The sequence below is a fragment of the candidate division KSB1 bacterium genome, from assembly GCA_034506395.1.
Classification (GTDB): domain Bacteria; phylum Zhuqueibacterota; class Zhuqueibacteria; order Thermofontimicrobiales; family Thermofontimicrobiaceae; genus Thermofontimicrobium.
Window position 1 is genome coordinate 1 of sequence record JAPDPQ010000029.1, and the last position, 57,671, is coordinate 57,671.

At 44.6% G+C, this 57,671-nt stretch carries 54 protein-coding genes; 49 read left to right on the forward strand and 5 right to left on the reverse strand.

The features are described 5' to 3' along the window. The 30 genes from ONB37_15645 to ONB37_15790 all read left to right on the forward strand — a co-directional run. A partial coding sequence (locus ONB37_15645) for a ferritin (GenBank protein MDZ7401589.1) occupies window positions 1-315 on the forward strand: 315 nt, incomplete at its 5' end. 335 nt (window positions 316-650) lie between these two features. Next, on the forward strand, window positions 651-1,025 hold the full coding sequence (locus tag ONB37_15650) for a desulfoferrodoxin (protein ID MDZ7401590.1): 375 nt from the start codon (window positions 651-653) through the stop codon (window positions 1,023-1,025). 171 nt (window positions 1,026-1,196) lie between these two features. Further along, window positions 1,197-1,739, forward strand: coding sequence for a thiol peroxidase (tpx, locus tag ONB37_15655; protein ID MDZ7401591.1), 543 nt, complete (start codon window positions 1,197-1,199; stop codon window positions 1,737-1,739). Between the two features lie 299 nt (window positions 1,740-2,038). Next, complete coding sequence (locus tag ONB37_15660; GenBank protein ID MDZ7401592.1) at window positions 2,039-3,385, forward strand: multiheme c-type cytochrome; 1,347 nt, start codon at window positions 2,039-2,041, stop codon at window positions 3,383-3,385. A 282-nt stretch (window positions 3,386-3,667) separates the two neighbouring features. Continuing rightward, the gene (locus tag ONB37_15665) at window positions 3,668-4,840 is read left to right on the forward strand and encodes a hypothetical protein (protein ID MDZ7401593.1); all 1,173 of its coding nucleotides are present in this window, start codon (window positions 3,668-3,670) and stop codon (window positions 4,838-4,840) included. A gap of 311 nt (window positions 4,841-5,151) precedes the next feature. Then, on the forward strand, window positions 5,152-5,868 hold the full coding sequence (locus tag ONB37_15670; protein MDZ7401594.1) for a superoxide dismutase: 717 nt from the start codon (window positions 5,152-5,154) through the stop codon (window positions 5,866-5,868). A gap of 166 nt (window positions 5,869-6,034) precedes the next feature. Next, the gene (locus ONB37_15675; protein MDZ7401595.1) at window positions 6,035-6,829 is read left to right on the forward strand and encodes a T9SS type A sorting domain-containing protein; all 795 of its coding nucleotides are present in this window, start codon (window positions 6,035-6,037) and stop codon (window positions 6,827-6,829) included. Between the two features lie 232 nt (window positions 6,830-7,061). Next, window positions 7,062-7,253, forward strand: coding sequence for a DUF2892 domain-containing protein (locus tag ONB37_15680; protein ID MDZ7401596.1), 192 nt, complete (start codon window positions 7,062-7,064; stop codon window positions 7,251-7,253). Window positions 7,254-7,352: 99 nt separating this feature from the next. Next, on the forward strand, window positions 7,353-7,910 hold the full coding sequence (locus ONB37_15685) for a nitroreductase family protein (protein ID MDZ7401597.1): 558 nt from the start codon (window positions 7,353-7,355) through the stop codon (window positions 7,908-7,910). A 325-nt stretch (window positions 7,911-8,235) separates the two neighbouring features. Continuing rightward, complete coding sequence (locus tag ONB37_15690; protein MDZ7401598.1) at window positions 8,236-9,480, forward strand: DUF5777 family beta-barrel protein; 1,245 nt, start codon at window positions 8,236-8,238, stop codon at window positions 9,478-9,480. Window positions 9,481-9,855: 375 nt separating this feature from the next. Beyond that, window positions 9,856-10,326 (forward strand): hypothetical protein, encoded by a 471-nt coding sequence (locus ONB37_15695; GenBank protein MDZ7401599.1) that lies wholly within the window; start codon window positions 9,856-9,858, stop codon window positions 10,324-10,326. A gap of 493 nt (window positions 10,327-10,819) precedes the next feature. Next, window positions 10,820-11,260 (forward strand): CBS domain-containing protein, encoded by a 441-nt coding sequence (locus ONB37_15700; protein ID MDZ7401600.1) that lies wholly within the window; start codon window positions 10,820-10,822, stop codon window positions 11,258-11,260. A 138-nt stretch (window positions 11,261-11,398) separates the two neighbouring features. Beyond that, window positions 11,399-11,560, forward strand: coding sequence for a rubredoxin (locus tag ONB37_15705; protein MDZ7401601.1), 162 nt, complete (start codon window positions 11,399-11,401; stop codon window positions 11,558-11,560). 518 nt (window positions 11,561-12,078) lie between these two features. Next, the gene (locus tag ONB37_15710) at window positions 12,079-13,824 is read left to right on the forward strand and encodes a 2-oxoacid:acceptor oxidoreductase subunit alpha (GenBank protein MDZ7401602.1); all 1,746 of its coding nucleotides are present in this window, start codon (window positions 12,079-12,081) and stop codon (window positions 13,822-13,824) included. Window positions 13,825-13,930: 106 nt separating this feature from the next. Then, window positions 13,931-14,152: a hypothetical protein gene (locus ONB37_15715; GenBank protein MDZ7401603.1), complete on the forward strand. Its 222-nt coding sequence runs from the start codon at window positions 13,931-13,933 to the stop codon at window positions 14,150-14,152. Next, a complete protein-coding gene (locus tag ONB37_15720; GenBank protein ID MDZ7401604.1) occupies window positions 14,149-14,559 on the forward strand; it encodes a putative toxin-antitoxin system toxin component, PIN family in 411 nt (136 codons plus the stop codon). The genes ONB37_15715 and ONB37_15720 overlap by 4 nt, the downstream gene beginning before the upstream one ends. Before the next feature lie 138 nt (window positions 14,560-14,697). After that, on the forward strand, window positions 14,698-15,561 hold the full coding sequence (locus ONB37_15725; GenBank protein ID MDZ7401605.1) for a 2-oxoacid:ferredoxin oxidoreductase subunit beta: 864 nt from the start codon (window positions 14,698-14,700) through the stop codon (window positions 15,559-15,561). A 120-nt stretch (window positions 15,562-15,681) separates the two neighbouring features. Next, complete coding sequence (bcp, locus tag ONB37_15730) at window positions 15,682-16,143, forward strand: thioredoxin-dependent thiol peroxidase (GenBank protein MDZ7401606.1); 462 nt, start codon at window positions 15,682-15,684, stop codon at window positions 16,141-16,143. Window positions 16,144-16,330: 187 nt separating this feature from the next. Then, the gene (locus ONB37_15735) at window positions 16,331-16,600 is read left to right on the forward strand and encodes a glutaredoxin family protein (GenBank protein ID MDZ7401607.1); all 270 of its coding nucleotides are present in this window, start codon (window positions 16,331-16,333) and stop codon (window positions 16,598-16,600) included. Then, window positions 16,597-16,932 carry a ferredoxin:thioredoxin reductase gene (locus ONB37_15740; GenBank protein MDZ7401608.1) on the forward strand — a complete coding sequence of 112 codons (336 nt, stop codon included), beginning with the start codon at window positions 16,597-16,599 and terminating at the stop codon, window positions 16,930-16,932. Before ONB37_15735 ends, ONB37_15740 begins: the two co-directional genes overlap by 4 nt. Before the next feature lie 190 nt (window positions 16,933-17,122). Further along, entirely contained in the window at window positions 17,123-17,356 is a 234-nt protein-coding gene (locus ONB37_15745) for a hypothetical protein (GenBank protein ID MDZ7401609.1), read from the forward strand. Next, entirely contained in the window at window positions 17,335-17,568 is a 234-nt protein-coding gene (locus ONB37_15750) for a DUF2283 domain-containing protein (GenBank protein ID MDZ7401610.1), read from the forward strand. The genes ONB37_15745 and ONB37_15750 overlap by 22 nt, the downstream gene beginning before the upstream one ends. A gap of 161 nt (window positions 17,569-17,729) precedes the next feature. Further along, the gene (acnA, locus tag ONB37_15755; protein MDZ7401611.1) at window positions 17,730-20,444 is read left to right on the forward strand and encodes an aconitate hydratase AcnA; all 2,715 of its coding nucleotides are present in this window, start codon (window positions 17,730-17,732) and stop codon (window positions 20,442-20,444) included. Between the two features lie 70 nt (window positions 20,445-20,514). Continuing rightward, a complete protein-coding gene (locus ONB37_15760; protein ID MDZ7401612.1) occupies window positions 20,515-21,036 on the forward strand; it encodes a ferritin family protein in 522 nt (173 codons plus the stop codon). A 382-nt stretch (window positions 21,037-21,418) separates the two neighbouring features. After that, entirely contained in the window at window positions 21,419-21,916 is a 498-nt protein-coding gene (locus tag ONB37_15765) for a ferritin family protein (protein ID MDZ7401613.1), read from the forward strand. A 344-nt stretch (window positions 21,917-22,260) separates the two neighbouring features. Then, on the forward strand, window positions 22,261-22,719 hold the full coding sequence (locus ONB37_15770) for a ferritin family protein (GenBank protein MDZ7401614.1): 459 nt from the start codon (window positions 22,261-22,263) through the stop codon (window positions 22,717-22,719). Between the two features lie 11 nt (window positions 22,720-22,730). Beyond that, window positions 22,731-23,774, forward strand: a complete 1,044-nt coding sequence (locus tag ONB37_15775) for a prenyltransferase (GenBank protein MDZ7401615.1) — start codon at window positions 22,731-22,733, stop codon at window positions 23,772-23,774. 211 nt (window positions 23,775-23,985) lie between these two features. Then, complete coding sequence (locus ONB37_15780) at window positions 23,986-24,963, forward strand: YfiM family protein (protein MDZ7401616.1); 978 nt, start codon at window positions 23,986-23,988, stop codon at window positions 24,961-24,963. A 21-nt stretch (window positions 24,964-24,984) separates the two neighbouring features. Continuing rightward, window positions 24,985-25,674 (forward strand): hypothetical protein, encoded by a 690-nt coding sequence (locus ONB37_15785; protein ID MDZ7401617.1) that lies wholly within the window; start codon window positions 24,985-24,987, stop codon window positions 25,672-25,674. 260 nt (window positions 25,675-25,934) lie between these two features. After that, window positions 25,935-26,639, forward strand: coding sequence for a hypothetical protein (locus ONB37_15790; protein MDZ7401618.1), 705 nt, complete (start codon window positions 25,935-25,937; stop codon window positions 26,637-26,639). Window positions 26,640-26,943: 304 nt separating this feature from the next. Here the strand turns inward: ONB37_15790 and selD are convergent, their stop codons facing one another. The 4 genes from selD to ONB37_15810 all read right to left on the reverse strand — a co-directional run bounded on the left by selD (window position 26,944) and on the right by ONB37_15810 (window position 32,805). Next, window positions 26,944-27,993, reverse strand: coding sequence for a selenide, water dikinase SelD (selD, locus tag ONB37_15795; protein MDZ7401619.1), 1,050 nt, complete (start codon window positions 27,991-27,993; stop codon window positions 26,944-26,946). A gap of 338 nt (window positions 27,994-28,331) precedes the next feature. After that, a complete protein-coding gene (locus tag ONB37_15800) occupies window positions 28,332-29,531 on the reverse strand; it encodes a hypothetical protein (GenBank protein ID MDZ7401620.1) in 1,200 nt (399 codons plus the stop codon). Between the two features lie 628 nt (window positions 29,532-30,159). Beyond that, window positions 30,160-31,125 (reverse strand): polysaccharide deacetylase family protein, encoded by a 966-nt coding sequence (locus ONB37_15805; GenBank protein ID MDZ7401621.1) that lies wholly within the window; start codon window positions 31,123-31,125, stop codon window positions 30,160-30,162. A gap of 270 nt (window positions 31,126-31,395) precedes the next feature. Then, window positions 31,396-32,805, reverse strand: coding sequence for a sodium:solute symporter family protein (locus ONB37_15810; protein MDZ7401622.1), 1,410 nt, complete (start codon window positions 32,803-32,805; stop codon window positions 31,396-31,398). Window positions 32,806-33,464: 659 nt separating this feature from the next. On the opposite strand from ONB37_15810, the gene ONB37_15815 reads away from it, so the two are divergent. The 3 genes from ONB37_15815 (at window position 33,465) to ONB37_15825 (ending at window position 37,287) form a co-directional block, all read left to right on the forward strand. Beyond that, a complete protein-coding gene (locus tag ONB37_15815) occupies window positions 33,465-35,330 on the forward strand; it encodes a protein phosphatase 2C domain-containing protein (protein ID MDZ7401623.1) in 1,866 nt (621 codons plus the stop codon). 123 nt (window positions 35,331-35,453) lie between these two features. After that, window positions 35,454-36,704, forward strand: a complete 1,251-nt coding sequence (locus ONB37_15820; GenBank protein ID MDZ7401624.1) for a DUF1343 domain-containing protein — start codon at window positions 35,454-35,456, stop codon at window positions 36,702-36,704. A 16-nt stretch (window positions 36,705-36,720) separates the two neighbouring features. Next, on the forward strand, window positions 36,721-37,287 hold the full coding sequence (locus ONB37_15825) for a class I SAM-dependent methyltransferase (protein ID MDZ7401625.1): 567 nt from the start codon (window positions 36,721-36,723) through the stop codon (window positions 37,285-37,287). A 193-nt stretch (window positions 37,288-37,480) separates the two neighbouring features. On the opposite strand, the gene ONB37_15830 is transcribed toward ONB37_15825, so the two are convergent. Further along, window positions 37,481-37,705: a hypothetical protein gene (locus tag ONB37_15830; protein ID MDZ7401626.1), complete on the reverse strand. Its 225-nt coding sequence runs from the start codon at window positions 37,703-37,705 to the stop codon at window positions 37,481-37,483. A gap of 49 nt (window positions 37,706-37,754) precedes the next feature. On the opposite strand from ONB37_15830, the gene ONB37_15835 reads away from it, so the two are divergent. The 16 genes from ONB37_15835 to ONB37_15910 all read left to right on the forward strand — a co-directional run bounded on the left by ONB37_15835 (window position 37,755) and on the right by ONB37_15910 (window position 56,880). Next, window positions 37,755-39,065, forward strand: a complete 1,311-nt coding sequence (locus ONB37_15835; GenBank protein ID MDZ7401627.1) for a tetratricopeptide repeat protein — start codon at window positions 37,755-37,757, stop codon at window positions 39,063-39,065. Window positions 39,066-39,421: 356 nt separating this feature from the next. Further along, window positions 39,422-41,854: a YCF48-related protein gene (locus ONB37_15840; protein ID MDZ7401628.1), complete on the forward strand. Its 2,433-nt coding sequence runs from the start codon at window positions 39,422-39,424 to the stop codon at window positions 41,852-41,854. Window positions 41,855-42,411: 557 nt separating this feature from the next. Beyond that, complete coding sequence (locus ONB37_15845) at window positions 42,412-42,852, forward strand: transcriptional repressor (protein ID MDZ7401629.1); 441 nt, start codon at window positions 42,412-42,414, stop codon at window positions 42,850-42,852. Continuing rightward, window positions 42,849-43,352 (forward strand): ferritin family protein, encoded by a 504-nt coding sequence (locus tag ONB37_15850; GenBank protein MDZ7401630.1) that lies wholly within the window; start codon window positions 42,849-42,851, stop codon window positions 43,350-43,352. Before ONB37_15845 ends, ONB37_15850 begins: the two co-directional genes overlap by 4 nt. Window positions 43,353-43,692: 340 nt before the next feature. Continuing rightward, complete coding sequence (locus ONB37_15855; GenBank protein MDZ7401631.1) at window positions 43,693-44,199, forward strand: rubrerythrin family protein; 507 nt, start codon at window positions 43,693-43,695, stop codon at window positions 44,197-44,199. A gap of 542 nt (window positions 44,200-44,741) precedes the next feature. Further along, the gene (locus tag ONB37_15860) at window positions 44,742-45,233 is read left to right on the forward strand and encodes a glutathione peroxidase (GenBank protein ID MDZ7401632.1); all 492 of its coding nucleotides are present in this window, start codon (window positions 44,742-44,744) and stop codon (window positions 45,231-45,233) included. Window positions 45,234-45,362: 129 nt separating this feature from the next. Further along, entirely contained in the window at window positions 45,363-45,554 is a 192-nt protein-coding gene (locus ONB37_15865; GenBank protein ID MDZ7401633.1) for a dodecin family protein, read from the forward strand. Between the two features lie 132 nt (window positions 45,555-45,686). After that, window positions 45,687-45,866: a MarR family transcriptional regulator gene (locus tag ONB37_15870; protein ID MDZ7401634.1), complete on the forward strand. Its 180-nt coding sequence runs from the start codon at window positions 45,687-45,689 to the stop codon at window positions 45,864-45,866. A gap of 442 nt (window positions 45,867-46,308) precedes the next feature. Then, the gene (locus ONB37_15875; protein MDZ7401635.1) at window positions 46,309-47,073 is read left to right on the forward strand and encodes an ROK family protein; all 765 of its coding nucleotides are present in this window, start codon (window positions 46,309-46,311) and stop codon (window positions 47,071-47,073) included. An 872-nt stretch (window positions 47,074-47,945) separates the two neighbouring features. Continuing rightward, window positions 47,946-49,676 (forward strand): glucose-6-phosphate isomerase, encoded by a 1,731-nt coding sequence (locus tag ONB37_15880; protein MDZ7401636.1) that lies wholly within the window; start codon window positions 47,946-47,948, stop codon window positions 49,674-49,676. A 259-nt stretch (window positions 49,677-49,935) separates the two neighbouring features. Beyond that, window positions 49,936-50,652 (forward strand): ribose-5-phosphate isomerase RpiA, encoded by a 717-nt coding sequence (gene rpiA / locus ONB37_15885; protein MDZ7401637.1) that lies wholly within the window; start codon window positions 49,936-49,938, stop codon window positions 50,650-50,652. A 115-nt stretch (window positions 50,653-50,767) separates the two neighbouring features. Next, window positions 50,768-52,300, forward strand: a complete 1,533-nt coding sequence (zwf, locus tag ONB37_15890) for a glucose-6-phosphate dehydrogenase (protein MDZ7401638.1) — start codon at window positions 50,768-50,770, stop codon at window positions 52,298-52,300. Window positions 52,301-52,753: 453 nt separating this feature from the next. Further along, the gene (locus ONB37_15895) at window positions 52,754-52,975 is read left to right on the forward strand and encodes a hypothetical protein (protein ID MDZ7401639.1); all 222 of its coding nucleotides are present in this window, start codon (window positions 52,754-52,756) and stop codon (window positions 52,973-52,975) included. Window positions 52,976-53,545: 570 nt separating this feature from the next. Continuing rightward, complete coding sequence (locus tag ONB37_15900; protein ID MDZ7401640.1) at window positions 53,546-55,948, forward strand: SMC family ATPase; 2,403 nt, start codon at window positions 53,546-53,548, stop codon at window positions 55,946-55,948. A gap of 88 nt (window positions 55,949-56,036) precedes the next feature. Then, window positions 56,037-56,372, forward strand: coding sequence for a Smr/MutS family protein (locus tag ONB37_15905; GenBank protein ID MDZ7401641.1), 336 nt, complete (start codon window positions 56,037-56,039; stop codon window positions 56,370-56,372). Between the two features lie 244 nt (window positions 56,373-56,616). Next, entirely contained in the window at window positions 56,617-56,880 is a 264-nt protein-coding gene (locus tag ONB37_15910) for a helix-turn-helix domain-containing protein (GenBank protein MDZ7401642.1), read from the forward strand. Window positions 56,881-57,671: the final 791 nt, after the last annotated feature.

The window sequence follows — 57,671 nt, forward strand, 5'->3', positions numbered from 1 at the left end:
GTGGAGCAAAACAAGGATGTGAAAATCTACGGCCTGGATCAGCCCAAGCAGGATTTTAAATCACTGACCGAAGTATTCGAGCTGGCCTGGAAGCATGAGCAACAAGTGACCAAATGGTTGAATGAGATGATGCATCTGGCTGTGGAAGAGAAAGATTACGCCACTCAGAGTTTATTGAAATGGTATATTGACGAGCAAGTGGAAGAAGAAGCATCGATGCTGAAAATCTTGAAGCAGCTCCAGATGGTCGGCGAAAAAGGGCCTGGCATTTTTATGTTGGATGCGCATTTGAAAGAGCGGAAGTTTAAAGGGTAGATTTCTCAAATTCCAAAATTCAATATCCAAATTCCAAATAAGATCCAATTACCGAAAATTTAAATTCCGAAACAAGGTAATTGGGTAATTGGGAAAAATGAATCCTTTCGAAGGCTTCAAATCTTCGGAAGGGTGATCCATCGATAAGCAAGAGTGAATAAACATATCTAGATTTCTGCAAAATATCAGATATCGAGTCATTGCGAGGAGCGAAGCGACGAAGCAATCTTATGGACTAAAGATTGATGAGATTCCTCCCCGCCTACTGGCGGGTCGGAATGACTGGTTTCAGCATTTTGCAGATATCTAAACCATATCAGGAAAGGAGCGTTCCTATGACTCAATTAAATCAGATTTACAAATGCGAAATATGCGGCAACATCGTGGAAGTTGTCCATACTGGCAAGGGGGAGTTGGTCTGTTGCGGCCAGCCGATGAAATTGTTGGTTGAAAATACCGTGGACGCCTCGAAAGAGAAGCATGTGCCTGTCATCGAAAAATCTGGCAATAAGGTGACGGTGAAGGTCGGTAGCGTGGCGCATCCGATGGAGGAAAAGCATTACATCGAATTCATCGAGCTCATGGCCGATGGCAAAGTGTATCGGAAATTCCTGAAGCCAGGCGAAGCGCCCGAAGCGACGTTTGAGGTGACAGCGGCGAAATTAACAGCCCGAGAGTATTGCAACTTGCATGGCTTGTGGAGAGCGTGATTTCGATTTTAGAATTTTAAGAAAATTTCTCCAACGGATAGAAACAACCCAACGGATTTTTCCCCATGGATGATAAAACAGCAACAGATGGCATTCAAAAAATATCGGCCGCTGTTCTTTCATCCGTGGGAAATGATTTTTTTTATCGAATGTAAAAATCAGGAGATTCGCATGAACAAAATTAACATCGATCAATTGCCCCAGAAAAAAGGCCTGGTTTCGGCCAGAGGCAAGCCCCTCACTTTGCTGGGGCCAGAGTTAAAGGTGGGCGATAAGGCGCCCGAGTTTCAGGTGGTGGACAATAATTTGAACCCTGTCAAATTGAGTGACTTCAAGGGTAAAGTGGTGTTGTTGAGTGTGACACCATCGGTGGATACGGGCATTTGCGATCTACAGGCGAAGCGGTTCAATAAAATGGCCACTGAAGTTTCGGGCGATGTGGTGATCCTGAATATCAGTGTCGATCTGCCGTTTGCGCTGGCTCGTTGGTGCGGCGCTACGGGATCGGATAAAATCAAAACATTGAGCGATTACCAGGATTGGAATTTCGGCCTGCAATACGGTTTGCTCATCAAAGAGACAAGGCTGCTGGCACGCTCGGTGTGGATCATCGATAAAAATGGCATCATTCGATACATCCAGATCGTGCCTGAGTTGCCAACTGAGCCAAATTATGACGATGCGTTTCAGGCGTTGAAGAAAGTGGTCGGATAAATTCCCAGCTTTTTAATCCATTAAGAGGAGTGATGGAGTGTTGGAGTAATGAAAGGTTGAAGTGTTGAAGCATTCAGGATTCTAATGCTCCAACACTCCAATTATGAATCTAATTAGGCTTCTGCAAAATTAAAATCTTGTAGTCATTCCGAACGGATCCGTCCGTCAGCCTACGGACGGAGGAGTGAGGAATCTGCATTTCTCATGAACTCAATTGATTAACAAGATTCCTCGCTACGCTCGGAATGACAGGATTCTCTATTTGCAGAAGCCTGCAACTGAAAAATTTAGGAGGTAAAATGAAACGTCTATTTTTCATCTTAGCCCTGCTGTTTTTAATCACCCCCAATTTATTCTCTCAGCAACTTCCTGCAGGAGAAGAAGCGCTAGGGACGAAAAAATACGATCAATACGAAAAGCCTGAGGTCTGCAAGAGCTGCCACCCTGATATTTATCAGCAATGGACCCAATCGATGATGTCGCAATCTTATGTCCATCATTGGGATGAGATTGAGTATTTCGATCTGGCAGTGGCGCATGGGAAGGCGGATTCGAAGTTCTGGCCTGTATCCCATGGCTGCAACGGCTGTCATGCGCCGCTGGCGTTTTTGGCAGGGCAGGTGCCACCACCTCGGCCAGCGGAAAATTCTCGAGCCAACGAAGGCGTCAGTTGCGATGTCTGCCACACCATTACAGGCTTCAAGGGCGATACGCCATTCAATTTCAGCTATATTTCTCAGCCAGGGAGGGTGAAATACGGGCCTAAACCAGGATTGGTCTCTCCGCATCATGAGACTAAGCAGAGCGATTTCATGACCCAGGCTGAATTCTGTGGCAACTGCCATAATGAAAAAGATCCCTGGGGCGTCTGGGTGAAATCGACACATCTGGAATGGAAAGAGGGACCTTATGCCAAAGAAGGCGTGCCCTGCCATCGCTGCCATGCACCCAAAGCCTGGGGCAAAAACGCCACGATGTCCAAAGAAGATATGGTCGCCCAGCATCTGTTCCATGGAGCGCATGATCCTGGCAAAATTGCTGGAACCATCGAAATTCGCATGCACCCAGAGGAGCGAGAGGTGGAAGTGGGTGGTACCGTGGTTTTGAAGGTGCAGTTATTCAATGCCAAGACAGGACATAAATTTCCTACGGGATCGGTGGAAGATCGCATCGTGTGGCTACATGTAACGGCGACCGATGCGGCTGGCAAAGAGTATCATCTGCCCGTGGATAAGAAGGGTTTCGAGGGCGAAGAGTACACCATTGCGGCGGATGTGCTGGCGTATCAGGATCTGGGCATCCCCAAAGGCATTCCCAATTTCAAAGGTGTGCAGCGGGATGGTGTTCCAATCGGTGACAGAATTTTCCGCATGCCCTATTTCGATGAACAGGGACGGATGACCATCATGCAATGGAATACGGCGAAACTGGGTGTAGACTATCGTATTGGCCCCAGAGAGACGAAGGTCGAGACCTACACATGGAAGCTCCCTGAAAACATCGCTGTTGGCAAAGTTACTTTCAAGGCTCAGTTGAATTATCAAAAATTGGTGAAGCCAGTGGCGGATTTTCTGGGCGTTCCTGCCGATGAAAGCGAAATCGTGCCCGTCAATTCGGCGACGACGTGGGTTGAGGTTTATGATTAATTTTTGACCGCTAATTTCGCTAATTTGTCGAATTGCGCTAATTCGTCATTTGGAATAATTAGCACTGGAGAGAAAACTCTATGATTTGCGATTTGCCAGTCATTGCGAGGCGTTTTTTGCCGAAGCAATCTTTTTAATGAACGAAGGATTGCTTCATCGCTTCGCTCCTCGCAATGACTGATGAAATATCAGTTAATGAGTTTTCGTCCAAACAATAATTAGGGCAATTAGTGGTCGATGGATTTTGCCCGAAATGATCAAATTGAATGAGGAGAACATAGAATGAGATTTCAAAAAGTGTTAATCAGCTTTGTCGTTCTGCTTTTTACTTTATCATTATTTCTTCCCACCGATTCCAATGCTATCCCCGCTTTTGCCCGTCGTTACAAGATTTCCTGCACCACATGTCATGCGCCATTCCCCAAGCTGAAACCTTATGGCGATGAGTTTGCGGGCAACGGTTTTATCATGGTCGAAAATGAAAAGGAGCGGGATTATGTTACGGCTGGCGATAATCTGCTCTGGTTGAACAAAGAATTCCCTGTAGCGGTGCGATTCGATGCGTATGCCCTATTCGATGACAAGACCGATATCGACAAAGACCTGCAGATTCCCTGGGGCTTGAAATTTATGTCGGGTGGCACGCTCTATAAAAGTATTGGCTATTATTTTTACTTCTATCTTTCCGAGCGAGGCGAGGTGGCAGGCATTGAAGACGCATACGTTCATTTTGATAACGTGTTCGGCACGCCGCTGGATATCATGGTCGGCCAGTTCCAGACCTCAGATCCGCTGATGAAACGGGAATTGCGACTGACGTTTGAGGATTATGTTTTCTATAAAACCAAAATCGGCGATTCCCGAACCAATCTGGCTTATGATCGAGGCTTGATGTTGGTCTATGGTATTCAACAAACAGGAACGGATTTGGTTGGATTGATCGTCAATGGTAATGGGAAGGGCGAAGCAGGGGCCGATCGAAAATTTGACGATGATAAATACAAAAATTTCGGTCTGCGAATCAACCAGGGGGTGGGCAAAATCGGCAGTATTGGCGGCTATTTCTATCAGGGCAAAGAGAAGCTGAACGCTTTTGTGAATGACATTACATATTACGGGCCTGATGTCAATATCGCTGCTGGGCCGCTGGAATTGACCGCTCAATACTTGATCCGCAAGGACACCAATCCGTTGTTCGTTTCCAATGCCACCGAGATCAAATCCGAGGGAATTGTGGCCGAATTGATCTATTCACCCAAGCTGGACATGTCCCGCTTCTATTTCACGGGATTGTACAACCGCATTGATTCGGATTTGGATGCTTATGACTATCATACGGCAACGCTCAGCGGCACCTATCTGGTCGCCCGAAATTTGCGGCTCATTGCGGAGTACACCAGAGATATCGAGTTCGAGATGAATCGGTTTACATTGGGATTGGTTACTGGATTTTAAACAAAAAAATTCCAACGGATAGAAACAACCCAATGGATGATTTCGATTTTCGATTTACGAATTTAGATCTTAGAATAGCGCTGGTACTGAAATTTTTGCCCATATTTCAATTTACTGAAAACAATGCAACTGATGATTTCCCACGAATGATAGAACAATCACGGATATAATTTTAACGTGCTGAATCATTCGTGGGGAAAAGTCGAAACCAATATACGGATGCCAAGCAGTCTAACAGATTCCTAGTTTTTTATCTGTGGCTGTTTTATCATCCGTGTGGAACCACTTTTTTAAAAGATAGGAGTGAACCCATGTCATCCAACCGACGAGAGTTTTTAAAGCAAGCGGGAATTGGGGGCGGCGTATTGTTGTTCGGCAGCGGGATGGTTCATGCCAGCGGCATGGGCAAGCAGGGTCAGCCCATTGAGCCAGGCCAGCATCAACTGGCGCCGTTGCCGTACGATTACAATGCGCTGGAGCCAGTGATTGACGAGCAGACGTTGCGATTGCATCATGGCAAACACCATGCAGGTTATGTGAAGGGCTTGAACACGGCCGAGATCAAGCTCAAAGAGGCTCGGGAAGCCAACGATTTTGCGTTGATCAAACATTGGGAGCGGGAACTGGCGTTTCACGGCTCGGGACATGTATTGCATGAGATGTTCTGGCAGAATCTGTCGCCCAAAGGCGGCGGCAAGCCCGATGGCAAATTGGCCAAAGCCATCGACGCTGAGTTCGGTAGCTTCGATGCCTTCAAAGCGCAGATGATCGCTGCCACCAATGCTGTAGAAGGCAGTGGCTGGGGCGTGTTCGCCTATCATGTGCCATTTAAAAAATTAGTTATTCTTCAGGCCGAGAAGCATCAGGATTTGACCATCTGGGGAGCAATTCCGCTTTTGGTCATTGATGTCTGGGAACATGCCTATTATCTCAAATATCAAAATCGGCGCTCCGATTTTGTGACGGCGATTTTTGATATTATCAATTGGAAGGATGTGGCGGCGAGGTTTGAAGAAGCCAGTGAATAAATCTCAAAAAACAAATTTCAAATAAAATTCAAATCTCGATTTTCAATCCCCAAACTTTCATCTGCAGAAATAATCAGAGTGTTTGAGATTTTGGAAATTGATGATTTGAGATTTATTTGATTTTTGAGATTTGTCTATTTGGAATTTTAAGCATGGGAATTGAGCTATGAAAAAAATGATCCCCATCATCATTGTCATTTTAGCATTCACCACACGGCTGTTGCCAAACTCTGGTGGCATCACGGGGCGGACGACTACGGGCTGCACCTGTCATGGAACGCTGAGCGCAGGGAATTCGGTGATAACCATCAGCGCCTCGCCCGATATTTTTTCAGGCGCTGGTTTTGCAGCGGGCAATACCTATACTCTGACCATCACGGTCACGGGAGGCCCCAGTGGGAATTCAGGCGGCTTTAATTTGAAAGCATCAGCGGGAAGCTTCAGCAATCCCAGCGCTGCTGCCAAATTGCAATCGGGCGAAGTCACCCACAAAAATCCCTCATCCCGAACCTGGACCGTAGATTGGACCGCACCCACCACGCCCACTGATTCGGTGGTGTTCAATTTTACGGGCAATTCGGTCAATAACAATGGGGATTCTTCAGGGGATGATCCCACCGAGGTTGCTCGAAGGACGGCCTATCGAACGACGGCGATTGTCGATCGGGACCTGCTGGTCGTTACCAGTTTCCAACTCTGGCAGAATTATCCCAACCCATTCAATGCCGAAACCACGATCGGTTATCAGATTCATCGGCCAGGTGAGGTTCGGTTGCGGATTTTCGATCTGAATGGACGGGAGATTTTTAGCGCCACGCAGCAGCATGGTACGGCGGGAACTTATTTCTTCCATTGGAATGGGATCGGCATGGACGGCCGCCCAGCGGCTTCGGGCGTTTATGCCTATCAGGTCACCTTCAACAATACGACCCAAAGTCGAAAACTAATTTTGTTGAAGTGAAAAAAATTGTTGATAATATGAAATAAAATTTGCATATTTTAGCGGTCTAAGTGTAAAAGATCATAGGGCAAATAAAGCAAAATAACTAAGCTGCTATTTTTTGACATCCCCCCTGTCCCCCCTTCAAAGGGGGGAATGCTGAAACTCCCAATGCCAGTTTGTGGAGGAGAGTGGAGGATGTAAAAGCAATTTTGCCAAGTAGTCCAAATTAACCCAATCAGGAGGGAGAATTATGAAGACAAATGTTGGCGCTACGGACAAACTGATCCGCATCGTAGTGGGTATTCTGTTAATCGTTTGGGGCATCTTTGGCTCCAAGATTTGGGTCATTATTGGCCTGATCCCGCTCATCACAGGCTTGATCGGCTATTGCCCGCTTTACACAGTGCTGGGTATTAACACCTGCAAAACCAAAACCCAGTGATCAGATAGTAAAGTATCATTTTACCCTGATTCCATTCGCCAATTGGCGGATGGAATCAGGCAATTTCATTTACCTAAAACGTCGTGTCCGAAATTTCTTATGTTCACGTCTTTCATCGATATTCTGAACAAACGAAAAGCGTCTCGTGCCATTGCCATCACGGCATTGAGCGACGAGATCATCCATAAATTGATGGCTGCGGCCCAGCTTTCAGCCTCCTGTTTCAATAATCAACCCTGGCGATTTTTATTTCTGACCGAACCAGAAGCGTTGGAGAAAGGTCGTAAAGCGCTCTCAGGCGGCAATAGCTGGGCAAAAACAGCGCCCTTGCTAATCGTTGGATTCTCCAAACCCGATCTGGATTGCCAGCTAAAAGATGGTCGTAATTATTATTTGTTCGATCTCGGCATGGCCTGCCAGTTGATTCTCTTGCAAGCCACAGAACTGAATTTGATCGCTCGTCCCATGGCAGGCTTTTCGCCGCAGGTGATCAAAGACGAATTTAAAATCCCTGCGGAGTGGGAAATATACGTCATGATCGCCGTAGGTTATGAGGGCGATATAAGCCAGTTGAGTGAAGACTTGCAGAAGAAATCCTTGGCGCCGAGAACGAGAAAGCCGCTGGCGGAGAATTTTTTTATCAACAAGTTTGTGTGAATTGGGCTGAAAGAAGTCCTTATTATTATCAAACGGGACAAACGTAATTCGTTTGCGGAAAAGAAATCCGTTGGGTATTAAGATTAAGTTTATCTTCCCAACCGATAGATGAATAGATATCTGCAAAATGAAAATTTTGCTGTCATTCCGAACGAATCCGTCCGTCAGCCGACGGACTGAGGAGTGAGGAATCTATATTTCTGATGCGATCAAATGATTAACCAGATTTCTCGCTTGGCTCGAAATGACATTCTGCAGAACTCGGATAGATGAATTCAACGAATAAAAAATTAAACTCCAAATATCTAACCAGGAGAGGTATTTTATGCGAAAACTACTTTTGGCGGCGGTGATTGCGATTGTGGCAATTGGTTTAGTAATCCCAATTCAGGCGCAACAGAAAAGCAATCCTGAAAAACAACAAGCAGAGCTTCAGAAAAATGTCACGACGATATTCAAGAAGCATTGTGCCACTTCGGGCTGCCATCGAGGCCAGAATCCCAAGAAGAAATTGAATCTGGAGGCGGACAAATTCGTCGCTGCCGTGGTGGACGTCCCGAGCTTGCAAGTGGACTCGTTGAAACTAGTAGATACAAAAAATCCTGAGAAGAGCTATCTGTTGATGAAGGTCAAAGGGACGAAAGGGATTGTCGGCGATCGGATGCCAGAGGAGGCACCGCCGTTGAAGGCCGAGGAGATCGCTGCCATCGAGCAGTGGATTATCAGCTTAAAAGTTGCAACACCTAAAGAAGGGACCGAGAAGGTTCCTGAGGGTGAAAAAAAAAGCCCAAAAATGAATGAAGAAGCGGCAGGGGATGGCTTTGAAGCCCCTCCTTTCTGGGCGACCCAGCTTATCAACCTGCCGACCACGCAGCCGATCGGGGAAAGAGAGCTTCTGTTTCGGGTATCGCATCGCTTTTTCCCTGCCGTGAGCGAAGGCTATGACCAGTATTACGGGCTGAATGGCCCTGCCAATATCCTCATCGGGCTGGGCTATGGGATTACCGATAATTTGAACATTGGTTTTGGGCATAGCAACTTCAACCACGAGTGGGAATTGGCAGTGCAATGGCGCATGGTGGAGCAGGGCAAACAATGGAATTTCCCGCTGTCGGTGAGTTTGAGGGCAAGTGGCAGTCTCATCACGCAAAAATCGGATGACGAATCGGTATTCCGTTCGGAGAACTTTAAATCCAATTGGCAATTGATGCTGTCACGGCAGTTCACCAATGCCCTGTCGCTGCTGCTGGTGCCGTCGTTCTCGACCAATACCTATTATCTCGATCCGTTGACGGAGAACACCTTTGCGCTGGGCACGGGCGCCAGGTTCATGTTCGTGGAAGACCTTTCTCTGGTCGGTGAATGGGCGCCAGTTCTGTCGGGCTATAAATTCCGACATAATTATTGGGGATTGGGACTGGAGTACAAGGTCGGCGGACATGTGTTTCATGTCTTCGTCACCAATTCATTTGGCCTGACGTCAGACCAGTACATTACGGGCGGAAATCTGGATATCAAGGATGGCGATTATCGGATCGGTTTTAATATTTATCGGACGTTCTGGTTCTAATTGTGGGACAAGTTGGCAACTTGTCCAATTGTAGGACAGGTTGCCAACCTGTCCTACAAATTTGGTCGCAGAATTAAATTTAAAAATTCATTTCTGAGGGCCAAACCTGACTCTGCTGATTTCATTAATTCTTATGGTAAGGTTTGATTCTGACATCCCCCTAAATCCCCCTTCAAAGGGGGACTTGCTATAGTTCGCCCCCTTTGAAGGGGGGACAGGGGGGATGTTAATGGGTGCCAAAATATTTATTTCGTTAATCTGACTACGAATTATGAATTTTCCAACTGCGCTAATTAAGGCATTAGCGAATCCATATGCTAGCGCACGTTGAAATTAGCGGTCTAAATTTCAAATCAAAAACAAGGAAATAAACCAATGGCTTCTAACGGCAAAGGAATCGAAAAGCAATTGTTCGCTCTGTTTCTGGTGGCACTGGGTGGCTGGTTGCTCCATCTCAGGGTTCATCCATTTGCGGATAATCCGACCAATTATGTGCCATTCATTTTCGGTTTAATCAGCGTCTTTTTTGTGCCTATCTTGCTCAGCTTCCGAGCGACGTTTTTGGTCGGCTATCTGCTGAACGGCTTTAGCGTAGTGATCGGCGTGGTGGCGATGATAACCTTCAGTTTGTCGGGCTTATCCAGTCCCGTAACATTTTCGGATGTAGTATTGCGAACGACCCTGCCGCATAATGTGATTTTGTTATCCAAACTGTTCATTGGGCAGATGGTGCTGTTCCATTATTATCCCACGGGATTGGGCAGAGTGTTTACGGCTTGGTGGTGGGCGAGGCATTTTGTGTATGTGGCGACGGTTTTTGCGGTGGGGCATTTGGTGATCAGGTAATTGGGTAACTGGGTAATTAAGGCAATTGGTTAATGGGAGATTGAGAGATGCTAAAACATTTTATGCGTGGCAAACTGGGGTGGTGGATTCTGCATGTGATCGTGGTGCTGATGGTGTTGGCGTTGGGATATTTTGTGCAATTTTGACATTACTTAGTCAGATTATTTAATTCACCACTGTTTACGGGGTCATTTCGAGCGAAGCGAGAAATCTGTTTATCAAACCGACTAATACTTAAACATACAGATTCCTTACTCCGCTTCGCTTCGTTCGGAATGACTCGACTAAGCTCAATATGACTAAGTAGTGTTAATTAATATAAGACAACAAGGCATCTTGTTCTGCAGTAGGTTTGTGATGTTTTAATGCAAAAAAGTTCCAACGGAAAGAAACAACCCAACTGATATTTGTTTTTTTCATCCGTTGGGTTGTTTCAATCCGTTGGGCATTGACGATTTCTTCTCATTGACTTTATTTTTAAGGAGCCGCAGGAATGAAAGTAAAAGACATCTTAGCTGCAAAAGGGACACATGTCGTTACGATCAATCAGGAAGCTACAGTCTACGAAGCCTTGGAGACATTTGCTGCTAATCGGGTAGGGTCATTATTGGTACTGGACGAGAAAGGAGGCATTGTGGGCATCGTTGCTGCCAGAGATGCGCTGATGGCTGTTTTGCGAGCCTGCGATGAAATTCGGAAAATCAAAGTAAAGGAAATCATGACCAAAAATATTATTATCGGTGATCCAGAAGACGATCTGGATAGCGTTGAGGTGATCATGACCGAGAACCGTATCCGCCATCTGCCGATCATCAAGGACAACAAATTGGCTGGCATCGTCTCCATCGGCGATGTGGTTAAGGCCCAGTTGAAAAATATTCATGTGGAGAACCGATATTTGAAGGATTATATTTTGGGGAAATATCCAGCTTGATTTTGATTTCGGATTTTAGAATTCGGATTTCGGAATTATTACTTGACATAACTGATTCCATTGCTTCAAGCGATGGAATCAGTGTGAAATCCTAAACCGTAATAGGGATAAAATTATAACCAATTAAGGAGACTCATCATGCAAAAGTACGTCTGCCAGGTGTGTGGCTATGTGTACGATCCCGCTGAAGGCGATCCCGATGGCGGCATTAAACCAGGGACCAAATTCGAAGACATCCCCGACGATTGGGTGTGCCCAGTCTGCGGCGCTGACAAGAGCCAGTTCGAACCGACAGATTAATTGGTAGTTCTGTTACGCATTGATTTAACAATTTAGCTTTGGATGATTTGAGTGGTTGGGGACACTTATCAGTAATCAGTGGTCAGTGATCAGTAGGTCAGTGGGGCAATATTTTATGCTCGCAAAATCTACTCGCTAAGGGTTGAAATGCTGAACTGATCAGTCATTGCGAGGAGCGAAGCGACAAAGCAATCAACTTTTTATGAAGCGATTGCTTCGCTTCCAGTGTGTGTGAAATCGTCTGATTTTTCTGTCATTCCGAACGGAGCGCAGCGGAGTGAGGAATCTATATGTCTCGAAAACATTTGGTATTAACCAGATTCCTCGCTTCGCTCGGAATGACATTACAATAATACATTCAATGTTTTCACACAGTATGTTAGTTCGCAATGACATTTTTTAAGTCATGTGACAAATTAAGCCTTAATGAGTAGACTTACTCAACCGACTTGACCACTTAACAACTCAACCAATTGATCACCCAACCACTCAACGAATCCATAAAACAGGAGCAATCGATGATTATCAATAATATGACGATATTAATGGGCGGTGATGCAGGGCAGGGGCTGGATTCTACGGGGTCTGGTTTTTGTAAATCTTTAGCTCGGGCGGGCTTGCAGGTTTTCAGTGTGCAGGACAATCGTTCTCGCATTCGTGGCGGGCATAATTTCTATGTGATCAAGACATCGGACCAGCCGATCGTTAGTTGGACTGAGCCTGTGCAGGTGCTGATTGCGCTCACCGAAGAATCGGTCGGCATTCATCAATCGAAGATTGTGCCAAGCGGTGCTGTGATTTTCGATTCAGAGATGAACGTGGATCAGGAAGCGCTGAAGCAAAAGCAGATCAAACCCATCGCTGTGCCGTTGGGCAAAATTGCCCAGGAGGTGGGCGGCAGCAAGGTGATGGCCAATACCGCAGCTCTGGGCGCTCTGGCTGGGCTGACACAATTTCCCATGGAGCATATCTTCTCGGTCATCAGAGATAATTTCAAGAAAAAAGGCGAGCAGGTGGTCGAGATCAATGCCAAAGTTTCGCAGGGGGCGTATGATTTTGTGCGGCAAAATTATCCCGATTCGTTCGGCTGGAAATTGCAGGCGGTGAAGGCGCCCGAGCGGATGGTGATGAATGGGAATGAAGCGATTGCATTGGGAGCATTGGTGGGCGGCTGCAATTTCACGGCTGCCTATCCCATGACGCCAGGCACTTCCATTTTTGAATGGCTGAACAAAAACGCTGACAAATATGGCATCGTTTCTAAGCAGGCGGAGGACGAGATCGCTGCGATCAACATGGCCATCGGCGCAGCGCATGTTGGTGCCAGGGCGCTGGTCCCGACCTCAGGCGGCGGCTTCTCGTTGATGGTCGAGGCGCTGGGATTGGCGGGCATGACCGAGACGCCCGTGGTGATCGTGCTGGCGCAGCGGCCAGGTCCGTCTACGGGATTGGCCACTCGCACTGAGCAGGCCGATCTGCTATTTGCGCTTCATGCCTCCCAGGGCGAATTTCCCAGATTCATCATTGCCCCAGGCGATACCAAACAATGTTTTGAAGCAGGCGCTCGGGCGTTCAATCTGGCGGAAAAATATCAGGCGCCAGCAATTATTTTGACAGATGATTTTCTGGCCACATCAAATCGAACGATTGATAAATCGGAAATTGATTTTAGCAAGATTAAAATTGAACGAGGCAAATTGTTGACCGATGCCGATCTGGATCGTTTCCAGGGGGAATATAAACGTCATGCGTATGTGGAAGATGGTGTATCGCCCCGAGCTCTGCCAGGTCATCCCAAAGCCGTGTTCCGAACCACCAGCGATGAGCACAACGAGGTGGGCGAGATCATCGAGGATGCCGAGACCCGCATCAGAATGCACGAGAAGCGGATGAAGAAATTGGAGACGGCGCTGCCTGACATGAACGGACCGATTCTGTACGGACCCGAAATAGCTGAGACCACGTTTATTTGTTGGGGCTCGACTTTGGCACCATTGCAGGCTGCGGTTCAAGAGTTAAATCAAACCAAAAAGAACAGCGCCAACATTTTGCAGTTTGTCGATCTCTGGCCGCTCAATGAACAGAAGATTCGGCCGTATTTCAAAAAAGCAGGGAGGCTGATCGCTGTGGAAGGCAATTTTACAGGCCAACTGGCAACGCTGCTGAAGATGACGTTGGGCATCGAGGTGGCTGGCAAGATTTTGAAATACGATGGTCGGCCGTTTTCGCCTGAGTATATTTTGAGGCAGTTTGAGAAGTTTTGAGACCGCTAATTTCGCTAATTTTTCGAATTGCACGAATTGGAATAATTCCTTTCAAAAGTTCCAAATCTTTGAAAGGATTATTATGCTATAATGAGGTATGGGAATAATGGAAGCAATTCAAATAAAATCCACAAATGGCGACCTTACAATTAAGATTGATAAATCAAAAATCGATCTGGATGTCATTCTTGAATTTTTGGACCGCTTACGAGTGGAGTTTTTAGCCCAAAAAATTGATTTCGATAAAGAAATACTCAAAATATCGGATGAGATTAAAGAGAACTGGTGGAGCAGAAATAAAGAAAGATTCGTTGCGGAAGTAAAATGAAAATTGTAATCGATACCAATATTCTTTTTTCTGCTCTTTTATCGAAAGAAACCTCATTAAGAAAGACTCTGTTCAGCAGGGATAATTATTTCTATTCTCCAAACTTTGTTGTGGCTGAAATCTTTAAACACAAAGAGCGAATCCTGAAATATTCGAAATCCGAGGAATCGGATGTCTATGAATTCTTAAATAGCATTCTAAAAAAGATCAATTTCGTGAACGAAGATTTTATTTCGATCGAGAATTGGCAGGAGGCTTTTAGACTTTGTTCAGATATTGATCAAAAAGATACTCCGTTTGTCGCTCTTGCATTAGAGCTGAACGCTATGCTATGGACTGGAGATAATAAGCTGAAGCGAGGATTGATTGCAAAAGGATTTAATAGCTTTTTTGTTCCAGACTTTTGATGCCTAAGATTGCTGAATAAAGCGAAAGCGGTTTTTCAAAGATTTGTTAGAAAAGGTGGTTCGAGTACTATAAAGAAATTGAATTGGCAATTCGGATGGTGAATTGAAAATTGTTAATTGATAACTATCGAGGAAAACATGGCAGAAGTCAAAGATTACGAAACCCATCATAAACCGACCTGGTGTCCTGGCTGTGGCAATTATGGGATCTGGAATTCACTGAAAGCGGCATTGGCTAATCAAAATATAGCACCGCACCAGGTCTTGATTGTCTCAGGCATTGGTTGTGGCAGCAAGCTGCCTGATTATACATATGCAAATGGCTTCATGAGCTTGCACGGCCGTCCGCTTCCTGTGGCTACTGGGGCTCATTTAGCGAATCATGAATTGAAAATCATATTGACCCACGGAGATGGCGATGGCTATAGCATGGGCGGCAACCATTTCATCCACGCTATTCGGCGCAATATCGATGTGGTAGATATTTATCAGAACAATAAAGTCTATGGCTTAACTAAAGGGCAGTATTCGCCAACCAGCGACAAAGGTTTTATTTCGAAAACAACCTTGAATGGCTCGATCGAGGAAAGCGTGAATCCCATTGCCATTGCTATTGCCCAGGGAGCAACTTTTGTGTCCCGTGGCTTTGCTGGTGATATGAAACATCTCACCTGGCTGATCGAACAGGCATTGCAACACAAAGGCTACAGCCTGGTCGATGTTTTCCAACCCTGTGTCAGCTTCAATAAAGTAAATACCTATCAGTGGTACATGAAGCGAGTCTATAAACTGCAGGACGATACCGATTACGATGTGACCAATCGCACGCTGGCGTTTGAAAAATCGCTGGAATGGGGCGATAAAATTCCCATTGGGATTTTTTATCAGGTGAAAGGCAAGCTGACCTACGCAGATCAGTTGCCCGTGCTGAAAAAAGGCGCTATGGTGAAACAAGCAATGAGAACCAGTGTGCCCGAAGAGGTGAAGAATCAGTTTGTTTAATTTTTGCTCATTTAGAGTTAAGTTGAGAGATGGAAAGATGGATTAATGGAGTAGTGCGATATTTCATAGCTTCATTAATCCAAAACTCCAGTTAACATTTTTTTATGAGGAGAATAAAACATGTTAAAAGTCGGAGATAAAGCGCCTGATTTCACGTTGAAATCAGATAAAGACGAAGATGTAAAATTATCAGATTATCTTGGTAAAGCGGAAATTGTTTTATACTTTTATCCGAAAGATAATACGCCAGGCTGCACCAAAGAAGCCTGTTCGTTCCGAGATAATATTCAACCTATCCGAGCAAAGAACGCCGTGGTGCTAGGCATCAGTCCTGATAGCGTGAAATCGCATCAAAGCTTCGTGAAAAAGCAGAACTTGAATTTCACCTTGCTCAGCGATCCCGATAATAAAGTGGCTCAAGCGTATGGCGCCTGGGGCGAAAAGAGCATGTACGGCAAAAAATACATGGGGATCCTGCGAACCACATTTGTGATCGGCAAAGATGGCAGGATCAAGCATGTGTTTGAAAAGGTGAAGCCGGAAGGACATGCGGAAGAAGTGCTTCAAGTGTTGGGCAATTAGGAAATGGGTAACTGGGTAATTGGCTTTTCGGGTAACTGAGGGTGATTTGGTAATTGAGTGGTCGGGTAATTGGATAATTTGTATCTAATTAAATGATCGCCTATTTTCTGATTAATAAAATAGCCTGATTACCAAATTGCCTAGTTCCCCAATTACCTGACAAAACTAATAGCAAAGGAGATAACGAATGTTTGAATATGAAGTAAAAAATAGAATACCGATACTGATGGCAATCAGCACCTGTCCCCGATGTCAGCGGATGAAGAAATTTTTGGAAATGAATGGTATCAAGGCGAAAATTGTGGATATTGATTTATTGCCGATTGAAGAAAAAAAAGCCAATATGAGATTTCTCCAGCCGATTAACCCTCGACTTTCATTCCCGACATTGATCGTGGGAGATTTGGCAGTGATCGGAGAAGACTATGAAGGCGCCAAGGAGGTGCTCGGCTTATGACCGTGGAGCAATATCATGAGGTCTTGAAAAAATTTGCCCCCAAGCAGGGGCTGATTTTAAATAACGATTGGGATATCGTTCGGCCATTGTTGGAGGGGCTATTAAAAAATGGCGAGCGCTATGGTTATCGCTCCTGTCCCTGTCGGCCAGCAGCGGGCGTGTTGGAGAAAGATCGGGACATCGTTTGCCCTTGCGTCTATGCCAAGCCCGATATTGCGGAATATGGCGCTTGCTACTGCTGGCTGTACGTGTCCGAGGACTGGAATGCGGGTAAAATTCCGCACGTCCAGGTGCCAGAGCGACGGCCTGTGGAGAAGATTTTGGATTTTTGATTTTTCTGCTAATGGGGCAAATAGATATTGTTAGGCCAAATACCCATCAATAATTCCCCGTTAATTAAAACTCAATATCATTGGCAAAGGGACTCATTTTGCGCTAATGGACATTGTAAGCTCTGTAAATTATATTCCAATTCGACTCACTGACGAACGATGGCGACATATTGTCGAGAACCATAACGATATGGCAGGTTTTTATTATGAAGTGTTAGAGACAGTGGAAAATCCAAAATGGATCTTTAAAGGGGATGAAGATGATCTCTGGGCAGTGAAGTTAATTTCAGAAAAGAAAGCATTGCTTGTAATATATAAAGAATCAAAAGAACAAAATGATGGTTTTATCATTACAGCATTCCTGACCACAAAACTTAACAAGTTATTAAAGAGGAAAATATTATGGCAACAGCAGCAGCAGTGAAAAATATTTTTCAGGCAGTGCCATATATCAAAAAAATTGGTGCCAAACACATCTGGTTTGATTTTGATGAAGAAGCAGATGTGCTGTATATTAGCCTGGAGAGACCTCAGAATGCGACCGATACTGACATCTTGGAAGATGGGGTGTTTCTCAGACTTCGAGGGAAAAAAGTCGTTGGGATAACGATTACCAATTTGAGCAAAAAATTTTGAAGCTTTTTCCTTTTTATTCCAATCAGAATCTATATAGCTATCGAATCGGATTTCAACTGTGCGCCAGCAAATATTGATAAATTTACTGCTGAATAAGAGACAAACAATAAATAATAGGTAAAATATCAGCAACCTCAAATTCCTAGCCTCGAGGAAAAGGAATGAGAAATAAGGCAATTTCATTTCAGGTTCAGAAAACGGTTCAGATCGGTACAACAAAATTTATTTTGTATAGCATCGAAAAACTATCAAAAGAATTAAACAGAATAATCCATCGCCTCCCCTTCTCTATCAAAATCCTGCTCGAATCCTTGCTCCGCCATGAGAACGGGGTGGAAGTCACCCAAAACGATATCATCAATTTGGCCAGTTGGAAAGCCAAAAATGTCCAGAAAGTCGAAATTCCTTTTATGCCTGCTCGGGTGGTGTTGCAGGATTTCACGGGTGTGCCCGCCGTCGTTGATCTGGCAGCACTTCGATCGGCCGCTGTTCGATTGGGGGGTGATCCGCAAAAAGTCAATCCACAAATTCCCGTCGATCTGGTGATCGATCATTCTGTGCAGGTGGATCGCTTCGGGACGAAAACGGCGTTGGCTTTCAATGCGGAAAAGGAGTTCGAACGAAATCGGGAGCGTTATGAGTTCTTGAAATGGGCCACCCATACCTTCAAAAATTTTCGGGTCGTGCCGCCTGCCACTGGCATTGTGCATCAAGTCAACCTGGAATATCTGGCTAAGGTAGTGCAACAGCAGAAGGATGAGACTGGGCAAACGGTCTTATTTCCCGATACGCTGGTCGGCACCGATTCGCACACACCGATGATCAACGGCCTGGGCGTGCTCGGCTGGGGCGTTGGTGGCATCGAGGCAGAGGCGACGATGTTAGGACAACCGTATTATATGCTTATGCCTGAAGTGATCGGCTTCAAGCTCACAGGGAAATTGCAACCAGGGGCGACGGCTACGGATCTGGTGCTGACGGTCACGGAGATGCTGCGCAAAAAGGGCGTGGTCGGCAAATTTGTGGAATTTTATGGGACAGGCCTGTCCTCGCTGAGCCTGCCTGATCGAGCCACCATCTCCAATATGGCGCCCGAATACGGCGCTACAGTCGGCTATTTCCCTGTTGATGATGAAACCTTGCGTTACCTCAGAAATTCGGGACGGCCAGAGGAACTGGCACAAATCGTCGAGTATTATTGCAAAGAACAGGGCTTGTTCCGCACCGATGAGACGCCTGATCCTGAATTCACCGACACGGTCGAATTGGATCTGGGCAACGTCGTTCCCAGTGTTTCTGGGCCGAAACGCCCCCAGGATCGGGTGAGTTTAGAGCGAGTTAAAAAATATTGGTATGAAACCCTGCAAGCGCCAACTGATAAGCGGGGCTTCGCTGTGAAGGAAGAAGATAAAGACAAAATTACCACGCTAACCGTAGGGGAACAGACCTTTCCGCTGCGACACGGCTCGGTGGTGATCTCGGCCATCACTTCCTGTACCAACACTTCCAATCCATCGGTGATGATCGGTGCAGGGCTACTGGCTCGTAATGCCGTCAAGCTGGGGCTGAAAACCAAGCCGTGGGTGAAAACCTCGCTGGCGCCAGGGTCAAAGGTGGTCACTGAATATCTTCATGCCACAGGACTGATGCCCTATCTGGAGGCGCTGGGATTTCATCTGGTGGGCTATGGCTGCACCACCTGCATCGGTAATTCAGGCCCGCTACCAGAGCATATTTCCAAGGCGATTAATGAAAATAAGCTGGTAACTGTCGCCGTGCTGTCGGGCAATCGCAACTTCGAGGGACGCATCAACCCCGATGTGCAAGCCAGCTTTTTGATGTCGCCACCATTGGTCGTGGCCTATGCGTTAGCAGGTTCAATCGACGTCGATTTGATGAATGAGCCGATCGGGTATGATCCCAATGGCCAGCCTGTTTTTTTGAAGGATATTTGGCCAAACGAGGCTGAGGTTCAGCAGTTGATCGATGAATACGTCAAATCCGAGATGTTTCAGCGCCAGTACAGCGATGTATTCGATGGCAATGAGACCTGGAATCGGGTGGCGGTTCCCAAAGGCGATGTCTATGAGTGGAATCCAAAGAGCACCTATATTCAGGAGCCGCCGTTCTTCAAAAACGTTACTGCCGAAATTCCGCCATTGAAAAATATTTTTGGTGCTAGGGTGCTGGCCTGGCTGCCCGATTCGACCACGACGGATCATATTTCGCCTGCGGGAGCGATCTCGCCAACTTCACCAGCAGGGAAATACCTCATTTCCATCGGGGTTCAACCAAAGGATTTCAATTCTTACGGCAGCCGTAGGGGCAATCATGAGGTGATGATGCGAGGCACGCTGGCCAATATTCGGATCAAGAATAAGCTGCTCCCAGGCATAGAGGGCGGCTACACGATTTACCAGCCCACAGGCGAGCAACTGGCGATGTGGGATGCTGCCGAAAGATATATGAAGGACGGAACTCCATTGCTCATTTTGGCGGGCAAAGAATACGGGTCAGGCTCGTCTCGGGACTGGGCGGCCAAAGGCGTTTTGTTGCAGGGCGTGAAAGCGGTGATTGCCGAAACCTACGAGCGGATTCATCGATCGAATCTTGTAGGCATGGGCGTGCTGCCGCTGCAATTCAAACCAGGTCAAAGCGTAGAAAGTCTGGGCCTGACGGGATTCGAGACATTCGATATTATCGGTATTGAAGAAAATCTGAAACCAGGAGCAGAATTAATTGTAAAGGCGACTTCGAAAGATAACAAAGTCATCGAATTTAGAGTCGATTGCCGATTGGATACGCCAGTGGAGTTGGAATATTATCGGCATGGGGGGATTTTGAATGCGGTGCTGAGGAAGAATCTATTGAATTAAATAAATGCCTAAATTTGCATAATATAAAAACGAACACATTTTCCAAACAAAATATAATAGGAGAAACCAAATGTCAAACCAAACCACCGCTGTCAAAGCTCTGAAAACCGCCATCGAAATAGAGGATCAGGGGCTATTGAATTTTTTGAAATTTGCCCGCCAGACCAAAGATACCACGGGCAAGAACATGTTCATACGATTGGCCATGGATGAACATGAGCATCGCCGCATCATCGAGAAACAGTTGGCCAATTTGATGGAGGGCAAGCCACTGCTCAAGATCGAAATTCCCAAATCCGAGATTGAACAGGTGGCGCCGACGATTCGAGAGAAACAGCAGAAAACCCGAGGCGAATCGGGCCTGCTGGAGATCGATGCGTTGAACACGGCGCTCGATTTAGAGCGAAAAGCAGCTAAATTTTTCAGGGATCAGGCCAATTTAGTGGACGATCCTGAAGCCAAATCCATGTTTATCCGATTGGCTGAGTGGGAGGACGCCCATTTCGACATCATTCAGGCGGAATTGGATTCAATTCAGGGCACGGGGTTCTGGTTTGGGATTCCTGAGTTTCAGATGGACGGGAAGTTTTGATCAGTGATCAGTGATCAGTGATCAGTGATCAGTGATCAGTAATCAGTGATCAGTAATCAGTGATCAGTAATCAGTGATCAGTCGGCGGTCTTCAAAGGGCAGTCGGTTGTTTTTGATAGCGAACTGGCTGGAAGAGGATGTTGTCTAAAATTGAAGCGAATAATTTGACATAGCCATATCATAAAATTTAGACATTTGCAAAAATGCAAAAACCCGCTATTCTGAGCGGAGTGAGGGATCTCTTTATTTGAGGGTGAACTGGTTTAATAGATAGCTTTCTCGCTTCGATCGAAGTGACGCAATATTTTTTGATGAATTTTTCTCATCTACCAAGCTAGCGTCAGCATGAACGTATCAATGATAATTTAGTTCGGAGGAAAGCATGGCAGGAAAAAATGTGGGCTTGATGGAAGCAATTCAAATTGCAATGGACGCCGAGGCAAAGGCCAATAAATTCTATGCAGAATCCGCCCAAAAAGTCACAAGTGAACAAGGCAGAAATTTGCTTAAACAATTAGCTGACTTTGAGCGGAATCATTACAACAAGCTGAATGAGCTAAAAATTTCTTTGGAAAAAGAGGGCAAATTCATCAAGTATGAAGGCACGCAATTTAAGCCGTTTCAAATAGAGGCAGCACCTGAAGCGGCGCGAACGCCCGAAGCTCATAAAGAAGATGTGCTCGATATCCTGGCGATGGCCATCGATGCTGAATCCAAAGCGCACCAGCACTATAAGCGAATGGCGGGGGAAACAAAAGATAAAGATGGTAAGGCGATGTTCGAAAAACTGGCCGAAGAAGAGACCATGCACCGCCGCATTCTGAGCGACGAATATTATCAAATCGCCAATAGCGGTGGCTTATGGGTTTGGGGAGAATGATTTTGATTGCTGGTTTCGGATTTCGGAATTAGGTTTTTGAATACCAAATCCCAAAATACAAATCCCAAATAAATTTCAATTTTCAAATGATGAGCGGACCTTTAAAACCGCTAATTGCGCTAATTGTCCGAATGACGCTAATACGCCATCTGGCAGCTAATATCAGTTAGCCCAAATTAGCGAAATGAGTGGTGAGGACTCTTTGATTGTGAACCTTTAAAAGGTGGAGGATTTTTCGATTTGAACATTGGAAATTGAATTTTGGAAATTATTTGGATTTTGAAATTTGGGGTTTAGAATTTTCAAGGGATCTTAAACCATAACAATTGTCGCAGGAGAAAATCATGTCCTTAACCGTAGAGCAGGCGCTGAAGGTCGCCATCGATGCGGAAATTCAGGCCTATAATCTTTATACCAGCGCTGCCCAAAAGATCAGTGGGGCTGGCACCAAAACCATGTTGACGGAATTGGCGCAGCAGGAGCTGGGGCATCGGAGAAAATTGGAGCATGTATTGGCGAAAAAAGACTACAGTGTGTTAGGCAAATCGGTCCCGAAAGAGAGCCGAGGAATTGCCGAGTTTTTGGCCGATACCGAGGAATTGCCAGCCAATGCCACCACGCAGCAAGTAATGATCTTCGCCATCAAAAAGGAAGAGCGGGCGTTCAATTTTTACACCACGCTGAAAGATCAATTTTTGGGCACAGAGCTGGAAAATTTGTTCAGTGGTCTGGCAGCGGAAGAACAGGGCCATAAGGTCAAATTGGAAGAAGATTACGAAGAGCATTTCATGCAGTGGAATTGAAAGGGGGCAACTTGAAATCGATCGCCATATGGTGGCAGGCGTTCCGCTTTCATTTTGTGCCGCCTAGCTTTATGCCAGCCATCCTGGGAAGCGTGCTGGCCTGGGCACTGACAGGTCAATTCTATTTCTGGTATTTTCTTATCGCTGTCATCGGCGTGACGATCAACCACATCGCTTTGAACATGACCGATGACTATTTCGATTACAAGCACTCGGTGGATCGGGCCAAAGATCGGGAGAAGAATCCCTACTCCGGCGGCAGCGGGACGCTCACCTCGGGGCTGATCCAACCGAGAACCATGTATCTGGTCTTGATGGCAGGCTATGTGATTACCATCCTGCTTGGTCTGTATTTGACAGCGCTGCGAGGCTGGTGGGTGTTCATTATCGGCGCTTTTGGAATGGGTTGCGCCTATTTTTACACGGCCCCGCCTATTCGGTACGGTTATCATGGCTTTGGCGAGCTCTCCCAATTGATCAATTTCAGCCTGACCATCGGCTTGGGTGCTTACTACGTTCAGGCGCAAGCCTTTTCCAGCGAAGCTGCTTGGGCTCTGCTGCCACTGGGCTTCATGATGTTTTCGATGATCACCATCAATGAAATCCCTGATGAAGCCGACGATCGGGCAGGCGGAAAAAATAATCTGGTGGTCATTTTTGGCAAAAAGACAGCGGTCTGGTTGTATGGCCTTAGCATGGTGATCGCCTATCTTATCGTGCTGGTCACGCCGCTGCTGAAGCTCACCAACCCCTGGATGCTTTTGAGCCTGGCGACGCTGCCGTGGTTCATCAAAGCGTTTTCGATTTTGTATCGGCATTATCAGGATGCCCTGCAGATGTCGCCTGCTAACATGCTGACCATTCGCATCCATAACGTGACGGGCTTGCTGCTAATCGCCGCTTATGTGATTCAGGGCTTGAGAAATGGACTGCCATTTCGCTCGATACTCTTGGCGCTGATTGTTTTGGTCGTATTATATTTGCCCGTGGTTTTGACAGTTTTTATTCCGATCATTCCAGTGAAGCCTGGTGAGAAATATGTCAAGAGGAGTTAACGACATTCGATTGCAATATCTCCACCCAATGATAGATGTTCAGTGAAATTTCTGTTACCCCAGAAATGATTGACTTGACCTGTATCGACCCAATATGGTGACTATGTTTATTTTGAATATTTCATGCAAACCAGTTGGTATATCAGACAGGTGGAATTATTTTGTTTGAGCACTGGCAAGAAATCATCGACTGAAGCATATGAAGACTAAGATGGACTGCAATTCGTGGCTCCTGGCATTAGGCTTGATAATTGCCATCAACACGACAACACCTCTGGTGGATCCATTCAGTAATAGTGGTGCCGATGCGATGCTTGAGAGTTCGAACAGCTTGTCGACCATGCGGTCATTTCACCAGGATTCAATGCGATCAGGATCAATGGCGCTGCCAGACAGGACGCTTTCAGGAATTGATTCATCAGAGGAGGTATCCCCTTGTTCAAAAGCGGCGCTGATTGCAAGTGTTGCTGGCTTCAATTACTGGTATTATAAACGACTCAAGCCCGTTTGGTGGGACGGCGATGGAGCTCATTTTCATTTTATTAATGACTGGTACAGAAATTATGCTCTGGAACAGGATAAATTCAGCCATTTTTTTGCTGCTCAGTTTATGGCCCGTCAATGGGCGACCATTTGTGAAAACCTGGGCTGGCCGACGGAGCGGGCTTATTTCTGGGGTGCGATCTGTGCGTTAACGACTGAAACGGGAACTGAGGTCTTAGATGGTTTCACCCGTCGTTTTGGATTCAGCTTTCCCGATTATCTGGCTGATATTGGCGGGGCATTTTTTCCTTACTTTCAGCAAAAATACCCAGCTTTGCAACACATAAAAATGAAAATGAGCTATCGAGCATCTCCGTTTTATCTCGGTGGAGGAACCGATCTTTTTGAAGATTATGATGGCATGACTTTCTGGTGGAGCTTTAATATTCGTCAGCTTCTGCCTGTTCGAATAAAAAAATATTACCCCTATTTTCTTTGGGTGGCTGTTGGATATGGAGTTGATAGGGTATGGATTGGACCCCATCGTACTCGACAACTCTACCTTGCACTTGATTATAATTTCAGCAATGCTCGGATAAGAAATCGATTGATTAGGTATCTGTTGAATTTATTGGATCTGGTTCATCTCGGTGCTCCTACCCTGCAATTATATCCTTTTTTCAAAAATTATGGTTATTTCTACTAATTGTTAGAGAGGAGGATGGTCATGAAAGCTCACATTATTTTTCTAGTAATGATTTTGATGGTGAAGGCATCACCAGTAAGCAGCTCGCAACGATCTGGTTCACCAAAAGACACGATTGTGGTCAGTCAAAAGCAGATCTATAATTATCGCCATGAACTCGGCCGCGCCATTTTGCTTATTGTACAGACCAAATCAGACAGCGTTATTCAAGGAAAATTTGAAAAATTAGCATATTCCTTATTAATACTCAAAGATCAAGATGTTTATAAGGCGCAGGCGTTATCGGATATCAAAAAAATTACTGCTATTACAAAACGGAATTTAAATACTAAAGGTCCTCTAATAGGGATGATTATTGGCTTCGTTGCGGGATTTGCCATCGCAGCGATAGCTCAGGAAGAAGAACCCTCACCACCTCCTGATTATGGTGCTAATGAGCCGAATTTGAGCAGCCAAGAACGAATGGAACGATCAAACCAACAGGCAATAGCTCAGAGTCAATATCAGCGGGAAGTTGAAAGTGTTCGCTTAAGAAATCAAAGCTTTTTAATATTTTTCCCGCTTCTCGGTGCTGGTATCGGATCGTTGATTGGTAAAGCGGTAGATGATGAAAAGGGACAATCAATCTCAACTACAGTTTATATTTTTGCTGATAATATGAACGATATCGAACGTCAGCAATTGGGCTTAGTAAATTACCAAGGTCAATGACCAATTAGGCAACAAAAGTCCGATCACCAAAATTGAGAACTGCAATGCTATAATGATTATTCACTTTAGTCTTATTGATTATATTTACACTTAATGTTGACAGTTTTTATTCCGATCATTCCAGTCAAGCCTGGTGAGAAATATCTAATAAATAAGACAGGATTAACTGAATTTTCAGGATAAATTGTTAAGAACTTTTTGAATCATTTCTATCCTGTGCATCCAGTCGAAAATAGAACCAAATCATGGAGGGAATCAATTTGGAACTGGACAAGAACAAATTAGCCGAACACAACGGCCAGGAAGGTAAAGCTGCTTATGTCGCTTTTGAAGGAAAAATCTATGATGTGACGAATAGCAAAATGTGGAAAAAAGGCTTGCACATGAATCGACATCATGCAGGCCAGGATTTGACCGATGCCATTAAGGCTGCTCCCCATGGACCTGAAGTGCTAAATCGGTTTCAGCAAGTGGGCACGTTGCAGCTTGAAAAAGGGCAGGAGGCGCGTCCGCCATTGCCTAACTGGCTCAATAATTTCTTTGAGAAGTATCCGTTCTTTAAACGACATCCCCATCCGATGGTTGTCCACTTTCCCATGGCGTTTTTCATGATTACTTCGATTTTCTTATTCTGGTATTATGTGATCAGCCCCGCAGCTTGCTTATTAGATGCAATTTTGTATATGCATATTTTGGGGACGCTTTCGTTACCCTTTGCGCTGATTACAGGTTGGTTTGCTTGGCAAGTTAATTATCTTGGCAAGCCCATTAGCAACGTCACCCGAAAGATCATTTTTTCGATCGTAGTGCTCATTTTTGATATTATTGTCTTTATTTCGATTGCGGGCAATTTGCAATTGTTGGCTCATCCCCAAGGGATTCAATTGGCCATACCGATCATGATCTTTTTATATTTGCCGATGGTGGCCTTTATTGGCCAGCAAGGGGGCGATTTGGTATACTAATTTTAACCAAACTGATTGCCTATTTCAAATGGAGATCGGTAAATCAGGCGCTATCGTGGGGACACGGTGAGCGAAGAGGGACGATTTCAACGAGAGCATTATTAGAAGAGAATCAGTCACTCGATGTAATTAGATAAGATATATAAAAAATGCAGCGGCACAATCGCTGCATTTTCAGTTTTACTTGCATAATCATAAGCAGAGATCGAAACTAAAAAATACATACGGTAGAAAAAATCAATGAGGCGGGCCTCCGATTAGTGAAATCTTGCCCAAAACCGAATTATCGTAGCAAGCCTCGAAATTAGATGATTTCAATTACGCCAGGGTGTTGTTCTATCACTTCACCGATGACAGCGATGGTTGACACATTGTTTTGTTCCAATTTTTCCAGCAAGCGATCGAGTTTCTCCTGTGCGACCGAAATCAATAGCCCCCCAGATGTCTGGGCATCGAACAGGAGCGTGGAGCGTGCCCAGTCGAGCGAATCTGGGATGATCACCTTCTGGTTCAAAAAGTAGCGATTGTTGCTGGTCCCGCCTGGCACAAACCCGTCATTAACCAATTGAATTGCCTCTTCGAAGATAGGGACTGCTTGATACCAAATTTTAAACCCAACCCCGCTGGCAACCGCCATCTCATATCCATGTCCCATCAAGCCAAAACCTGTGATGTCGGTACAAGCATGGACGCCAACCGCTTGCATGGCCTCTGAAGCAGCTCGATTTAACGTGGCCATTGCCTCAACAGCGCGCGTCAAAAGGTCTCCCAAGTTTTGACCCGCTTTCAATGCAGTTGAGATAATTCCAGTTCCCAGTGGCTTGGTCAAAACCAATCTGTCGCCTGGTCGGGCACCAGCATTCGTGACAACCTTGGCAGGATGGATAATCCCGGTGACCGCCAAACCGTATTTTAGCTCTTCATCCATAATGGTATGGCCTCCGACTATCACGGCGCCGGCTTCGCTGACCTTGTCGTATCCGCCTTTGAGAATTTTCACCAATACATCATTGCTAAAATATTTTTGGTGAAAACCCACGATATTCAGGGCGGTTAGCGGTCTTCCGCCCATGGCGTAAACATCGCTCAGCGAGTTAGCCGCTGAGATGCGACCGAAATCATAGGGATCATCCACAATGGGGGTGAAGAAATCGACCGTCTGGATTAGCGCAATCTCATCCGATAATTGATAGACCCCAGCATCATCGGCCGTATTAATTCCTACTAATAAGCGCGGATCATTCGGCTGTGGAAGCTGTTGCAATATATCGCCTAACTCCGTTAAGCTCAATTTTGATGCTCAGCCAGCACATTTTACTGTCTCGGTCAATCGTTTGTTTTGGCGTTCCGACATTTACTATTTGTTCTCCACAAATTTGAATGAATGTGATGAACCAGCAGCTCTAGTTAACTAGCAGAAGCAAAGCAACAATTTACATAAGCTATCCAATATTGTCAAGCCATTTTTTAATCATAATATCTTGGGATGCTCACATTCAAACTCATTTGGGAAAGAATGAAATCATGCAACCAGAAAATTGACGGTGAATTATTAAATATCGTTTCGATTAAACAGGAGAATTGGATGAAGGCCACACGAAAAATTTGAAACTCTATTGCTGGCCTCAAACCAATTTATAAGAGTTTTTCTCAACTTTTAAGACCGGAGAGCTCGATCCGCTTTAGAAATGATCAATTGAAATAGATTATACGGCCTCCACTCGATCCACCGAAGCGGGGATTCACGATATTGTTGTAGATTGAACCAAAAGTATAACTAAGGCCGATCGAAGCCCAATAATCATAGGAGGTTTCTAATTGACGGCGTCGAAGCAATACTTCTTCAAGGGTCGCTCCTTGCCGGGGTAATGAGATCTGATCGCGCAAGAATGAAATTGAAGCATACATATTGAACGAAAGCCCTTTGAAAATCCGGATGTTCAAAGAATTGAACAAATAGAGATGATATTTTTTTAAATCATGCAGATATTCGGAGCTGTTCAAAGAAGTATAAATTGATCCCCATGGCTGTTTGATGTCGTATGAGAGGCTCAAACTGTGCGAAAACAATGATTCTTTTGTTTTCAGATAAATGGTCTCTTCGATATAATTGACGTGGCTGGCCTTCAGCTTATAGATCAAAGTGAGAAAACGTCGAGTTGATTCCGAGTAAGGAAAAATGCTATATTCAATACCTGGTGAGGCGGTGATGCCTAGCTGAGTGTTATTATAAGTGGACGAAAAAGCAGACCCACTAAAGCCCAATGACCAATGACTCCCCAGGCCTTTTACTACATCACCACTTAGGTTGTAATTGCGCCTGATATCGGTATAAGTATAATCTTCCCCGTAGTCATATTTGGTCTCTTGATAGCTGCCATATAACTCAAGCGCGATTTTCCAATCCTCTGTCGTTCGGTTTGCCTCAAAAGAGCCGCTCATGTAATTGTACTTGTAGGATTTTTCTCCGCTAAAGGAGCCACGCACGCTGGTGCGAAAGGTCCAATAATTCCATGGGTCCTTGACTTTTTGAACGGCTGCTGTCGATTCTTGGGGAGCGTTGTAGGTAATTTGTAGCCTCTCACGTTCTGTCGTGTGAGCTACATATTGAACCAATCCTAACTTAATTGTGTTCACAAGACCCTTCCGAATATCGTCTTCGGTATCGGTCTTTTTCGAAATGTATTTCAGCGTATTATTTTGACCTTCGAATTTTTTCAATCCAATAAAGGCAAGGGTAAATTCATTTCCTCCGCCACCTGTTTGCTGGGTCGTGAGGAGAATGTGGACATCGGCATCAGCGCGATCGCGGACGTAATTCACGAAAGTTATCTCGGTGCGAACATAGTCAAAATCCAGAAAATAATCTGGCGTGTCAATGAAAACCTTCACTGCTTCCTGTGGCGAGCTTTCAGACTGGTTTGGTTGATCTTGAGCGATGGAATTTTGATGGCGCAATAGAGAAAAAATGAAAATGAATAGCGCGGCAGAAAAAGAACGGAAAATGTGACTTGAGATCATAACTATGCCCTTTCTTTAAGTTAGTGGTATGGGTTATTCGGGGTGAATGGTGAAAAAATCAGGTTGATCTGTCGCCTCGACCTATTAATTTTGGAATAGCTGTCCTTGGTCACTACTAAAAGTTTTGGCTTATTTATAAGGACCGATCTACCAGCTAAAAAGTTTTACTATTTATTCGGAAATTACGGATGATTTTTGAAATGGGTTTCAAACTAAAATTTATTTTATCAGCTTTCTACAAGCTTGACGATTGATAAAAGTTTGGATTGAAATGCGAGCAGGATCGATCGGATAAAATGCTCAAATTCAAGCGTATTTTTTAATCGATTCCCTCTTAATCAACAATAAGCCCATTGGAAGAAAAAGGGTGTTCATTTAAAAGAAATGCCGCGGACGCAAAATTAGGATCGTCAAATTCTGGTATTCATCGTTTTGAGCTAGATGAAATCATGATAACCATTTGCAACTCTGACGCTATGTTTGTCTAATACAATGGCAATCATTTCAATAATTCGTCGATCCTTTTGAATCGATAGCCCCGTTGGAGCAATTCATCGATCAGTTGATCTAATTTGTGATAAAACTTATCAGTTCTTCGCGGGTCGCTCCCAATATGAAGCAACAAAATAAAACCATTCAATCCATGAGGTTCTCTCCGTTCAAAATCTAAAATACTCGCCATGATAGTATCGCTGGATTGATAAAGATTACCCAGTTCCGGATAGGTCCAGTCTGTATGGGATTTTGTGCCAGGAGAGAAATTGATAAGCGTGAGTCCAATTTGTTGAGTCCAATCAGCAACAGTGCGATTATACCACTCAAATGGCGGCAAGAAATATCTCGCTTGGAATTTGTATATGCCAAATTGCTCCATAATTGCGTAATTGTTTTTTAAATCATCGAAGAATTGTTCACGGCTAACCAGTAAGCTATCCCGATTGTTCCAATCGCAGTATAGCAGATGATTGTCGGAATGAGCACCCAGATAATGCCCATCGGACTTAAGATCAAGAATGTCATTTTTAAAATTTGGGTTGCGATAAAAATTGCCTGTCAGAAAAAATGAGGCCTTGATGTGATATTTTGCTAAAACGGATCGAATATGCGCCGCCCCATCGGCGAATTCATCACCTGTGAAAACCAGAGCCAACTCCTTTTTGTTTGGATCACCGCGAATGATGGCTCCCTGGTGATAAATAAATTCATTGTCGCGCATCAAAACTACGGAATCAGGTAAAATTTTGGACTGTGAGATCTGATGTTTCAGAAAAGGGGCATAAAACGTTTCGGCCCCGAACGATTCGCTGATCGATGAGATCCCAATCGATAAATCCAATTGATGTTCGTGGTAGGTTTGCTCAGTAATGATTTTCGATTTTAACAACTGGAGTTGGAAAGGATGATCGAGAAGCATAGAGAGCTGTCCTCGAACGACATTGAATTGCGAGAATTCTTGAGATGTCATATTTGACATCAGGAAATGGATTAAAGTGGTGAGTAAAATCAGGCTCATGAGCAATTGTCTCTCAATCGAAAGTTACTTTGTTAAAAAAATAGGACAGTGCGATTCAAAAAGCAAATGACGATGTCGGGCCTGAAGGTTTTGAGGCTCATCAGCAAGGAGTCATGTTAGGGCAATCATTCCAAGTATCTCTGGACCAAACCCCTTTTAGATAGCCGACCTGAATGCCACTGGATGACCGATCATGCAGTTCTGATGAAAAAGATGAAGCAGTCAGGTATCTTGAAAACGCAACGAGAATTTGAGAACCAACCGCTCAGCAAATGCGACGAAAATATAGCAGGCAAACGCCAGCGAGAGCGAAAGAATATAGCTCCATTTGAATGCAAAGAAATAATGGAATATGATCCAAACGCTAGCCCCTGCGATCAACGCAGCCACGGCGCTTCGCTCACTGCCGAAGCGAGTAAACAAGCCAAAGACCAAAACCACGAATATCCCAGCGCTGCCGAACGAAGAGGCATCTTTGACCAACCGATAAATTCCTTCAGCATGGAGGGCGAGGAGATAGGCGAGCACCCCCATAATGATCACTAACGAGCGGACGATGGTTAGCCGATGCTTGTCCAGAGTCTGCGGTCGAAGGGAAAAGACTAAGTTGTGGGAGAATAATGCTGAAGCTGCTAATAAGGCGCTATCGACAGTTGACAGGATCGCGGAAACCAGAGCTCCTGCGAACACGATATAAAGGAATCGGGACAAATGCTGTTGCGCCATGAGGGGCAGAATATGTTCTGGGTCCTCGAGATTGGGCAAAATCGTGAAGCCGATCAAGCCGATGAATAGTGGGATGAGACCGACGCAAAAATACAGCCAACTGGCCATGAGCGATGACCCACGGGCAATATTAGGAGTTCGGGAAGCGATCACCCGGGAAATGACTTCCTGCGCTACCACCGAACCACAGATGGGAATGGCCCAGGCTTCAGCGATGGTAAAAATTGATGATGGGCCGGACTCAATGTCTATTGGGATGAACGAGAGTTTCTGAGGCGCCACTGAAGTGATCGCAGCACCAATTCCTCCATGCTCTCCAATGACCGAAAAACTGACGATCATCAAGCCAGCGATAAGCACTATGCCTTGGATAATATCGGTAATGGCATCAGCTAACAATCCGCCGAGCGCGGTGTAGCAGATTACCACAATCGCAGCGATGGTGATTGCAACTGTTAACTCCATCTGAGAGGAAGCGGAAAGCACCTGACCAAATGCCCGAATTTGGGCTGCTGCCCAGAGCAAAGATGTAGGCACCATCAGCAAGGCGGTAATGCGCTCTGCAGCAAGCGAAAAACGTCTTCTGAAAAAATCTGCAATGGTGGTCAATTTCATGTTCCATAACGGAACCGCAAACACCAACCCCATCAGCAACAAGCAAATGGAATAGCCGAACGGGTCTGCGGTGACGCCAGCCAATCCATCAGCATAAGCTGCCCCAGCGGTCCCAACACAAGATTCTGCCCCAAACCAGGTGGCAAAAATCGAAAAAGTGGCTAGCATAAAACCGAGTTTTCGGCCAGCCAATAGAAAATCGGTCTCCGATCGTACTTTCTTGGAGACCACAACACCCAAAAATAACTGGAGTAAAATATAACCCAGTATGCCCAGCAGAATGTTGTTCACTTTTGCGTGCTCACCTCATAAATATTGCAGGTTTCTGTGAGTTTATTCATCGGAATTATTATGGCTTCGTTCCAATTGCAGGTGACTAATGTCCACCTAGATTGGAATGCCCTTTCAGGTTGATCCCCTTATCATTTTTGGATGAAAGGGAATAAGGATAAGCAGAATTTGATAAAAATGGGTAAATGATTTTGGTTAAAAAGGCGATTTGCTATTTATCAGATCGAGCTGCCATAAATTGTAGCCTGCACATTCAGGTCGATCATCTGATTTTGCAATGGATACAACTCCATCTGAAATTTATTTTGATGGAACTGATAAGAAATTTTTTGCAGCTAAAATTCATGCTGGTTGCTAATGGTATTTTTGTAGAGGCTGCTGATATTTATACCATAAGCGATTGAAGACAAGTTCCCAGCGAGTAAATAGACTTGGGCATTTTTTCGATCAATATATTAAAATCTTTGTTAAAAGTCAATATGATATTTCATATTGGTAGAGAGCCATGTCCATGCATGGATGTGTAGTCTGCTATACCTTGCTATCGTACTGGGCTCCGACATATGGATTATCGATAAATAATTTTTTGCTTGCTTTTTAACAGGTTAAATTTTATATTGATTTAAAACAATACCTATCATTGGATGAAAGGAGTGAAATTGAACTCGAGCAATATGATCTTCAAGCTGGAGCTGGGGAAGCATACAGCGCCAGCTACAGAAGGGGGGCAGAATGAGGATCACTATGGTTTCTATTTCCCACAACAGCCGGAAGTGCTATTGCTCCGGGGTCAGATGTTTTTAGTGGCGGACGGCAATGGGAAAGCTGGATTGGGAGCTTTCGCCAGTAAGCTCGTTGTTCAGACCATCATCCAGGAATATTTTGAAGAGCCCTGGATTGGAACGGTCGAGGAGATGCTGACCAAATCGTTACTGAAAGCCAATCGGGTATTGATTGACGCCAACAGAGAAAATCAGACAGGTGATCGTTTGACCTGTTCGGTTACTTGCGGTGTAGTTCATCAGGAGCATTTGTATTTGGCTCATATTGGCACCTGTCAGGCCTATTTCACCAGCAATCAGTTATTCGAGATCCTCACCCAAAGTCACTCATTTAACGTGTATAAACCAGTTCAAGAGGTCTCTGCTTTAGGAGAGCAAAAGGGGAGCGTACTCGTTCGAGCATTAGGCATCGATGAAAATCCGCAAATTGATCTGATCAAACGGCGGCTTCAAATCAATGACCAAGTGCTGATTTGCAGTGACGGAGTGGTCAAAGCGATCGAGGAGCGCGAGGTGCAGGGAATTATGTCCTCCAACCCAATTCAATCTGCTACAGAACTATTGGTGGATCGAGCGCGTCGTGGCACCCCCCCTGATGACGCCACAGCGCTAATTGTAAAAATAAAAAGCATTCGCCGAGTCGATGCGGATGACGGTACTGGATCGCGAAGCTATGAAACGACAGAGCCCGCAGAACGCCAGATCGTCATTAAGGGCGTTCGTTACCGATCTACTTGGCAGGAGGAGCAATTGCCTCCAATTACAGAAGAAATTGCAGATGATTTTTCACAGGATCGAGATATGAGACGACCAGTCATGAAACGGAAGACCTCAAGGTTGACAGCAAAACCAGATTTTTCCTGGCGACAAATATTCAATATCCTCACCATTGTCGCCTTTGTTGTATTCGCAGTGTATTTGGCGATTAGATATCTGCCAAATTTGCTCCAACGAGATGAAGGTGAAACCACGACAACGATTACCCAAGAGGACGTCACGTTAAAACCCATAAAAGAACCGCCGAAAAGCAAGGAGAGTGAGATCAGCACCATTACAAGTCCTGATGCTGGTGAACAATTTGATGTTTCAGAGGGCGATGTGGAAAAAGCAACCACGCAAGCCGTTGGGAGCATCCGAGTTGTTCTGATTGACGGGACTTTCAAACCTAATATCAATTGGCGAACATTGCTTGACGGGATGAAGCTGATTTCGAGCCAGGATCGGATCAGTCAAGTGAAATCAACGATCCGTTTGACAAAATCTAAAATTCTGTGGCTGAGAAATGGTGACCCTGATCGAGAACAGCTCGCCAAGCAGCGTGCAACACAATATCAACAAATTTGCATTCAATCTCTTGGTATCACTCCTGAAGTGTCTCCCCTGGACTTGACTTTGGTGCTCGGTGCGAATTTCAAATCTCCCAAATTGCTCGGAGGAACGGCGACGGAGACTGCCAGCGCCGGGCTCGATTTTTATCTCGAAATATTGAACGGCACTCCTACTCCCGGTCTGGCACGCAGAGTAAGCGATTTGCTAGATAATCGGATAATAGCTGGAAAACGTCTGGTTGTGGTGGATTATCGTAATGCCGATAAAAAGAATTATCCATCGTCTTTTATTAAATGTGCTGTCGAGCAAAATGGCTTAGCGGAAGAGTTGAAGTCATTGCTCCGTCAACCGATCACAATTAACAATAGTGGCTTGTACGACATTAAATTGGTTTTTGGTGCTGATGTCCAATAAACATAATTTCGGATCGGCTTTGAGATCACGCTAAGACATTCAGCGCTTTTTTAAAATTTCAAAATCAAAAAGACATGAGAAACAAAGTCATCTGATTGAAAGATCCTTGAAGGAGATGCTGAATTGATCAAAATAAACTGGCTCGGATCGCTGATTGTGATGTGCTGCATTGTTGGCTGCGATACTCCAAATACTTCCCCGCTCAAACTTGGCATCGATGTATTGATGGAGAGCAAACTGGATCTCATCAAAGGTAAACGCGTCGGAGTCATTACCAATCAGACCGGGGTCAATTCACAGGGACAGCATGTGATCGACCTGTTATTTAATGCGCCGGATGTTCAATTGGCCGCTATTTTTGCCCCAGAACATGGCATTCGTGGCGATGTCGAAGGTGGTTATCAGATCGATGATCAGAAAGATCCAAAAACTGGCGTTCCAATTTTGAGTCTCTACGGGGCTACCAAGAAACCGACTCCAGAGATGCTTCGAAACATCGATATGCTGATATTTGACATCCAGGACGTAGGTGCGCGATTTTATACCTTTATTTCCACTATGTCGTTGTGCATGGAAGCAGCGGCCGAGCAAAACATTGAATTCATGGTATTAGATCGGCCTAATCCCATCACTGGAATCATCGTTGAAGGACCAGTTTTGGATTTAGCCTATCAATCATTTGTCGGCATTCACCCCATTGCCCTGCGCCATGGAATGACCATTGGAGAACTGGCGCTGCTGTTCAATGGCGAGGGATGGCTGGCCAACGGGGTTAGGGCGAAGCTTTCCGTGGTCCCGATGGAAAATTGGAAACGAGACCGATGGTATGGGGAGCTGAATTTACGCTGGATAAAACCGTCGCCTAACATGCCGTCGCCTACGACTGCATTGCTGTATCCTGGTATGGGATTATTGGAGAGCTGTAATATTTCTGAGGGTCGTGGGACAACTAGGCCATTCGAACAGATCGGTGCACCGTGGCTTGATCACATAACGGTTGCCAGGCAACTCTCAGCCGCTCAGATTCGAGGTATTGCCATAGACACCGTCTCGTTTATTCCAGTCGATATGCCAGGCATGGCGATGAATCCCAAATATGAAGGCCAGCAGTGCAAAGGCTTGTCCTTCACTGTGACATCTCCACATCAATTTGAGGCTGTGACGATGGCAGTCCATTTAATTTCTATTGTAAAAAAGTTGCATCCCGATCGATTCCAGTGGAATTCCACTCGCGCTCCACTGCTCATGTTTGGAGATGCATCTGTCGTCGCTGCCATTGATCAGGGAAAAGATCCAGATGAGATTGTTCAATTGTGGCAGGGGAAGCTGAATGAGTTCCGAGATCTCCGTGCCAAATATCTGCTCTACGAATAGCCTTCGATGGTCCACGATGGCGAGATGCTATGAGCGCTTTCGGGCTGTTTTTCCATTATGTCTGATTCTAAACGCTGAAAACCGCCAGCTTCAAAGTTTGATAGAATCAATCGAACTGTCAGACAAAACCGTCATCGATCTTGGCACAGGTACAGGAAATGCGCTTCAATTTTGCGAGCATGCCCTATTATCAATTGGTATCGATGCGAATCGGACCATGCTCGATTTTGCGCGACGAAAAAGGTCAAAGTCAGATTTCATTCAGGCAGATGTGCGATTCCTGCCGTTGAAAGATGGTTCAGTGGACCTGGTCGTGGCTGTGGGAATTAGCGAATATCTGAGCGATTTGAATCCTTTGTTCAAAGAAATGGTTCGAATCTTATCGAAGTCGGGATATTGCATTTTCACTTTTTCCCCCACTGGAATCATGACGAATTTGCGCGCGCTATTCGGTCACAAGATCTATCCCCGAAATCTTGATGAAATCGAAAAGCTAGCATTATTTTGGCAACTTAAAAGCATAAAGCGGGGGAACACATGGATGCAAAGACAGATTTTATTTCAAAAGATTGCCCCAGCATGATCGATTGATTGAATGCAACAAGTTGGGAAGGGCCGATTTCAAGCGATCGATTCTACCCTTCAGGGTGATGAAAACAAATTTTCGAGAATGACGCAGAATCGTCTCGCAGAATAGATGATTTATTGGTGATATCTAACTAAACGCATCCTTAGGACTTGGAATTCAGTGATTCTCAAATTCAAATAGAGACAAGCTACCCTGCTACAACAACTGATTCAATTGCTTTGAGACGGTGCTGCGATGCGATAAAAAGTCGCATCGTCATCCATTCTAGAAGATTCCAATGAAGTGCGGGGACCAATATGACATTGAAGTCCACATCGGCACGATCAACTGCTCCGCTGCTATTTTCCGATTCTTTACGAAAGCACCAACAGCTAACCGAGCGGCGGCCTAAATCCAGCTTAGAGCGTCTCATCTATAACTCCGAAAACATCTCAAAACTGTTAACCACGCGGAAAGAACTCATGAACTTAAGGTTCGATGAGCTTTCGCTGTTGCACGATATTCGCGATATGGTGGAAGCCGATCCCCATCGGTTTGAAAACATTCAGAACCCTGCCGAATTTCGACGGGAGATCCGCGCGAAAATCTTACCGCACTATATTACTCCCGAATTCATCCGACTTACCCAGGAGAAACTCTTAAATGAACTCTTGCGCACTTCGCGTGCTGGAGCGGACCAAGATGCATTGATGACCGCCTTAGTTTTTTTGCAGTCGCATACGGACCTCGATTTGCCGTTGGAGGACAATCCATTATGGGAAATTGTTTTTAATCTTTCGATCAAAGACGGCCTTAAATTTATTGACGTCCTCACCGTTCTGATGGAAGGACTTGATGATCTGAAAATCTCCAACCCAGATCTGCTCACGAGGCCGCCGATCATATTACAGAAGACGCGCCAGATTTGTCAATGGCCGATTTTTTGGAAGCTATTGATCAATCATCAAGAGATTTCTCCCTATGAAGGGATAATATCCGCGATCCTGAGAGGGGATGTGGTAATCGAGATTTATTTTGATGAGGTAGTCCATCTGCCGTATTTTCTGTATCAATTATTCAAACCCAATTTAAATAGCGTGGATTTCTTGTCCGAGGCGATATCGGACACTGACAAAGAGCGTCAAGCGGGCGAACTGTTTCAGGCCATTTTGAAGAGTATCGAGAAAGACCTTCCTTACATTTTGCCCAGCCTGATTAAGCGAATTCGACAGATCATCAAAACGACCAAGACCGCGGAAATCAAAGAGGAGCTGGAGCGATCTATCCATGCGCTAAGATCGCCGCAAGAACAATTATCGAGTAATATCTTTTTAATTGCCCTTATCGCTGCTAAGGTGAGCATGAAGCAATATTGGGAGAATCAGCGTGACCAATTTTTTTTCATGACGATTTTAAAAGACCCGTTAGAATCCAAAAACTATTTCGACTATGGGCAGATATTACTTAAGCAGAAGCACTACGACAATGCTTATCAGCTTTTTCAATCTGCCGCTGAGATCGATCCTCATGGCTTCTGGGGATACTGGGGACTGGCAATTTGGTATGATCGGATGAAAGATTTTGCTAATGCCGAGCAAAATTATGAGAAAGGGTTGAAAATCGCTCAGCAACTGGAAGTGCGGCACCCCAATCGCTATCGTCGTGAATTGTTTTTGATCGAAGAAGACCTTAAACGGCTAAAGCAGAAAAAACTCAAACTGCACGTGTCTTTGCAGCCACAAATTGACCTGTTTTCTGGCATTGCTCCTCAGGTATCACAGACGAAAGCGTGATGCCTAAATTTGCTGCAAGTTAATGAGATTCTATCGTGAAATTAGCTGATGAAACTTTGGTAAAAATAATTCATAATGCAAAGATCATTTCCTTTGCTCCTCCATCTTAGGGGATTGGATCGAGTGAACAAGCCATTTTGGCTGCAAGCTGCTACAAAAGCTGATGGATCAATCACGACGAGCAACAATTTCGATACTAACAAAAAAAATTATTGATATTTTGGAAATGAATGATTAATTTCAGTAAAGAAATTTTAACAGCGATACTCTAACGAATGTCATATTGTCAAGCTGCTATCGCAAGTGGCCGCTTCTAATTCTGCAATCCATTTATTAAACCAAGAAGAGGTGAATTTATGAACAAATATGCGATCACGCTGTTGCTCATTATGGTGGCAGGGACCGCGGTGACTGGCCAGGAGTACTGGTTTTGGCAGAATCCTTTGCCACAGGGCAATGCACTGAATGATGTCTGGATCCTCAATGCGAATGTATTTGTGGCTGTGGGGGGGGTTGGCACTGTCATCAGGACTACCAATGGAGGGGCAAGCTGGGATGTTGCGCATAACGTTGCAGGGCTAACAAGGGATCTCAATGCGATTTATTTCATCAACCAGAACGTGGGTTGGACAGCCGGTGTCGAGGGCAAGGTGCTAAAAACTACCAATGGTGGATTATCCTGGAGTTTGATTGCAACGCTCACAGAGGTTGATTTTCGTGGGCTATTTTTTCACAATAGTCAAGATGGCTGGGCGGTTGGAGTCAAGGAGAATAAAGGAGTGTTGCTATCCACATGGGATGGGGGCATCAACTGGAAGATAGAGGATAACACCAATGCAACCATTCTAAATTGGATTACCTTTGTAAATTCTAACATTGGTTGGGCTGTTGGGAGTAGCAGCAATCCATCCAGTGATATCATTTTGCGCACTTTGGATGGCGGTAAGACCTGGACAAGTAGCTCCTCTGGCGTTACATCAGAGATCTATCGCATGTACTTTGTCGATAATCTACATGGCTGGGCTGTCGGCAAAGGATTATCTTCTTCCAGTGCGATTATCATGACCAACGATGGGGGGGAGACATGGACGTTGCAACAGAATCCATTGTCTAACAAATTTCTGTGGGCAGTAGCTTTTCGAGATCAGAACCTCGGATGGATTGTTGGCGAAGGCGGCTCGATGTTGAAAACGGTGAACGGCGGCAGCACCTGGAACGAGGTAACCAATCAAGCACGACGCAATCTCAAAGCCGTTGATTTCGGAGATCAGAATTTTGTGATGGCCGTAGGAAATGCCGGGATCATTCTAAAATCTTTGGATGATGGAACTGTTTGGCAAGAAGTGAGTAGTGGGACAACAACTTGGCATTTTTACGGTGTCGACTTTACCGGTCCAGACATCGGTTGGATCGTTGGCCCGAATAAGACGATCCTAAAAAGTGTGAACGGGGGAGAGACATGGAAGCCGCAGGCATCATCGGCGCCGCAGAACCTGTTGGACGTGTTCATGATCAATGATCAGCTTGGATGGACGGTTGGCGAGTGGGGCGTCATTTTGAAAACAACCACTGGTGGGGAGAATGAGGATTGGGTTGAACAAGTTTCCGGAACCAACTATTTTCTCCATAGTTGCTACTTCTTAAATGATCAAGAGGGCTGGGTTTGTGGAGGGCCAGTATCCGCCGATACATCCATCATTCTTCACACCAATGATGGGGGAGATCATTGGATACGACAGCCTTGCTCGGCAAATGCCTCACTTCGAGCAATTTTCTTCTTAGATAGCAAGCATGGCTGGGTGGTCGGTGAAAACGGCAACGTCGCCCGAACCAATGATGGCGGTACTTCCTGGGTACCAGTGGCTACAGGCCGAACGGAGGACTTTTATTCATTGTATTTCCTCAGCGATAATGTCGGTTGGATAGGCGGTCGTTCGATCCTGTTTACCAATGATGGCGGAAAGACATGGGAGGAACAAATCGGATTTTCCAGCATCGATCAGGTTCGCGCGCTTCGGTTCATTACCCCTTTGATCGGATGGGCAGTCATTCAGGGCAGCGCTGGCGCCCTTTATAAGACCATGGATGGTGGGCTCAGTTGGTTCAAGCTGAATATTGGAACTGAAAATAACCTGTATGATATCGATGTCGTGAATGATCAAATGGCTTGGGTAGTGGGAACCTACAGCACAATCTTGAAAACTTCTAATGTCGTTGTACCAATTCAATTGGCAAATTTCACTGCCAGTTGGATCAATGGGCAGGTCGAATTGGATTGGTCCACTGCTTCTGAAGTGAATAGTTATGGTTTCGAGATCCAGCGCCAATTCAATTCCCATACCAATTGGACCAAAATCGGGTTCCTGAAAGCCCAAGGGACAAGCTCAGAAGTCCACCACTATTCATTTATCGATCAGCCTCAGGTGGGAGGAAAATATCGCTATCGGTTGAAGCAGCTCGACTTGGATGGCAAATTCAGTTTCTCGTCAATCCGTGAGGTAATCGTGCCCGCTAAATTTGCGCTCTACCAGAATAGCCCCAATCCTTTTAACCCAGAGACTGAAATTAGCTATCAGATACCTTATAATCAGCAGGTAACGCTCGAAATTTATAATATGATGGGCCAACGAGTTGTCACCCTGGTTGATTACCGCCAAGAAGAGGGCTATCATAAAGTGATCTGGAATGGCAGAGATGAGTCCGGGCGAATAGTTGGTTCGGGCGTTTATTTTTATCGGCTCAAAACGGAGAATTTTGAGGCAACTCGGAAGTTGGTGTTCTTGAGATAAAAGTGCAAAAGTGCTAATCAACAAATTCATGCGATTGCGACGCATCCGCATATCAAAGAATTGAGATCAAAGAACGACCCAACTGATGATTCAAAAAAATAGATCGAGATTCAGATCATTCATCAGTTGGGTTGTTGTCTATCCTCTGATATAATTTTTCCGATAATCTCATTGCGGTCACCAAGAATTCGGTTCGGTGCTGTTTTTATCGATATCGATGAAATGAATTCGGAGTGAAAACAACGTTATTGAATAATTTGGGATTCTGAATCGTCAATGAGCAACGACAAATTTCATCATTCGTTACCAACCAAACCCAAAAAATGCATCGTCTCGACTCGCTTGCGGTCTCCTGCAAAGATTCAATTTGTGCAATTTTGTAGAGCAATAGATGAAAACGAATGAATCCATAATTGAAGCAAAATATCATTGCAGCTATTGCTCTAAACTACCGACCATTAATTTCTCACATTAAAAAAAACTACTTGACTTTGTAATAATTTTAAATTATATTGATTATAAATTGAAACTAATTGTTAACTCGACCAAGAAACAAAATGGAAAAATATAAGCAGATCCTCTCAGAGAATGGGATCAAACCGACCTACCAGCGCATTAAGATCTTAGAATATCTGGATAAAAATCACACTCATCCTACGGTCGATATGATCTACGCGGCGCTTTATAAGAAGGTCCCGACTTTGTCAAAGACCACGGTATATAATACGTTAGATGTGCTTCGTCAACATGGTTTGGTTGATTTGCTTACTATTACAGAAACGGAAGTGCGATATGAATATATTTTGCAGCCGCACCATCATTTTTATTGTAGACAATGTGGAAAAATCATCGATCTTGATGTGACGTGCATTTATCAAGAGGAAATGTGCGTAGCCGGGCATAAAATTGAGACCATCCATGGCTATTTCAAGGGAATTTGCAGCGATTGCTTGATGAAAAATGAATCAGCGAATGAATTGGCAAGGAGTGAGTCATGAAAGAGCAGCCAGTTATAGATGTGATTAAAGGCGCAATTTTGTTGGAGCGCAAGGGAAAAGCGTTTTATGAGGTGACTGCCAAAAACACGCAAAGCGATGCTGTGCGAGAGATATTTGAGACGATGGCGGCAGAGGAGCAAAAGCACATAGAAATTTTGTCGCGGCATTATGAACATTTGATCCGAGATGGCAAGCTCAGCAGCGAAGATTATGACAGCACCCATGGTTGGGTTAACGCTGAAGTGTTGACGAAAAAGGTGCGCGACCAGATCTCGGCTGCAAGCTACGAAGCAGCCGCGATTACTGCTGCCATGGCAATGGAGGAGAATGCGGTCAATTTCTACTCGCAGCGCGCGCAGACTACAAATCAGCCTCTCGAGAAAGAGCTTTTCGATTGGCTATCCAATTGGGAGAAAACCCATTTGCAATTTTTGAGCGCTCTTGATAATGAACTAAAACAAAGCGTTTGGTATGATAATCGATTTTGGCCGATGGCTTAACAAGGCAAGGCACATCCCTGAAGCCTTAGGTCATTGGACCAAGTCCAATCGCAATAATTCATAACTGGTATTCAACTCGGGCTGCAAAAACAGCCTCACCCTTCAGCGTGACAATAAAATTTATGGAAAGATAAGGTGCTTTTGGGCATAGCTGGTATTATAAGACCATGAGGAAGGACCAACCCTGGATCGATCCTCTGGTAGGTGAATGTTTGCCAAATGGTGATCATCGATCCCATAAGTCAAGTGGACAATAATGCCAATTGTTGGCATTCTTTCGTTCTTGAGGTGAATAATAACAGTTAATCTATCACGTGATGAATTAGAGGAGAGACCAAAAATGAGGAAGATGACTGAAAAATCATTAGCAGAAGCATTTGCAGGAGAGTCCATGGCTCACATGAAATACCTGGCGTTTAGCGAGATTGCGGAAACGGAAGGGTATCCCAATATTGCTAAATTGTTCAAAGCAATTTCTTACGCGGAACAGGTTCATGCGATCAACCATGCCAAGAATCTGGGTTATCTAGGCAAGACCGAGGAGAATCTTCAAACAGGGATCAATGGTGAAAATTTTGAGGTCGAAGAGATGTATCCTGCTTATGATGCAGTGGCCAAGTTGCAGGATGAGAAAGGGGCCCAGCGATCGATTTACTATGCCATAGAAGCCGAGAAAATCCATTCTGCTTATTATCAAGAGGCCAAGGAAAAGGTAAGACAAGGCAAGGATTTTGAGTTTCACACGATTTATATTTGCCCTGTCTGCGGCTATACCCAGATCGATGGTAGCTTGCCCGATAAGTGTCCAGTTTGTGGCGTCGCCGCCAGCAAGTTTAAAAAGTTCTAATCAACTCGCATCAGAATAGAGATTTCCGTCCGTCCCAGGAAAAATCTTTTTGATCATAATACCCCTGGTTATTTGCGCCTCCCTCCCGGCGCTTGCTAGGGTGAACAGTTAATGGACGGACGGAATTTTTTTTCGTGGCAACTGCGAAAAGCAAATGAGTGAAAGCCGCTATGTTCGCCTCCTCCAATGCTGATATCCTGAGCTTTCAAACATAATTATCAATTAGCATCCTCGCTATTTTTCAGGCAAAAATTGCTGAATTGATCAACTGTTTTTTATCAATTATCTCTATCTTTCATTGACGGAAGGCTATCACCAAGATCCGAGCTGAATTGATGACACTTCTCTTGTCAGCATTTATAGATAAAACCGTTGAATCGAATTCATTGTTCAATCATCTAAGAAGATAGATTAAAAAACGATCAATTCATAAGGAGGAACGCATGATGAAAAAAAACATAGTTATTGTTCTCATTGCTACAATTATTATTGTCATGAAAATGAGCTTAGTTTCTGCTCAAGATCAGGAGAAAGGGAAGCCAATGAAGTCGATCTATGATTTTGTCGTGAAGGATATTGATGGCAATGAAGTAAAGTTGGAGCAATTCAAAGGCAAGGTCATGTTGATTGTGAATGTTGCCAGCAAGTGTGGTTTTACTCCGCAATACGAAGGGCTTCAGAAGCTTTATATGCAATATAAAGACAAAGGCCTGGTGGTATTGGGATTTCCAGCAAATAATTTTTTAAATCAAGAGCCTGGATCGAACGAAGAGATCAAACAATTTTGCAGTTTGAACTATAACGTCACCTTTCCGATGTTCTCAAAAATCTCCGTAAAAGGGAAGGACATTGCTCCTCTCTATCAATTCCTCACATCGAAAGAGACCAATCCTGAATTCGCAGGTGATATAAGCTGGAATTTTAATAAGTTTTTGGTCGATCGATCGGGGAAAATTGTTGCGAGGTTTGGCTCTCGTTCCAGACCGGAAAGTGATGAACTCGTCCAGGCGATTGAAAGCGCCCTAGGCCAGTAGCTCTGAGTGGATCAAAAGAATCCGTTTATTTGAAATTTTCAAATCTAAAACAAAAAATGAGCATCAAATGTGGTTGAAATTCTCATTGTTCAGCTATCACAATTAAAGAAAAATGGAAGGAGCATAGATATGATTCACATGATGGAAGTGGTCGGAATTTCCAAAGAAAGTTATTCACATGCAGTGAAAAGTGCTATAACGAAATTGCAAGAAAATGGACAGAAACTTTATTGGTTTGAGATCGTTGAACAGCGTGGTGCTGTGAAAAACAGTGAGGTTGAGTTCCAAGCAAAATTGAAGGTCGCAGTTGAAGGAAATTAATTCGACTGTTTTGCATTGACAACAAGCGATTAATGACTCTAAGGCTTATTTTACAAGTAAGGGGACTGTTTCAAAATTTGAAAATCCACTATTTGTTCCGAAACCTTTTCTTGTACTTGTATGGAGGGAAAAATGACTGATAAAGAACAAATGGTACTAACCGCCTTGCAGAATGCGGGGAAACCGCTGCGGCCAGGTGATGTGGCGGAAATGACTGGGATTGACAAAGAAGAGGTCTCTAAAATCATTAACAAGCTGAAGAAAGATGGAAAGGTAACTTCTCCAAAGCGCTGTTTTTGGGCTCCTGCTTAGCAAGGAATTGATAGCAATGGAGTGTGATAATTCTGCTCCATTGCTTCTTTTCTTGGTATCGGAAAAATGAATTACAAATAAGCAATTCATGTCAAAACATTTTATAAGTCAGAGCTTCTTTACCAATTCTCTTTATTATTGGCTTTGGTGAGAAAAAAACAAGCCCAGATGCATGTCAAAGTCTATCCCATGACGGGTGATAAAGTTGTTTCAATTGAAAATTTCCCTTGATTATTTTGATATTTTTTTTATCTTATAGCCTAAAGCTTTAGTATCTTCACCTCCCTTAGGTTTACCCTAAACATATTTTACAAGTAACCTTCATAAATTGAAGTCCTAGCAGGTGCAAAAACAGAAGAGTTGGAATTTTTCGGGAAAAAGATCATCGACTATTTGTTATGCGATGAAGACGACGAACGTTTAACTTCAAAGTTGAGATCCGATGAAAAGCGAAAACAATGAAGCCACGATTCTCGGGATTGATATCGGAGGGACAGGGATTAAAGCGGCCATTGTTGCCGCTGATGAGGGCAAATTGCTTGACAAGCCGCTCAAAATGATGACCCCTCAGCCAGCGACATTTGGATCAATGTTTGAAATTATTCGAGAATTGGTCCAGCGCTTGAACTGGCGAGGCAGCATCGGCTGTGGCTATCCCGGAGTCGTTAAAAGTGGTCGAGTTTACACAGCGGCGAATCTTGATCCTAGCTGGATCGGTGTCGACCTGGCCAGCTCCTTGAGGCAACTAACTTCGGGGACTGTGAGAGTGATTAACGATGCGGATGCTGCTGGGATCGCAGAGATGATGTTTGGTGCCGGTAAGCCAAGAAATAAGAAAAACGGAGGTGTGGTGCTCCTGTTTACTTTGGGCACGGGGATTGGGAGCGCATTGTTTGTTGATGGTCATCTGGTTCCCAATACTGAATTCGGACACATTGTTATGGATGGCACGGATGCAGAAAAATTGGCTGCTACCGTGGTTCGCGAACGAGAAAATTTAAGCTGGGAAGTTTGGGCGAAACGCGTGAACCGCTATTTGCAATATATGGAGATGCTTTTTTCCCCAGATTGTATTATCATTGGTGGGGGGGTCAGCGAAAACCCTGAATTGTTTTTCCCTTATCTGGATCTTAAGACCGAGGTCCTGCCAGCAAAAATGGCAAACGATGCCGGTATTATTGGCGCGGCGCTTTCCATTTTGATTTAAAGACCCTTAATATCATTCGCAATCAAAAATTTCGCCAAAATATAGCTGCGATTTCTCTGCTATTTATCCGAATAAACGTTAGCGTTGAGTTCTATAAATCAGAACTTTTTGATAGACCTTGCAATCTGACGATTCAATAGGTCTGTTTTCGCTCTTTCAGTTGGTAAGCCAAGATAAGCCTATCTGGCAGTAAACGGGCGACAGGGGGGTGAATTCAAAAAGCTTTTGACCGAAGGTTTTGGGAAAAGCTTCCCGAAATACGCATCGATTCGATTCCAAACCTATTCTAAATCCATCCCTTTGGTGGTATGGACAGAGCAAGCAGATTAACCGTCTCTTCGAAAATATTTTCTCCAGCAAAAAGGATTCTTTGAATAGAATTCCAATAATAAATTTCATGCTTCATCGCGATGTTTTAGATATTTGGGCGGGTTTAGATTTTCGGATTCGCTGGATCTGAAAGCGCGTCGGTCATGTAAATTTCAAGATTTATCCGAATCGACTGTGCGCTGACGATGCGCTTGGATACCGGCTGAAATGACCAATCAAAATAGATTTCGTTTCTCTAAATTTCTATAATATGGTTCGAGCTCAGCAATTTAATGAGCCGTGGGGCAATTGCTGGACGAACCAAAATCCCAAAAATAACAGTTATCAGCTTCTAACCCAACGAGTGTTCCTGATAAAACGCTCGGTCGCTCTAGAAAACTGTGTGGACTGGAGCGTATCCGATATCTATTTTACAGAATTCGATTTGGCCGACCTATACTTCAGCATATATGATTTATTTTCGCACAAAAAATCAATAAGTCTGAAATTGAGCTCTTTTGTAAATCGTAAAACATGTTTTGGAATTTAACTGGCAGGTCTTTATGGTTGGACACGATTACGTTTTGAAATTAGGCAACTATGAACTCGAATGTCAATCTGCTATTGAACAATTAAGAGAGCAACGGATTATTGAACGCATCTGGGAGTTAGATTATACGGTCTGGAAGTCTCAATCTGACGAGATCGTCAATCGTTTGGGATGGTTACAAGCGCCATCTTACACAAAGAGTCACATTCCAAGTATTGAGTCTTTTATAGCTGAACTGCGAAATGAAGGGATGACTCATGGATTATTGTTGGGAATGGGTGGATCGAGTTTGGCTCCCGAGGTATTTCGGTCCGTGTTTGGAGTGAAACCGGGATATTTAGACCTGGCCGTGCTGGATAGTACGGTTCCAGATGTGGTGCTGACATATGCTCGCCGGCTCGATCCAAAGCGAACGTTAGTGATCGCCTCAACTAAGTCTGGGGGAACGGTAGAGACTATTTCGTTTACCAAATATTTTTATGCTTGGCTTCAGGATGCGCTGGGTGATGAGAAGGCAGGGCAGCATTTTATTGCAATAACTGACCCGGGAAGTGGTTTAGAAACCCTTGCTAGAGAATGGCAGTTCCGAAAGATATTTCTCAATGATCCCAATATCGGCGGGAGGTTCTCCGCATTATCGCTATTTGGGATGGTGCCCGCTGCCTTGATCGGCGTTGACATTGAAGGATTTTTAAAGCGCGCTGATCGCATGGCGCAGCGTTGTCAGCAACATGCCGAGAGCAATCCTGGGGCAATTTTGGGTGCTGTGATCGGGAAATTAGCACAACTTGGTCGAGATAAGCTTACCTTTCTATTATCACCAGAGCTAATTCCATTAGGCGGCTGGATCGAACAATTGATCGCCGAAAGCACTGGAAAGGAAGGGAGAGGGATTGTTCCGATCATTGGCGAAGCTGAACTTGATCCAACAGACTATGCTCCAGATCGGCTGTTTGTTTTAATCCAATTGGCTGGGGAGAATGGCCACACTCACCGAGTGAACGCTCTTGTCGAGGCTGGGCATCCAGTCATAGAAATTACGTTGGACCGCTGTGAAGATCTTGCAGGTGAACTGTTTCGCTGGGAAATGGCGACCGCTATAGCTTGCTATTTTTTGGAGGTGAATCCTTTCGATCAGCCCAACGTGGAGTCCTCCAAGGTGGCCGCGCGACAGATGATTGCCAGTTATAGACAGAGCGGCAGGTTGCCAGAAATGGAGCCCACGGCTATTGTCGATGGCATCAAAATTTGGAGCGATGCCTCTGCTAAAAACATCAGCGATGCCATCAAACGGCTAATGGATCACGCGCAACGCGGGGAGAATGGTCTTAGTAGGAGCTATGTGGCAATTCAATCGTTTATGGCACCTTCCTCGGAAATGGACGCTTCCTTGCACAAGCTCAGAACGGCGATCCAACAAAGTTATCGACTCGCGACCACAGTTGGGTATGGCCCACGGTTTTTGCATTCAACTGGACAGCTTCACAAGGGAGATGCAGGAAACGGGCTATTTATTCAAATAACCGCTCCTTTTGCTGAGGACACATTGATCCCTGAGCCCTCAGAACCTGCTTCGTCCCATATTAGCTTCGGAACATTAGCATTGGCCCAGGCGCTTGGCGATTTCCACGCCTTGCGCGCAGCGAACCGAAACATTGTTCGGTTCCATTTGAGTAACGATGTGATCGGAGGAATAAAAAAAATTATCGAATCAATTCGAAAGCTAAATAAAAAAGCCCTATGATTTGGATAGCTATTCGTCATGGTCGATCCTTATAGCTAATTCCAGATTAGATTTTTGCTGGAGAAACGATCCTATTAAGCCAGATACCAAATGAGTGCCACAGAACAGGATCTGGTCGAATTGTCACAAGATCATATGAGGTCATTGGCTTAAACGATTTATTCCATAAGATGGGTATTGCCCAAATTGGTAACAGAAAGCTTTTCAAAAAAGTAAGATCGATTTGTGGATAGATGAGATATAGGAAAAATAGGATGAGATGATCAATCGAGATAAATATAAAAAACAAGCGGCGCAAAAAGCGGTGCAATTAATTGAAAGTGGAATGATTATCGGGTTGGGATCGGGGAGCACCGCATGGTTTGTCCTGGCAGAAATTGGACGATTGCTGCGAGAGGGAACGCTCGAGGGGATCGTTGGTGTTCCCAGCTCGAAAATGACTGAACAAAGTGCTCGCGAATTTGGCATTCCATTGGGTTCTTTGAATGAATTTCCGGAGCTTGACCTGACCATAGATGGAGCGGATGAGGTGGATCCCCAGCTAAATCTCATTAAAGGAGGCGGTGGAGCGCTCTTGCGCGAAAAAATTTTAGCGGAGCATTGTCGTCGATTGATTATCGCGGTTGATGAAAGCAAGCTATCCCCAATTCTGGGCATGAAACATCCGGTACCAGTTGAGGTGATCCCGTTTGGCTATCAGCCGGTCTTGAATTTTCTCTCAACGCTTGCTGCCGAAGCGAAGCTTCGACTCGATCAAACCCATCAGCCAGTTTTAACGGATCAAGGAAATTACATCATCGATTGCAAATTTGCAGGACTCTCTGAGCCAGAAAAATTGGCGGCGAAACTGAGCAGTAAAGCCGGTATCGTCGAGCATGGCCTGTTCATCAACTTGGCAAGTGATGTGATCGTGGCCGGAAAACATGGAATTCAGCATCTGGTAGCGATGCACAAAAATAGAAACGATCAATCCTGAAAATCGGTTGTTTTGTTATATCCAGCGTAGTGCTCTTTTTTTGGAGCAGGCGTCTTTTAAAATAACCAAATCATTATTACCAATTCAAATTGTAACAGGGAGTTGAATAGCAGATATGGAAAAAGTGGAAAACTTTGTCATGGTGATCTTTGGGGCATCAGGCGAGCTGACCAAACGGAAGCTCATCCCATCATTGTTTGAGCTGTACCGTAAAAATAAGTTGCCTGTCAATTTTGCCATCCTTGGTGTGGGGAGATCGGATTATGATGACGAATCGTTTCGGGAGAAGGTGAATATCAACGTGAAACTGTTTGCGAAGAGCAAACCAGTGAACCCAAAATTGTTGCGTGATTTCTTGGGCAAAGTGTTCTATGAAGAGCTCGACCCCACCAATTCAGAGGCATACGAGCAATTGAAGACGCGACTTGGTGAATTGGATCAATTGGTGGAAGCAAACGGAAATATGATTTATTATCTGGCAATCCCATCTTCCATCTATGCAACAGTGGTTACGAATTTGGGGGTTCACGGACTCCACCAGTCGAGCGATCATAGGGGATGGAAGCGAATTGTGTTGGAAAAGCCATTATGCAGCGACCTGGCAGGCGCATGTTCGTTGAACGCGCAATTGCATGAGTATTTTCAGGAGCAGCAAATTTTCCGAATGGATCATCTCTTTGCCAAAGAGGGGTTGCAAAACATCATCGCATTTCGCTTGGCCAATTCGATGTTCGAGCCACTGTGGAACCGCAACTACATCCAGCGGGTAGAAATCACAGCGGCCGAAAGCGTCGGTGTTGAGGATCGACCAGAATATTACGATGCCAACGGCGCTTTGCGCGATATGGTCCAAACGCATCTATTGCCATTGATGTCTTTATTTGCAATGGATCCGCCGTCGCGATTCGAAGCCGAGACCATTCGGAATGAGAAGATCAAAGTGTTTCATTCGCTGGTACCGATCCTCCAAGAAAATGTGAGCAAGCAGGTGGTTCGCGGTCAATATCTGGAGTCCATCATTCGAGGCGAGAAGATCGCTGCCTATCGCAAGGAGAAAAAAGTCGATAAGGACTCAAGAACTGAAACCTACGTCGCCATGAAATTTTTCATCGATAATTGGCGTTGGGGAGGCGTTCCATTTTATATCCGCACCGGTAAGCGCTTACCGACCAAGATCACTGAAGTAGCCTTCTATTTTAAAAAATCGCCCCATTCTCTATTCACCCGTGAATTTCCCACACGATATAATGACAACCAATTGGTGTTTCGGATTCAACCCGATGAAGGGATCTGGTTTAAATTTGGGATGAAAATGCCCAGTGGTGGCTTTAACATTAAATCGGTGAACGTCGATTTTCATTATAAAGACCTTGGTGAGATAGAATTCCCTGAACCGTATGAACAAATGTTATTGGATTGCATTCAGGGGGATTTAATGATGTTCACCCGCTCCGATGTCATGGAGGCGTGTTGGGCGTTTCTAAATCCGATTTTAACAGCTTGGCATGAAAACCCTGAGATTAAGCTCTATGGCTATGTGGCTGGGAGTTGGGGACCGAAGGAGGCAGCCAATTTGCTCGAACCAGGTGAAGAATGGCGTTATCTCAGTAAAGAACTCGTCAATGGGGTGGAATCTGTTGAGCTATAGCTTTCTTGCTTAAACAACTCTGGACTTCTGCAAAATGTAGGAATCCATCAGTCAGACGCGTTGTTTGGCAGGCGAAAATCTGATGAAGCCGGTGATTCTGTGAGACGTGAGGGATGAAGATTCCTCACTCCGCTCCTATTAATATGATCGCAAATTTTCTATTTGCAGAAGCCACTGAGCAATCGAAAATTGGTCCTCTTTTAGCCGTCTCCGATTGACCGATGATTTTGCTTCCCAGAATTGGAGATAATAGCCTGCTGTTTGTTGATTTTGAGGAAAAATATGATAGCGCTTGCTGTCTGGTGATCATTGAAGATATTACCTCAGTGCCAAGGTCAGTTGTCCCATTTTTTGGGACGCAAAAAAGCGAGTAAAGCACAATCGATATGATTATCCTGCCTCATTCAGCATGAGGAGTTCGATCGAATAATTTATTTATGGCAGTGATTAAGCATGACATTTCCGTTGAAACGAAAAGAAAAATTTGACAAGCATAGCCTTCGTGGTTTAATTTACATGACAGTATCCACCTTTGGCATCCTTTATGAACTGGTCTATTCGAAACAAGTCAGGATCCTATTGATCGTCGGTTACAGCGTGGTCTTTGTCTTCGGCATCTTATATATTTTGTATATCAAACCCTACGAGCAGCATGACAAATCCCATGGCAGATAGATTCCAGCATTGCTTCGCGCAGGTTCATCCAAAAGCGAAGAGACAAATTTCAATTTAGCATCGCACACGCAATTGCTCTCATGCAAAAACGGCAGCAGGAAGTGAATGACACACTATGGCCCCTGGGCCAAATTCATTGCAAAGATCTAAATGATTTTTTGATTCGGAGAATCATTAGCGGATAGGAGTTCGAGTTGCCCCTATAATTTTTCGATAAAGACTTAGATGCAGCGATGTTATCAAATGCGTAGTTCTATTGAAAGTCTTTTCTTAGAAAATAGGTCAAGCAAGTTCGTCACTAAGCAAAAATCTCTGACATCCTTCTAATTAACGGGCATGGGGCAAGTCTCATACAGCTTTCCTCAGCAGCTACTTGGGAAAATGAAAGCTTTCGACTCGGTAAATATCGTCTCGTTTTTCATATTGGAAGAAGTTTTAATGTTGCTTGAACCATTCATCATAATAGAGAGATTTTAAATAATGATTATTCTTCTTCACTGCGGCAGGCTTTGGTTCACGATTCGAGGTTGCATCTCAAGAATCATTGCAATTCCATGAATTGGGGATCAAATGATTATCAGAAGCATCAAGCTGAAAAATTACCGACGATTTCGAGAACTCGAGCTTGAGTTGCCCGAGAACCTTATTGGGATCGTGGGCAATAATGGAGCCGGAAAGACCACCATTGTAGAAGCGATTGGCTGGTGTCTCTATGGCAATCGCATCCGTCGCACCGACAAACAAGACGTTCGTTCGCAATGCTGTGGTGCTGGCGAAACTTGCTCGGTGGAATTGATTTTTACCTGCGGTGATCATGAATATCGGATTGTTCGACAGCTCAAGGGCAGAGCTGCCAATGTGGAAGCGGCACTATATCTTAATGCAGATCGAGAGCCCATTGCTGTGCAGGAACGGGGAGTGAACGATTATGTTGAACAGCTATTAAATCTCGATTACCGATCGTTTTTTATATCTGTATTTGCGCGGCAGAAGGATTTAGCTGCAATTTCTACCCTGCAACCAGAAGATCGTCGCAAAAGCATTGCTCGGTTAATTAATATCGAAACGATCGATCGGGCAAGAAATGACATCAGGACGGATCGGTCCACAAAGGAAGCGCGACTGGCTGGAATTACCTCCAGCTTAAAAGATGAGTCAGAGTTGAAAGAGCAGGAGAAACAGCTCAAATTGAAATTGGACGCAGTCGTTCAATCTCGGGAGGAGTTGAATCAGAAGCTTCTGCACCTTCAAGAGCAAATGGACGGGTTGAAGCAGGAATTTGAAGCGCAGAACCAGATTCGGGATCAATATCAATCGATACAGGCTCGCATTGAAAAATGGAAATCTCGGCAAGCTGATTTCGAATCGCGTTTACGTCGAACCCAGCAGAATATAGAAGCGATTCAAAAGGCAAAACAGGAACTGGAATTTCTAAGGCCGCAGCTTGCCGATTATAATAAAATTCAGCGCGAAAAAGAACGTCTCGATAAGGAGAGCGTCAAATACTTTCAGCTCAAGGCCAAGGAGGAAGAACTGCAGCGGTTGGCCCAGCGCATTACTAAAGAGCAAGTTGCATTGACTCGACTCGATGAAGAATTAAAAGCGTTGGCGGGAATTGATCAGAAGGTGATTGACCAGAATAATGAGATTGCCAGACTCGAGACAGAACGAGAGAATTTGCGCAAGCAGCTATCCTCTGTGGAGGGACAAAAACTAAAAGTCAGGGAAAAAGGGGTTGAAATAAAGGAAAAACGAACGAAGATCGAAAGCCTTGGCCCAGAGAGCCCGTGTCCAGTGTGCACCCGACCCTTACATGACCACTATGATCAGGTCCTCGCTCAATTCGACGCAGATTTGAATCGGTTACGTCAAGAGTTTCTGGCGTTGAGCGAGGATGAAAAAAAGTTAAATCAAGCGGTTGCTGAAATCAGTGAGAAGCTCAAACAGACAAATCAATTTCGAGACGGCCTGTTGCAGGCGCAGGAACAATTTCGAGAACGAGATAAACAGCGCAACCAAACCAAAGAACGGCTGGAAGATTTATTGCGAAGCCAAAAGCAACTGAAGGGAGAGGTCGCGGAAATTGGGAAGGTTGAATATAATGAAGCTGATCATCAGGAGTTAAAAAAGAAATTAAAGCTTTTGACCGAACTGCGCGATCAGGCATTGAAGTTTGAGGAACAATTGAAGCGGCTCCCTGACGAGCAGCAGGAATTACAACAAATCACCGCTACGTTGAAGGATTTAGCAGCCGAAATCGCTCAGGAACACGAGCGGTTGTTTGCGCTAAATTTTGATGAAGCCAAATACCTTTCCCTGAAGCAACAAGTCGAAAAACAACAGCGACTAATAGACCAGGTACGCGAACAAATCCATGAAACCGAGCAGGAAATTGTTCGAATTCAAAAGGACAATGATTATGTAAAAAATGAATTAAATACTATCCGCAGGCTTCAGCAAGAGATCGATCAATTGAAGCAAGAAATTGTGGATTTAAAATTGTTGGATCATCATTTGGGGGTGTTTCGTCAGGAACTCAGCGGACGCATTCGGCCGCTCATTGCCAATCGAGCCTCTGAGCTATTGCATCTCACGACTCAAGGCCGCTATTCGGTTTTAGAGTTGGATGACGACTACAATATCTATTTATATGATCAAGCCAACCGCTTTCCACTTGCGCGCTTCTCAGGAGGTGAACAGGATTTAGCTAATCTCTGCCTTAGAATTGCCATTAGCCAGGTTGTAGCAGAACGTTCTGGCCGATCGCAGATCAATTTCATCGTCCTTGACGAGATTTTCGGATCCCAGGACGAGCAACGAAAGGATCTGATCCTCAATGCACTGCAACACCTCTCGTCTCAATTCCGACAAATCTTTATCATTTCCCATGTGGAGGGGATAAAAGATGCTCTGCCAGTCATCATTTCCGTCGAAGAAAAATCGCTCGACGAAAGCGTGGCAAAGCTACTATAATAAATTCATAAAATGGATAATTGCTGGAAGCGCAATCTAAAAATTAGGGAGTGGTTGTGACTGAATAAAGCCGTGGGGTTGCAGATCTATGGGACAAAAGAATGATAATATCAAGCCCTCTGATAAGCCAGAAGAATTGGATGAAGCACTTCCAGAGTCTATCGAGGTGACAGATGTGTTGGATCTCCATGGCTTTTTTCCAGAGCAAGTGCCAGAAATCGTTATCGATTTCATTCAGAATGCATTGGAGTTGCAACTTTATCGTCTTCGGATCATCCACGGGAAAGGGAAAAGCCGCTTAAAGTGGGAGGTCTATCAAATCTTGAAACAACACCCGCAAGTTGCATGGTTCGGGGATGCACCACCCGAGATCGGCGGTTGGGGGGCGACGATTGTTGAACTAAAACCACCATCTGCTAAATAAACGGTGCAACTCGATTCAACTGTACCGATCCAATTCATTCCATTTCACCTTTAGGTCACTCAGCGGTAGCAAACCGTTTCATCCTCATTCTTCTATCAGAAATATTTTCAAACCACTGTTCGATTAATATTATTTATTTGTTTGAGCACTCTACCGGAATAGAGTTTGCTTTCCAAATCGACATTCATTTTTCGGGATTCAATTGCTGTTCGAAACGAAAAGCGAAGAGGTAGGTGCGATGTGCATGATATTGGATCATGAACTGCTAACAGTGAAGCAAGCACAGCGGTTATTAAATGTCGATCGATGCACTATAAATGAGCTGATCTCATCAGGAAAATTGAGGACAATTCGAACTGGATCTCAATTAAAAGTTGAAGGCAAAAGCGTAAATGAATTGCTCTCTGCAACTGATCGTTTCGATCGGTCATTCCAGCATGGGGAGGGTCCCATTTTGCTTCAGAAGGTATCCCCGCAGGAGCTGGCAATGATTTCCGATTGGACCTGATGCTTCCGATATTAAAAAATTGATGATCCCATTGTCTATGAAGATATTGCGTTCGTCCTGAAAAGTTAAAAAGACCACATAAGGGACACAGAGATTTTTTAAGCGCTCAGAAAGAACAATCCAATTACAAAATTGGAGATTCGATTTCTGGCATTACAAAAAATAGACCTGAAGCTTCCCTCAGCGATGAATCTCATCAATATCATTAGTCTGATTGTTTTAAAGCTGCTTTTTGAGTCCTAAACAAAATTCGACAAATCCAAAGTTCAGTCCAACCGCTTCGGCTAAACTAAGATAGCCACTTCCGCATGCGCATCTGAATGTTTTGTTTGCTATGGAGTTGGTTGGGCTTTGCCAAGCAATGTTTGAACCCAATGAATTTGGACCTTCCAAGCCCGATTCTCAGAAATTATCATTACGATTTTTTCAATCTGGATTTTGGAGCTGGAATCAAATAGATTTGCAATTGTTAGGATTCAGCCTTGAAGGATCGCATACATGGTTAAGGGATAATCGAAAAAGTCCCTTTGTTGAAAGTGGCGCAAAGAGAGCGATGGGATATTAATCCTATCCAGCACCCGTTTTTGGCGCTAAACTGACCGAAAGAATGGGTAAAGATTGTCATTGTGACCATCCGCCGATTGGCCGTCATCGTCAACTTCAATTTAAGCTCGAAATTTGCTAAAACCGTTGAAACGGTCATCGAAAGCGATACGAGTTTTTCATCCACGCCCGAGTTATTCGACCGTTTATGACCAATAAATCAAAGCTGCAGAGCGCTTTAGCGGTCT

Bases quoted from the DNA above. Each gene is read 5' to 3' on its own strand.
- acnA (MDZ7401611.1), top strand. From the start codon at position 17,730: ATGAGAAATAAGGCAATTTCATTTCAGGTTCAGAAAACGGTTCAGATC.
- ONB37_15865 (MDZ7401633.1), top strand. From the start codon at position 45,363: ATGATTCACATGATGGAAGTGGTCGGAATTTCCAAAGAAAGTTATTCA.
- ONB37_15850 (MDZ7401630.1), top strand. From the start codon at position 42,849: ATGAAAGAGCAGCCAGTTATAGATGTGATTAAAGGCGCAATTTTGTTG.
- ONB37_15910 (MDZ7401642.1), top strand. From the start codon at position 56,617: ATGATATTGGATCATGAACTGCTAACAGTGAAGCAAGCACAGCGGTTA.
- ONB37_15830 (MDZ7401626.1), bottom strand. From the start codon at position 37,705: ATGAGACGCTCTAAGCTGGATTTAGGCCGCCGCTCGGTTAGCTGTTGG.
- tpx (MDZ7401591.1), top strand. From the start codon at position 1,197: ATGAACAAAATTAACATCGATCAATTGCCCCAGAAAAAAGGCCTGGTT.
- ONB37_15840 (MDZ7401628.1), top strand. From the start codon at position 39,422: ATGAACAAATATGCGATCACGCTGTTGCTCATTATGGTGGCAGGGACC.
- ONB37_15745 (MDZ7401609.1), top strand. From the start codon at position 17,123: ATGGCAGGTTTTTATTATGAAGTGTTAGAGACAGTGGAAAATCCAAAA.
- ONB37_15845 (MDZ7401629.1), top strand. From the start codon at position 42,412: ATGGAAAAATATAAGCAGATCCTCTCAGAGAATGGGATCAAACCGACC.
- ONB37_15870 (MDZ7401634.1), top strand. From the start codon at position 45,687: ATGACTGATAAAGAACAAATGGTACTAACCGCCTTGCAGAATGCGGGG.
- ONB37_15670 (MDZ7401594.1), top strand. From the start codon at position 5,152: ATGTCATCCAACCGACGAGAGTTTTTAAAGCAAGCGGGAATTGGGGGC.
- zwf (MDZ7401638.1), top strand. From the start codon at position 50,768: ATGGAAAAAGTGGAAAACTTTGTCATGGTGATCTTTGGGGCATCAGGC.
- ONB37_15855 (MDZ7401631.1), top strand. From the start codon at position 43,693: ATGAGGAAGATGACTGAAAAATCATTAGCAGAAGCATTTGCAGGAGAG.
- ONB37_15660 (MDZ7401592.1), top strand. From the start codon at position 2,039: ATGAAACGTCTATTTTTCATCTTAGCCCTGCTGTTTTTAATCACCCCC.
- ONB37_15780 (MDZ7401616.1), top strand. From the start codon at position 23,986: ATGGACTGCAATTCGTGGCTCCTGGCATTAGGCTTGATAATTGCCATC.
- ONB37_15650 (MDZ7401590.1), top strand. From the start codon at position 651: ATGACTCAATTAAATCAGATTTACAAATGCGAAATATGCGGCAACATC.
- ONB37_15785 (MDZ7401617.1), top strand. From the start codon at position 24,985: ATGAAAGCTCACATTATTTTTCTAGTAATGATTTTGATGGTGAAGGCA.
- ONB37_15895 (MDZ7401639.1), top strand. From the start codon at position 52,754: ATGACATTTCCGTTGAAACGAAAAGAAAAATTTGACAAGCATAGCCTT.
- ONB37_15735 (MDZ7401607.1), top strand. From the start codon at position 16,331: ATGTTTGAATATGAAGTAAAAAATAGAATACCGATACTGATGGCAATC.
- ONB37_15905 (MDZ7401641.1), top strand. From the start codon at position 56,037: ATGGGACAAAAGAATGATAATATCAAGCCCTCTGATAAGCCAGAAGAA.
- ONB37_15710 (MDZ7401602.1), top strand. From the start codon at position 12,079: ATGATTATCAATAATATGACGATATTAATGGGCGGTGATGCAGGGCAG.
- ONB37_15680 (MDZ7401596.1), top strand. From the start codon at position 7,062: ATGAAGACAAATGTTGGCGCTACGGACAAACTGATCCGCATCGTAGTG.
- ONB37_15700 (MDZ7401600.1), top strand. From the start codon at position 10,820: ATGAAAGTAAAAGACATCTTAGCTGCAAAAGGGACACATGTCGTTACG.
- ONB37_15765 (MDZ7401613.1), top strand. From the start codon at position 21,419: ATGGCAGGAAAAAATGTGGGCTTGATGGAAGCAATTCAAATTGCAATG.
- ONB37_15675 (MDZ7401595.1), top strand. From the start codon at position 6,035: ATGAAAAAAATGATCCCCATCATCATTGTCATTTTAGCATTCACCACA.
- ONB37_15880 (MDZ7401636.1), top strand. From the start codon at position 47,946: ATGGTTGGACACGATTACGTTTTGAAATTAGGCAACTATGAACTCGAA.
- ONB37_15875 (MDZ7401635.1), top strand. From the start codon at position 46,309: ATGAAAAGCGAAAACAATGAAGCCACGATTCTCGGGATTGATATCGGA.
- ONB37_15685 (MDZ7401597.1), top strand. From the start codon at position 7,353: ATGTTCACGTCTTTCATCGATATTCTGAACAAACGAAAAGCGTCTCGT.
- ONB37_15705 (MDZ7401601.1), top strand. From the start codon at position 11,399: ATGCAAAAGTACGTCTGCCAGGTGTGTGGCTATGTGTACGATCCCGCT.
- ONB37_15835 (MDZ7401627.1), top strand. From the start codon at position 37,755: ATGAACTTAAGGTTCGATGAGCTTTCGCTGTTGCACGATATTCGCGAT.
- ONB37_15720 (MDZ7401604.1), top strand. From the start codon at position 14,149: ATGAAAATTGTAATCGATACCAATATTCTTTTTTCTGCTCTTTTATCG.
- ONB37_15860 (MDZ7401632.1), top strand. From the start codon at position 44,742: ATGAAGTCGATCTATGATTTTGTCGTGAAGGATATTGATGGCAATGAA.
- ONB37_15825 (MDZ7401625.1), top strand. From the start codon at position 36,721: ATGGCGAGATGCTATGAGCGCTTTCGGGCTGTTTTTCCATTATGTCTG.
- ONB37_15805 (MDZ7401621.1), bottom strand. From the start codon at position 31,125: ATGACATCTCAAGAATTCTCGCAATTCAATGTCGTTCGAGGACAGCTC.
- ONB37_15715 (MDZ7401603.1), top strand. From the start codon at position 13,931: ATGGAAGCAATTCAAATAAAATCCACAAATGGCGACCTTACAATTAAG.
- ONB37_15900 (MDZ7401640.1), top strand. From the start codon at position 53,546: ATGATTATCAGAAGCATCAAGCTGAAAAATTACCGACGATTTCGAGAA.
- rpiA (MDZ7401637.1), top strand. From the start codon at position 49,936: ATGATCAATCGAGATAAATATAAAAAACAAGCGGCGCAAAAAGCGGTG.
- ONB37_15695 (MDZ7401599.1), top strand. From the start codon at position 9,856: ATGGCTTCTAACGGCAAAGGAATCGAAAAGCAATTGTTCGCTCTGTTT.
- ONB37_15690 (MDZ7401598.1), top strand. From the start codon at position 8,236: ATGCGAAAACTACTTTTGGCGGCGGTGATTGCGATTGTGGCAATTGGT.
- ONB37_15725 (MDZ7401605.1), top strand. From the start codon at position 14,698: ATGGCAGAAGTCAAAGATTACGAAACCCATCATAAACCGACCTGGTGT.
- bcp (MDZ7401606.1), top strand. From the start codon at position 15,682: ATGTTAAAAGTCGGAGATAAAGCGCCTGATTTCACGTTGAAATCAGAT.
- ONB37_15740 (MDZ7401608.1), top strand. From the start codon at position 16,597: ATGACCGTGGAGCAATATCATGAGGTCTTGAAAAAATTTGCCCCCAAG.
- ONB37_15665 (MDZ7401593.1), top strand. From the start codon at position 3,668: ATGAGATTTCAAAAAGTGTTAATCAGCTTTGTCGTTCTGCTTTTTACT.
- ONB37_15770 (MDZ7401614.1), top strand. From the start codon at position 22,261: ATGTCCTTAACCGTAGAGCAGGCGCTGAAGGTCGCCATCGATGCGGAA.
- ONB37_15760 (MDZ7401612.1), top strand. From the start codon at position 20,515: ATGTCAAACCAAACCACCGCTGTCAAAGCTCTGAAAACCGCCATCGAA.
- ONB37_15750 (MDZ7401610.1), top strand. From the start codon at position 17,335: ATGGCAACAGCAGCAGCAGTGAAAAATATTTTTCAGGCAGTGCCATAT.